The following is a 55866-nucleotide window of genomic DNA, read 5'->3' on the forward strand; positions in this document are numbered from 1 at the left end:
TGGCGAGCCTTGGGCTTCGACCCCATCGATGCCGCGGACCGCGGCCATTTCCTGCGGGAAGCCACCGCGCAATGGGCGCGGCGTTTCCCGCTGCCCGCCGCTACAGCGGCTTGAGGTCCTGGTCCAGCATCCGGACGAGCAGGGCCTCGCCGTTTTCCGCCACGCGCAGCTCGCCGTACTTGGCGACCTGATAGCGCTCGGCCTGGCCTTCCGGGAAGAAATAGGCGTTGGTCACGATGCGCACGCTGTTGTCGCGGATGCGGTAGCGCAGCGGCACTTCGGCATCGGTATGCGGGTGCGTGTCGGGCTGGATGCGTAGCGGCTGCCCGACGCCGCGCGCGTCGGTCTGCAACATTACATAGCCGTCCGGCTCGTAACCCATGACGGAGTCCTCGGCTTCGGGACGCTCGCCGCCCAGCCGCAGGCGCGTGACTTCCCGGCTGGCCGCGAAGTTCAGCGCCATGTAGTCGCCCTGCATGAGCGAACGGGGATCCACCGGCGCCAGTTCCAGAATGACCACCTTGCCCGACGCCAGCAGTTTTTCACGCTGCCAGATGCCGCCGTTGGTGACCGCCAGCACCAGCACCAGGCCGCCCAGGATGGCCAGCGTGCGCCAGCGCAAGGGCGCCGATACCGGCGGCAGAGCCCCGCGCTGCTTGGGCGCAATGGTGCGCATCAGGCGCGGCACCAGCCAGACCAGGGCGCGCAGCACGAACAGCAGCAGCGCGGCGCCGCCCAGCCACAAGGCTTTTTGCAGCAGCGGCACGTCCAATTGGTAGTAATAGACGCCCAGATACGCCAACAGGCTGATCACGCCGAACACCACCACGCGGGACTGGTTCAAGCCGAAGCCCAGCAGCAGCCAGGCCAGCGCGAAGCCCACGCCGGGGCTGGGCAGCCAGAACAGCGCCAGGATCAGCAGGCCGATGGGCACGCCCCAGGTGACGCCCGCCGTCAGCATGTGGCGGCGCGGCCAGAGCACCGCGAAGGCCGCCGCCACGGGCAGCAGCGCGCCGGCCGCGACCAGCACGGCCGTATGCGGATTCAGCTGCCACATGGCGGGCAACTGCTTGATGGAGATGCCGCTGGCCAGCCACACCATGCCTTGCACCGACAGCAGGAAGGCCCAGCCCAGCGGCTGCAGGGCATGGGCGCGCTTGCCGCCCAGGCGATGGCTGACGGTAAAGATGACGGCCGTGGCCCAGGCCCCGGTCACGGCAATGGGCAGCCACAGGAAAGTGGCGCGCAGGGCGTCGAACGCCATCCAGGCGTCCAGCAGGTCCTCTTGCCCCAGGTCGGGCGACAACACGCGCCAGATCAGGCCCGCGCCCGCCGCCGCGATCAGCAGGCCGCTGAGAAAACGCAGGATGACGTCGGGCCCCACCGCGTAGACCGTGGCCGCCATCAGCAGCACGAAGACGCAGGCGCTGGCGAACGAGGTCGAACTGGACAGCCCGAAGATGATCAGGATCTGCCCGGCGAAAGCCATGGCCGTGCCGCACTGGCGCCAGAACGGACCGGCGTCGCTGCGCAGCACCGCCACGCCGGCCGCGCACAGCACCAGCCCGGCCACCAGTGCGCCGCCTTCCGTGGTGATAAAGCCCGAGAAGGCAATGAACACCAGTAGCAGCAAGGTCGCCAACCAGGCGCTCAGGCCCAGCAGGCACTGCACGTACCAGGGCGGATCCGACTGAGGCGCCGGAGCGGCCGCCAGCTGCGCCACGGGCGCCCCGCTGTCCGCCGGGTCCACCGAGTTGCCGGCCGAGGCGGCGGCCGGCTCCGCGTCCGCGCTCGCCGCGACGGCCGCCTGCGGATCGCCCGCCAGGCGCCGCAGCCAGCGCGCGGCCCAGACGGCCTCGGCCATGAGCAGCGCCGCCAGCGGCAGCGCGGCCCAGACGCCGGGCTCCAGGCGCAGCAGCCATTCGCCCGCCACCCGCAACGACACGCAAATGACACCGGCAGCCAACATGGCCAGGATGATCAGGTCGCGCCGGGCCTTCTGATAATAGAAGCCCAGGCCCAGGGTCACCGCGACCCAGGCGATGCCGTTATAGAGGCCCAGGCCGCGGCCCAGGAAGTCGCCAAGCATCTGGGTCAGCACCAGCACGCTGATCGCCAGGGCAGCCAGGACCCGCGGACCGACCAGGGTGCTGGCGCGCCAGCGGCGGGCAGCCAGCTCCCAGCCCAGCAGCAGCAGCAGGTTCAGGCCGGCCATCATCAGGCCGGGCACGCCCGGGCCGCCCAATATCAGCATCCAGGAAAACACGCGCTCGCCCAGCCACAAGGCCACGGCCACGTTCAGCACCAGCGCCCACAGCAGCCAGACGGCCTGGCTGCCGGCGGCCAGCGCCCAGGGCAGCAGCAGCAGCGCCCACCAGGCGAACAGTTCCCAGGTATCGGCGCCAGTCTGGTAAGTTTGGCCTAGTAATGCGAGCAGCGCTCCCAGGAGGATGCCAGCCAGGGCGAGCAGGGCGCCCGGTATGGTGCGCCGCACCCCTGGACTGGCCCGCAGGCGCAATCCGGCCCAGGCAGCGGCCAGCGCGCAAACCGCCAGAAGGCCCTGAACGCCGGCGAAGCGCTGCACTTTTGTCATGTCCTGCCAATTGGCGGCGACCCAGCAAACCGCGGCGCTGCCCAGCAGCAAAACACCTAGCCAGAGGGTGCTGCGCGCCAGAAATTGACGCCAGGCGTGTAGTTCGGATCCCGCTTGTCTTTCAGTGCCGACTTGCATCTGGCGAATCTCCGATCTTATTATCCGCGCTACTACGGCGGGACTGCCGCCACTGGATACACATGAATAAAACGCTGATTATTGCCGAGAAGCCCTCGGTAGCCCTCGATATATCACGCGCCTTGGGAGGCTTTGCGCGCGAGGGCGACTATTTTGAAAGCGAACGTTACGTACTCGCGTCGAGCATCGGCCACTTGCTCAGCTTGGTCGCGCCCAACGATCCGGTCAAGGGAAAGTGGAGCTTTACGCACCTGCCCGTGATTCCGCCCGAATTCGAACTGGGCCCCACCGACAAGAAATCGGCCGAACGGCTCAAGCTGCTGGTCCGCCTGGCCAAGCGCAAGGACGTCGATGCCATCATCAACGCCTGTGACGCCGGGCGCGAAGGCGAACTGATCTTCCGCTACATCATTCAGTACGCAGGCGTGAAGAAGCCGATCCAGCGCCTCTGGCTGCAGTCGATGACCCAGGCCGCCATCCGCGAAGCCTTCGCCAACCTGCGCGACGACGTCCAGCTCAAGCCGCTGGAAGCGGCCGCGCGCTCGCGCGCCGAAGCCGACTGGCTGGTGGGCATCAACGGCACCCGCGCCATGACCGCCTTCAACAGCAAGGACGGCGGCTTCTTCAAGACCCCGGTCGGCCGGGTGCAGACGCCCACGCTGGCCATCGTGGCCGAACGCGAGGAGCGTATCCGCCGCTTCGTGCCGCGCGACTACTGGGAGGTGCGCGCCACCTTCGTGGCGGCCGCCGGCCTGTACGAAGGCCGCTGGATCGACCCGGAATTCAAGAAAGACGACCGCGACCCCGAAAAGCGCGAATCGCGCCTATGGTCGCAGGCCGCCGCCCAGAGCGTGGTGGCCGCCTGCCGCGAACAGCCCGGCAGCGTCACGGAAGAGTCCAAGCCGTCGACCCAGATGTCGCCGGCCCTGTATGACCTGACTTCGCTGCAGCGCGAGGCCAACGGCCGTTTCGGCTTTTCGGCCAAGACCACGCTGGCGCTGGCGCAGACCCTGTACGAACGCCACAAGGCGCTGACCTACCCGCGTACCGACTCGCGCTACCTGCCCGAGGACTACATCAACACCGTCAAGGAGACGATGCGCGCATTGGCGCAGGGCGGCTCCAACGCGGTGGGCGGCCTGGCCCGCCACGCCGGCACGGTGGTCAGCGAGAACTGGGTCAAGCCCAACCGCCGCATCTTCGACAACAAGAAGGTGTCGGATCACTTTGCCATCATCCCCACGCTGCAGATCCCGCACGACCTGAGCGAAGCCGAGGCCAAGCTGTACGACCTGGTGCTCAAGCGCTTCCTGGCGGTGTTCTTCCCCGCCGCGGAATACCGCGTCACCACCCGCATGACCGAAGTGCAGGGGCATCGCTTCCGCACCGACGGCAAGGTGCTGGTCAGCCCGGGATGGCTGGCCGTCTACGGCAAGGAAGCCCAAGGCGAAGACGCCAACCTGGTGCCCGTGGCGGACGGCGAGACCGTGCGCACCGAGGACGTGGAAGCCGTCGGCCTGACCACCAAACCGCCGGCGCGCTTTAACGAAGGCACGCTGCTGTCGGCCATGGAAGGCGCGGGCAAGCTGGTGGACGACGAGGAACTGCGCGAAGCAATGTCCGAGCGCGGCCTGGGCACGCCGGCCACGCGCGCCGCCATCATCGAAGGCCTGCTCAACGAAAGCTACCTGCGCCGCGAAGGCCGCGACCTGGTGCCCACCGCCAAGGCGCGCCAGCTGATGACGCTCTTGTCCGGCCTGGACGTGACCGAACTGACCTCGCCGGAACTCACCGGCGAATGGGAGCACAAGCTCAAGCAGATCGAGCAGGGCGGACTGGGCCGCGAGGCCTTCATGCGCGAGATCGCGCAGATGACGCAAGTCATCGTCAAGCGCGCCAAGGAATACGAACGTGACACGGTGCCGGGCGACTACGCCACGCTGCAGACGCCGTGCCCCAAGTGCGGCGCCGTGGTGAAGGAAAACTATCGCCGCTTTGCCTGCACCGCCTGCGACTTTTCCATCGGCAAGCATCCGGGCGGCCGCACCTTCGAGCTGCCCGAAGTGGAAGAGCTGCTGGCCAAGCGCGAAATCGGTCCGCTGCAAGGCTTCATCAGCAAGATGGGCCGACCGTTCGCCGCCATCCTGCGCATCAGCGACGAATTCAAGCTGGAATTCGACTTCGGCCAGAACGACGAGGACGACTCCGAAGCCGTGGACTTCTCCGGCCACACGCCGGTGGGTTCGTGCCCCAAGTGCCAGTCGCGCGTCTTCGAGCACGGCATGAGCTACGTCTGCGAGAAATCCGTCGGCCCCGAAAAGAGCTGCGATTTCCGTTCGGGCAAGGTCATCCTGCAGCAGGAGATCTCGCGCGAACAAATGGAAAAGTTGCTGACCAACGGCCGCACCGACCTGCTCGACGGCTTCGTCTCCAGCCGCACCAACCGCAAGTTCAAGGCCTTCCTCGTCCGCCAGCCGGACGGCAAGATCGGCTTCGAGTTCGAGCCGCGTCCTGAAAAGCCCGGCCGCGCACCGGCCAAGACGGCCGCCAAGACCGCGACCAAGACCGCCGCAAAGAAAGCGCCGGCCAAGAAGGCCGCGGTGAAGAAGACCGCCACCAAGACGGCCACGAAAACGGCCGCCAAGAAAGCGGTGAAGAAGGCGGCGCCGAAAAAGACCGCCGCGTAAAACGGGCGCGGCGCCTGGCGCCGCCGCCTCCCGACCATCGCGCACGACGCCCGGGCAACCGGGCGTTTTCCATTGTTGGACGCCAGTTGCTGGGGTATTGTCTACGCCAAACCGCTGCAACCAGACCTATTCCGAGGACGACATGAGCAACAGCCCCGACTTCACCACCCGCCGCCGCGTGCTGGCCGCCGCAGGCGCGTTGGCCAGCATCAGCCTGGTCAATGGCCGCGTCGCGTTCGCCCAGCCCAAGCTGGGCCGCGTCGTCTACGGCCAGGGCAGCATCGACCCGTTCTTTGCCGCGGGTTATGTGGCTCTGAAAAAGGGCTACTTCGGCGAAGGCGGGCTGGAAGTCGAATACCTGAATTCGCAAAGCGGCCCGCGCACCAACCAGCTGCTGGCCGCGGGCCAGATCGCGTTCGGCGCCACCGCCGCCACGGCCGCCCCCGCGCTCACCTTGGCCGGCAAGCCCGCCACGCTGGTGTTCGGCTTTGACCGCAAGCTCACCTACGCCAACGTCATCGTGCGCCGCGAGGACTTTGAAAGCGGCAAGATCAAATCGCTGAAGGACCTGGCCGGCAAGCGCGTGGGCGCGACCCAGCCGCAGTCCAGCACCTGGCTGATGGCGCTGTACCTGATGCAGAAGGCCGGCGTGGCCGACAAGGTTGACATCCGCCCGCTGGGCGACCTGGCCACCATGCTGGGCGCGCTCAAGACCGGCTCCGTGTCCGCCAGCATGGCCACCATGTCCATGATGGAACAGGCGCAACAGGAAGGCTGGGGCGTGCCCATCTTCGACGCCACGACCGAGAGTTCGTGGAACGAATTCATGGGCGGCGACGTGCCCGGCATCGCGGCCCTGACCCTGCAGGACACCATCCAGAAGCGCCCGGAAGTGGTGCAGGCCTTCGTGACCGCCCTGGTCCGTGCGCAGGACTTCATCAGCGCCAACAGCGCCGCCGCCGTCACTGACGCGATCTACGACGATTACCTGAACGCCTTTCCGCGCGCCGCCATCGAAAAGACGCTGGGCGTCTACAAGGAAACGGTGTTCCTGAAGGACAACATCATCACCCAGGACGCCTATGACCGCATGACGGCCATCATGGGCGACGGCCGCCAGTTCTCCAATGACGAGATCAAGACCGTGCCCTACGACCGTTGCGTGAACATGAGCTTCGTGCGCCGCGCCCGGGGCCTCTGATGATCACGCTGGACAAGGTGGGCAAGGCCTACCAGACGCGCCAGGCCACCACACACGCGGTGGGCGAGGTCAGCCTGACGATCCCGGAAGGCGAGTTCGTCTCCATCGTCGGGCCGTCCGGTTGCGGCAAGAGCACCTTGCTGAACATGATCGCGGGTTTCCTGCGCCCGACCACCGGCACGATCCACGTGGACGGGCGGATCGTGGACGGGCAGGTGCCGCCGGCCCTGGGCTACATCTTCCAGAAGGACACGCTGCTGCCCTGGTTCAGCGTGAGGAAGAACGTGGCGCTGGGCCTGAAGTTCCAGGGCGTGGCCGCCGACAAGATCGAGCGCCGCGTGGCGGAACTACTGGAAATGGGCCACCTGAGCCAGTTCGCCGACGCCTTTCCGCACCAGTTGTCGGGCGGCATGCGGCGGCGCGTGGCGCTCTTGATGAGCCTGGCGGTCGAACCGCGCATCCTGCTGCTGGACGAGCCCTTCGGCGCGCTGGACACGCACACCAAGACCCACCTGCATCGCGAATTGATCGAGATCTGGCGCAAGCTGGGCCAGACCATCGTCATGGTCACGCACGACCTCGACGAAGCTATCCTGCTGTCCGATCGCGTGGTGGTGCTGTCCGGCCCGCCCAGCCGCGTGCTGCTGGACGAGCGCATCGAGATCCCGCATCCGCGCGATGTCTTCACGCTGCGCGAAACACCGCAGTTCGTGACCCATGTGCAAAGCCTCTGGAGTGTGCTGGGACAGCAGTTCCGCGCCGCCGCCTGAATCCCTACGCGTCATGACCACCACTTACTCCGCCGATTCCCTGCAGGACCAGCTGCGGCTGGACCGCCGCGCCAGCATCGCGCGCCGGCTGCGCATCACCCTGTGGCAGGTGCTGATACTTGCCGTCATCCTGGGCTCCTGGGAGATACTCACGCGCATCCCCTGGTTCGCCCAGAACACACTGTTCGATCCCTTCTTCATCAGCCAGCCCTCGCGGGTGGCCGTGCGCCTGTGGGAATGGCTGCAGCCCGGCCCGCGTTCGGTCTGGCCGCACCTGTGGCTGACCTTGCAGGCCACCATGGTGGGACTGCTGGTGGGCGTGGGCAGCGGCTTCGTGGTGGGCATGACGCTCAGCCGCAGCCGCTTCCTGGCCGACGTGTTCAATCCCTTCATCGTGGCCTTCAACTCGATGCCGCGCATCGCCTTCGTGCCGCTCATCACCATGTTCTTCGGCCTGGGCCTTGCCTCCAAGGTGGTGACGTCCTGGTTCGTGGTGTTCTTCCTGGTGTTCTTCAACACCTACAAGGGCGGACGCGCAGTAGAACGCGAACTGGTGGATTTCTGCCGCACGCTGGGCGGCTCGCCGCGCCAGATCCTGTGGCGCGTGCGCATCCCGACCGCGGCCGCGTGGACCTTCGCGGCCTTGCCGAATGCCATCAGCTTTGCGCTGATCGGCGTGGTGCTGGCGGAGTTCGTCGGCTCCACCACGGGCATGGGCTATCTGATGATCACCGCGCTGGCGACGCTGAACGCCACCGACATGTTCGCGGCGGTGACGCTGCTGTCCATCGTCGGCATCGCGCTGGTTTATTGTGTGACCTGGCTGGAACGCCGGCTGCTGCATTGGGCGCCGGAATTCCGAGAATAGATAAATCCCCCCCGCAGCGCTGCGCGCTTCCCCCCAGGGGGCGCCGCTGCGGACCGGCGGAGCCGGATCCGCGCGGCCCTGATTGAGATAGAGCACTTTGGACGACTGACATGAACACGCTGCCGTATCTGCGCAACTTCGACCTGACGGGACAAGTCGCCCTGGTGACCGGCTCGGCCCGCGGGCTGGGCTTCTGTATCGCACGCGCATTGGCCGGCTGCGGCGCGCGCGTACTGATCAACGGCCGCAACGCAGAAGCCGTCGCAGCCGCGGCGGCTGAGTTGACCGCCGCCGGCCTGGATGCGCATGCGCTGCCTTTTGACATCAGCGACGACGCCGCCATGGAACGCGCTTTCCAGGACATAGACCGCGACCACCACCGCCTGGACATCCTGGTGAACAACGTCGGCGCGCGCAACCGCAAGACGCTGCGCGACACCAGTCCCGCCGAGATCCGCGAGCTTATCGACACCGACATGGTCGCCGGCATGCTGCTGGCCAAGTTTGCCGCCGAGCGCATGGTGCGCCAGGGCAGCGGCCGCCTGATCGCCATCACCTCGGTGGTGGGCGAGCTGGCGCGCTCGGGCGATGCGGTCTATCCCGCGGCCAAGCAGGGGTTGACGGGCATGGTGCGCGCGCTGGCGGCAGAGTTCGGCGGCCACGGCATCACCAGCAACGCCATCGCGCCCGGCACCTTCGCCACCGAGACCAATGCCGCGATGGTGGCGGACCCCGATGTGGGCCCGCGCATCGCCGCGCGCAATCCCATGGGACGCTGGGGCGAACCGGAGGAAATCGCGGGCGCCGCCGTATTCCTGGCGTCGCCCGCGGCATCATATGTGAACGGGCACGTGCTGGTGGTGGACGGCGGTTTGTCGATCCAGTTCTGAAGCAGGGCGCTGGGCTGCGCATGCAGCCCAACGGCGATCAGGTCGTCTCGTCCTGATACCAGACGCCTTCGGCCAGCATCATCTTCTGATGCCCGTGCCCAGCAGGCATCATCGGGAAGCAGTTCTCCTGCGCCGCGACCGCCACGTCCAGGAAGTAGGGGCCGTCATGCGCCAGGCATTCGGCGAGCGCGGCATCCAGCTTTGCCGGATCGTCCACGCGGGCTGCGCCCCAGCCGAAGGCGCGGGCCAACGCCACGAAGTCGGGCAGCGAGGCGTTGTAGCTGTGGCTGTAGCGCCCACCGTGGATCAGCTCCTGCCATTGCCGCACCATGCCCATGTAGCCGTTGTTGCACAACACGACCTTGACGGGCGTCTGGTGCTGCATGGCGGTGGACAGTTCCTGGATGTTCATCAGCACCGACGCGTCACCGCTGACGCAGACCACGGTCTTGTCCGGATGGGCGACCTGCGCGCCGATGGCGGCGGGCACGCCATAGCCCATGGTGCCGGCGCCGCCGGAGGTCAGCCAGCGGTTGGGCTTGTCGAAGCGCAGGTATTGCGCGGCCCACATCTGGTGCTGGCCCACGTCGGTGGAAACGATGGCATCGCGGTCGGACAGCGCGTCGTTCAGGCGCGCCATCAGATGCTGCGGCAGGATCGCGTCGGCCGCCGGGGTATAGCCGAGGCAGTCCTGGGCGCGCCAGGCGTCGATACGCTTGTACCAGGGCGCCAGCCGCGCCGCGTCCATGGGTTCCTCGCCGAGTTCGGCGCGCAGCGCGCGCACCAGCGGCAGGCAGTCGCCCACCAGCGCCACGTCCACGCGCACCACCTTGTTGATGGAAGCCGGGTCGATATCGATGTGGATCTTGCGCGCATGCGGGCAGAACTCCGACAGCTTGCCGGTGATGCGGTCGTCGAAGCGGGCGCCGATGCAGACCACCAGGTCGGCGTTATGCATGGCCAGGTTGGCCTCGACCGTGCCGTGCATGCCCAGCATGCCGACGAACTGCGCGTCGGACGCGGGGAATGCGCCCAGGCCCATGAGGGTCAGGGTGCAGGGCGCGCCGGTGTGGCGCACCAGGTCGGTAAAGGCCTCGCAGGCCTCGGGGCCGGCGTTCACCAGCCCGCCGCCGCCGTAGAAGATGGGGCGCTTGGCCTGCGCGATCAAGGCGGCGGCGCGGCGCACGGCCGACTGCGGCAGCTTGGGCGCCAGCTTGCCCGCCTGGCGGCGTGCGCGCAGCGCAGCCAGCTTCTGTTGCGAGGGCACGGCATCATCGTCCGCGTCGCGAGGCACGGCCAGTTGCACGTCCTTGGGGAAATCCAGCAGCACCGGGCCGGGGCGGCCCTGGCGGGTCAGCTCAAAAGCGCGGGCCGTCACCGCTGCCACGTCGTCCACCGAACGGACCTGCGTATTCCATTTGGTCACGGAGCGCGAGATGCCGATGGCGTCGCACTCCTGGAAGGCGTCCGTGCCGATGGCGGCCGTGGCAACCTGACCGCTGATACACAGCACCGGGATCGAATCGCACATGGCATCCAGCAGGCCGGACGTGGTGTTAGCCATGCCCGGACCGGAAGTGACGAAGACCACGCCGGTGCGGCCGGTGCTGCGCGCATAGCCTTCGGCAGCATGCACGGCGGCCTGTTCGTGGCGTACCAGCACGTGGCGCAGGCGCGGCTCGGCGTACAGGGCGTCGTACAGCGGCAGCACCGCGCCGCCGGGGTACCCGAAAATGGTATCCACGCCACACGCGATCAGCGTATCGAGCAGAATTTTCGCCCCGTTGTCAGCGGGGCGTTCAGTGGCGGCAAGCGCGGCGGCGGCGGTGGGGTGCAGGCGATCGTTCATGCTATCTATCTTATTCGTAGATCGGAAGAATATTTATCTTCTTTTCCACGGATAACCGATGAACGGAGTAAATTTATCTTTGATTTTAAGGAATCAAAGAAAATGAACCTGGACAAATTTGATCTCGCCATACTCAAGGTGCTGCAGGACAACGCGCGCGCCAGCCTGAACGACATCGGCGCGGCGGTGGGCCTGTCGTCCACGCCGTGCTGGAACCGCATCAAGCGCATGGAAAGCGCAGGCGTCATCCGCGGCTATACGGTGGACATCGATCCGGCCAGTCTGGGCTTCATGGACACAGTGATCGTCCACGTCACTTTGGAGAGCCACAGCGAGGAAACGCTGTACGAGTTCGGCCGGGCGCTGGCGCAGATACCCGAGGTCCTCGAAGCCTTCCTGGTCTCGGGCGACTACGACTATTACATCCGCATCGCCGTGCGCGACACCCGCGACTACGAACGGCTGCTGCGCGAACAGCTCTACCGCATCCCGGGCATCCGGCACAGCAAATCCTGCTTTGTGCTGCGCCGGTTGAAGGAAACCAAGCTGCCGTTGACGGGATTGGCGGAATAGGCTCCGCCCTAGCGCAGCACGAAATCCACCGGCACGGCGGGCTCGGGCAGAGGCCGCACGCCCAGGCCTTCCAGGAGGTCGATCTCGATCACCCGGGCCAGCGCCGACAGCGGCAGGTCGTTCTCGTCGGAGCCGAAGGGGTCTTCCAGTTCATCACCCACCGCGTCCAGGCCGAAGAAGGTGTAGGCCACGATGGTGACGGCCGCCGGCATCATGTATTCCAGCGTGCCCACCAGGCCGAAGGGCAGCAACAGGCAGAACAGCCAGGCCGTGCGATGCAGCAGCAGCGAATAGGCGAAGGGCGAGGGCGTGAACTTGATGCGCTCGCAAGCCGCCTGGATGGCGGCGCAGGCGGCCACGCGCTGGGTCAGGGCCTGGTACAGGATGTCGCTCAGCTCCCCGCGCCGCAGACAGGCCGCCAGGTCGCGGTTGATGGCCATGAGCAGGGCGTCAGGCACGTTGCGGCAGCCGTTGAGGGTCTCGGCCTCGTCCTGCTGCACCCAGGGGCGCGCGGCAGAAGCCATGTCTTCCTGACGCAGCCGCGCCGCCAGCGCGTAGCCGAAGCCGATGCAACGGCGCACGATGCGTTCCTGCACCGGGTTGGCGGTGCTGGCCGCCAGCAGCACCGCGCTTTCGCGCGCCAGGCTGCGCGCCTGCACGATCAGTTCGCCCCATTGCTTGCGCGCTTCCCACCAGCGGTCGTAGCAGACGTTGTTGCGAAAGCCCATGAACACGGACAGGGCCAGGCCGAACAGCGAGAACGGCACCGCCGACAGATGGGCGGGCGAGAACCATGCCTGGTGGTACATCCACACCACGAAGCAGGACAGCGCCGTGATGACGAGGATGCGGCTGAGGATCCGCGGGATGATGGACCCGCGCAAGACAAAGAACAAAGCCAGCGCGGAAGGACGCGGACGGACAATCATGGTGCTAACCGGAGGAACAAGGCGGCGCACACTATACGCCCATCAAGCTGTCAAAAACGCGCCGATATAATTCTGTTTCGTCTCACCGCCACTTCCATCGAGCAATGACCAACGAAGACACCCCGATCAAGCCCTGGTATGCCGTCCGCCGCTCCAAGCTGCACGGCAACGGCGTCTTCGCCGCGCGCAAGATTCCCGCGGGCACGCGCATCATTGAGTACGGCGGCGAGCGCATCAGCGCCAAGGAAGCCGACCGCCGTCATCCGACCAATCCGGACGATCCCTTCCACACTTTCTTCTTCGCACTGAGCTCCGGCCGCGTGATCGACGGCGGCGACCAGGGCAATGATGCGCGCTGGATCAACCATTCCTGCCAGCCCAACTGCGAAGCCCAGGAAGGCAAGCACGGCAAGCGCGTCTACATCGTCGCGCTGCAGGACATTCCGCGCGGCACCGAGCTGTCGTATGACTACGGCCTGGTGCTGGACGGCCGCATCACCAAGAAACTGAAGGAAGGCTACCGCTGCCTCTGCGGCACGCCGCCGTGCCGCGGTACCATGCTGGCGCTGCCGGCCAAGAAGAAAAAGAAAGCCGACGAGCCCGAGGCCGTCGAAGCCGGCGCCTGAGCATCGGCGGGGTCCGACCCCGCCCCGCCGAAGACCCCAGGCGCAGCGAGCGTATTCCGGCCCCAGCCCCGGACAGGCGTACAATCCGCAAGGTCGTTAACACGACATGCAGTACGTCTTCAGGGCGGGGTGTAATTCCCCACCGGCGGTATGCCATGCAATATGGCGAGCCCGCGAGCGCCCGGCGTCCTTCACGGACACCGGGGTCAGCAGATCTGGTGAGATGCCAGGGCCGACGGTCATAGTCCGGATGAGAGAAGATGTGCCGGCACAACGGTAGCACCGGGCGCACCCGCGCCCGGACTGCCGTATTGCGTTCGGCTGTCGAGTAGCCCTGAAACGTTTTTCGCCCCTTTCAACTTGCGAGAGCGTTTCAAATGTCCAACTTTACCCTTACCCCGCAGTCCCCCAACCCCAGCCTGGCTTCGCAGCCTTTTGCCGCCCGCTTGCAGCGCGCCCTGCATCATCTGCGCCTGGGCCGTCCCGTCATTCTCATGGACGATTTCGACCGCGAGAACGAAGCCGACCTGATCGTGGCCGCCGACAAGCTGACCGTACCCGTGATGGCGCAGCTGATTCGCGACGGCAGCGGCATCGTCTGCCTGTGCCTGCCCGGCGAAACCCTGGACCGGCTTGAATTGCCCCCCATGGTCCAGCGCAACCAGAGCCGCTTTGCCACCGCCTTCACCGTTTCCATCGAAGCGCGCGAAGGAGTCAGCACCGGCGTGTCGGCCGTGGACCGCGTCACCACCATCCGCGCCGCCATTTCGCCGTCGGCGCAAAGCGATGACATCGTCAGCCCGGGCCATGTGTTCCCGCTGCGCGCCCAGCCGGGCGGCGTGCTGACCCGCCGCGGCCACACCGAAGGCTCGGTGGACCTGGCCGTGCTGGCCGGCCTGCGCCCGGCCGGCGTACTGTGCGAACTGATGAATGCCGACGGCACGATGATGCGCGGCGCCGCGCTTGAGCGCTATGCCGCGCAGCACGGACTGGTGGCGCTGACCATCGCGGAACTGGCCGACCATCTGCAACAGCTGAAGGACGGCCAGGCCGAGGCGATCGACGACGAAGTGCTGGAGATGGCCGCGACGGTCTGATCTTGAGCAGGCGGCGCCGGAACCGGCGGCCGCCTTTTTTACCTACGCGTCCTGAGCGCCATGGCGACGACCATCGCCGCCAGCGCGCACGCGCCGCCCATCGCATACACCGCGCCATAGCCTTGCTCGCCGGCCAGCCAGCCCGCCGCCGGGCTGCTCAGTCCCAAAGCCACGTCCAGGAAGGCCACATACGCCCCCATGGCAGCGCCCCGGCTGGCCGCCGGCACGCGGCGCACGGCTTCCACGCCAAAAGCGGGGAATGCCAGCGAATAGCCCGCGCCCGTCAGCAGCGCGCCGGCATAGGCCCATGCCGGCGTGGTTCCGGCCCAGATCAGCCACTGCCCCGCCGCTTCAATCAGCACGCACACCAGCGCCACGCGTGCGCCGCCCAGCTTGTCCGGCAGGCCGGCAAAGAACACCCGCGCCAGGATGAAGCCCACGCCGAACGCAGTGAACATCCACGCTGCGCCATCCCAACCACGCTGCGAAAACAGCAGGCTGACGAACGCAGTGATCACGCCAAAGCCGACGCTGGCCAGCGCCAGGCCCGCGCCGGGCAGCAGCACCAGACCCAGCACTTTGTAGAAAGGCGTACGCACGCCGCCTGCCGCACGCACCCCGCGCAAAGGCAGCACCAGCGCCAGGGCCGCCAGGGGAATCAGCGCCGTGGCCCAGGCGATACCCGCAAAGCCCGTGACGCCGTAGAGCCGCATGCCGGCGGGCGCGCCCAGCGCATAGGCGGCGTAGATCGCCACGCCGACCCAGGCCATCACGCGGCCCGCGTTCTGCGGCCCCACGCGGCCCACGCCCCAACTCAGGGCGCCGGTGACGATCAGGCTTTCGGCGCAGCCCATCAGCGCGCGTCCGGCCAAGAGCGCGGCCAGCGCCGCCTGCGGCCGCGCCGACAGGTCATCGGCCAGCAGATAGAACAGGCCCGCGATGGAGCCCAGCACAAAACCGCCCACCACCGCACGCTTGGCGCCGCGGCGGTCGGCAAGCGAGCCCGCATAGGCGCGCGACAACAGGGCGGCGGCGAACTGCAGGCCGGCCACCACCCCGACCACCAGCGCGCCCAGCGCCAGCGTGCCGTCCACATACAGAGGCAGCACCGGCATGGGCAGGCCAATCATGAAGAACCCGACGAATACCGCCAGCGCGAGCGGCAGCACTTGCGCGAAGACAGAGCGCACGGGCCCCTGGGCCGCGGGCATGGCCCCGGCCGTCGATGAATGCGACATTGAATTTCCTTAAGTGAGAGATGCGCAAACCGGAACCAGTTTGAAAACCGCCGATGGCATAATCCCCGTGTGCGGGCGATGAACCGGATTGCCTGCTGGAAATTTTATGAGCCATTGCTCATATTCGATACTCGCCTTTCACAGTACCCATGACCGCCATCCCACAGCCCCGGAAATCGCCGCGCCAGCTCAGATCCCAGCACACCGTAGAGACGATTTTGCAAGCCACGGCTCGCGTTCTGGCCACCCACGGCTATGCGGGCACCAATACCAATCTGATCGCGGAAACAGCCGGCGTCAGCGTCGGCTCGCTGTATCAGTACTTCCCCAACAAGAACGCCCTGATCGCGGCGCTGCACAACCGCCACGACAACCAGATGCTGGACGTCATCGACTCGGTCCTGGACAGCAATCCCGCGGCCACGCTGCGCGAGCGCGTCGCGGCCATCGTCGAGGCGATGCTGCACGCCCACCTGCTGGAACCCGCGCTGCACCGCGTGCTGGAAAGGGAGTTTCCGCTGTTCGACCAGCCGCACGAACACAGCCGCGCGGACCAGGATATCCACAGGCGCATGCGCCATCTTCTGGAACTGCATCGCGCCGAAATCGCGCAGCAGGACCGGGATCTGGCGACCTATGTGGTGTTGCGCATCATGGAGTCACTGGTGCATGCCGCGGCGCTGGAACCGCCCGCGGGATTCTCGACGCAGCAGTTGGAACAGGCCGTGGTCAACGCGGTGATGGGATACCTGGGCGAACCCGCCGCGCGCCGCGCGCCGCCGAAGGCAGCGAAGGCAGCAAAGGCAGCGAAAACGGCGCGCAGCTAGCCGCGCCATGGTTCGGGACGGTCAGCGTCCCGGTTCGCGGGCCATCTGCGCCAGGCAGTCGGCGGCGCTGCCCGTGACGATGCGGGCGCTGCACGCCAGCATCAGATTCAGGTTCAGGCCGAAGTCTTCCACGGTGTAGCCCTCGGCATCGACCATGCGCGATGCGCCGTCGTCTGCCGCAGCCCCCACCGCCACCTGATCGATCAACGAGCCTGCCTGGCCGGTGTAAGCCCATACCGGCTTGCCGCAGGCGATGGCGTAGCCGACTTCAAATGCCGTGCCCGAATCGGGTTCGGCGCCGCGAAACGGATTGAGGTTCGCCATCACCATGTCCGCGCGCCGGATGAGCGCGACGTTCTCGCGATAGATCCATTGGGCCAGCGCCTGGCCGGACAAGCCCTGCGGCGCTTCATTGTCCAGCGGAAACAGGCCGTCGAAACCGTAGGTGGCGCACAGCGCCTTCAAGCGTTTGCCGTGCGCCGCCGCATCAGGCAGGAACACGTCGAAACCCGCCAGATATACGCTGCGCATCATGGTTACTCCGGATCGGAAACGTTGAAGGCTTCGCCGGTGGCGAAGAAGGAGCCGCCCGCCACGTAATGGACCGAACGGCGCTCGTCGTCGGGGAAATGCCAGCGATTGCCGGAAAACACTTCAGGCGCGGCCCACGCGGCCACGACTTCGCCGATGAAGAGGTCGTAGGCCTGCTGGTTGTGCGGTTCGGGCACGACGCGGCATTCCAGCCAGCCCAGGCAACCGCTGATGAGCGGCGCGCCGATCTTGCTGGCGGGGAAGGTCGTCAGGCCGCTGGCCTGGAATTTGTCTTCGTCGCGCCCGGAATCGGTACCCACCCGCAGCGTGGCGCGGGCCTGCGCGCGCGACGGGATGCACAGCGCGAATTCGCCCGACGCCTCGATCAGACCGCGCGTGTAGGTGTTCTTGTCCACCACCACCAGCATCTTGGGCGGACTGAAGTCCAGGGGCATGGCCCAGGCGGCCGCCATGACGTTGCGCGCATCGCCATGGGCGCTGGTCACCAGCACCGTGGGGCCGTGGTTCAGCAGCAGATAGGCGCGGGACAGGTCTACGGGTTCGATGCTGGACATGCGGCGCTTCCTAGAACATGCCGTTCTTGTTGGCGGGGTTCTCGGGGATTTCCTGGCTCACGTCCCAGTGTTCCACGATCTTGCCGTCTTCCACGCGGAAGATGTCCATTACGGCCTGACCCCGGTCTTCCGGCGAATCGCGCCACAGGTTGTGGATCAGCACCAGGTCGCCCTCGGCGATCACGCGCTTGATTTCAACGATGGACTGCGGATGCTGCTCGAAATAGGCGGGAAAGAAATCCACCAGCGGACCAACGCCATCCTGCATGTAGGGGTTGTGCTGGACGTAGTTCGGGCTGACGTACAGGCGCACCGCCTCGTCGACGTCGCGGTCCTGGAACATCATGCGAAAGAACGCCACCACGAGGTCCTTGTTGGACTGGGGTGCGGCCGCGCTAGCCGGCGCGGCTGCCAGACAGGTGGCGGCAACCAGCAGACATAGGGCCAACGATTTCAACTTCATACGCATACGGGGCAAACTCAGGTGTCGGAACGCCGGCTGGCGGTGCGCCAGTTTACAAACAAAAACATGGATTCCGGGCCTAGGCCCCCAATGGAAAAGGGCCTCTTGCCGAGGCCCTTCGTGATCCGCGGACGGCCAGGATCAGTAGCCGACGGTATAGCGGCGGCGCGAATGCTTGGGCGTTTCGAGTTCATCGACCAGCGCAATGGCATAGTCTTCCATCGAGATCCAGCTCTTGCCTTCGTCATCGGCCAGCAGGGTGTCATCGCCCAAACGGAACTGGCCGGTGCGCTCGCCCGGCTCGAACAGCGCCGAAGGCGACAGGAAGGTCCAGTTCAGCACTTTTTCATGGCGCAGCGTGTCCAGGAACACCACGCCGGCGCGCGCCTCGGGCTTGTAGGCATCGGGGAATTCGGGGGTGTCGATCAGCATCTTGCCTGGGGCGACCAGCAGGCTGCCCGCGCCGCCGACCACCAGCAGGCGCGGCACGCCCGCGTCCTTCACGGCGCTCAGGAGCGGCTTGGCGTCCGACGATACGAAGCGCGACGCGCTGATCACGGCGTCGTGGCCCTTCAGCAACGAGGTCAGCGCTTCGGGATCGGTGGCGTCGCCCTGCTTGATGGTCAGGCCGAGCTGCGGATTCACGTCGGACAGGTTGCGGGCGATGCCCGTGACCTGGTGGCCGCGCTTGAGCAATTCGTCCGCCACGCGCGAACCCACGCGGCCGGTGATTCCGATCAATGCAACTTTCATGGTCTTGCTCCTTGGGTAGGGGAGCCAGGGCCGCCGCAACTTGCGGCGCAACGCTCCGGCTCAGGCAAAGCCATACTATTCGTACAAATCCGATCAAAAAACCCGTAAAACCGGATGAGTTTTTTGCAATTTATGCACCAATACCTGGCAAACCCGCCCGGAACGAACCGAAGAGGCAGCCCTGCCGGCGTCTTCGCCGCCGTCAGGCCAGTGTGCTCCCGGCGGCCCCGCTTGAACAGGGGGCCGCCAGACAGGGCGGCGTTCAGGCCGCGGCGCGCTGCGCCTGGTAGACCTGCAGATGCGCGTAAGCCGTGCGCAGGTAGGTCGCGTCCACGCCCAGGGTGCGGGCGCGCCGCACCATGTCGCCGACGATGTGGTCGGCCTCCACCGGCAGTCCCTGGCTCAGGTCGCGGAACATCGACGCGGTGACGGGCTGGGTACGGTCGGTAATCAGCTTGCGCGCCGAGGCGTCAGCCTCCGGCCGCACGGCGTGGCCCGACGCCGCGGCAACGGCCTGCGATTCCTGCAGCAGCCCGCTCATGATGTCGATGCCGTCGTCGGTAGAGGCAATCTGCCCGACCGAGCCGCGCATCAGGCAGGTGGCTGCGGCCAGCGTGGTCAGGAACACGTATTTTTCCCAGATGTCCTGGTAGATGTCGGTGCTCAGGCGGCTGACGTATTCGCCGCCGGCCAGGGCCTGTTCCAGCGCGACGCAGCGTTCGCTGCGGGCGGGGCCGGCGCGCTCGCCGAAGACGATGTTGGCGTACTTGCCCAGATGCACCACTTCGCCCTCAGGGCCCAGGGTGGCGTTGATCTGGCACAGTCCGCCCAGCACACGATGCGGTTCGAATTCGCGGTCCAGCACGTCGTACTGCAGCACGCCGTTCATGATGGGCAGCACGGCGGTATCGGGCCCGACCGCGGGACGGATGGCCTCGATGGCGCTGGCCAGGTCATAGGCCTTGCAGCTCAGCACCACCACGTCGTAGCTGCCTTGCAAGGTCTGTTGCGTGACCAGCTGCGGCTGCAGCGTGGCATCGCCCAGCGGGCTCTTGATGCGCAGGCCCTGTTCGCGGATCCGCGCGGCGCGCGGCTCGCGCACCAGGAAGGTCACGTCCGCGCCCGCCTGGGCCGCCCGTCCGCCAAAGTAGCCGCCGGTGCCGCCGGCGCCCAAGAACAAAATCCGCATGCCTGTCTCTCCTTGTAGGCCGCCCGCCGTCTGCGCGGGCTCATGGCGGAATTATGCGCCTTGCGGGGGGAGCGGGTGTTCGTGCTCCTGCCAGGCTTGGTAACCGCCGCGCAAGGCCCAGGTCTTGGGGTAGCCCGCGGCGCGCAGCCGCGACGCCAACAGCGCGGCCGACACCTCGTTGGGGCAGGCGCAGTACACGACGATGTCGGATTCCAGCGCCTGGGCATCCAGCCGGGGCAAGGGCGCTTTCAGGTCCACGGCGATGGCGCCGGGGATGCGCTGCTCTTCGCGCACCGCCTCGGGGCGCACGTCGAACACCAGCGCATTGCGGCCGTCCTGGCGCCACTGCATCAGCTCGTCCACTGACAGGCGCGGAATCACGCGCAGGCTGCGCAGCAGGATCCGGCGCCGCAGGAAGCGCGCCAGGATGTACAGCGCCAGCACCGCCGCCAGCACGCCCAGCCCCATCGCACCGTAGGTGCCGAGGATTTCCAGCACATCGTTGACCACGTTGTGGAACAGGCCGCCCAGCAGCAGGGCCGAACCCGACCAGATCAGGGAGCCCACGATGTCGTAGCCCAGGAAACGACGGTAGGGCGTACCCGTCAGGCCTGCCATCACGGTGGACAGCGCCCCCGCGCCAGGCAGGAACTTGCACACCAGCAGCGCGCGCACGCCGATGCGCAGGTACAGGCGCTGCGTCTGCCGGATGCAGGAGTCCTGCGACAGCGACATCTTGCAGATCACGCCCAACAGGCGCGAGCCGTAGCGCTGGCCGGCCACGTACCACAGGCTGTCGGCCAGCAGGCAGGCGACCGTAGCCGCCATCCAGGGCACGAGCCACCCACCCGCGCCGGCCAGAGCGCCGGCGGCAATCAGCATGGGATAGGCGGGCACCGGCAGGCCGGCCTGCTCGACCAGCACGTTGGCGAACACCAGCCACCCGCCGTACTGTTCCAGCAGCAGTTGTATATCTTGCATGGGTCTTCCAGCTTGCCGCGCCACGCGCGCGGCTCATGCCTGGGATTTTAGGCGCGCGGGCCCTGGATCGGGGTGTGGGCAGCCGCAACGGCCCGTTCCATGCATCGAATTTCGTTCAGTCTGGGCTGGACGGTTCAAATCGCCGCGCATTCAGCCCATCTCGCTGGCAAGGAGTCGTGATGGACGAGCCAGCGGTTGATGCCCGGATCGATCCAATCCAGGACCTCCTGGATATCGCCATGGATATCCTTCACCGAAGGCTCTACCCACAGCAGCGGTTCATGGTGCATGACCCGGTTGCGCAAATCCCGAATGCGGTTCAGGGACGAACTGATCGGGCCACGTCGGCGCTTGGCTTTCGGACAGGTGGGAAAGGCCAGGAGGAGGCGCCCCCATAACGTGCGCCCATGCTGGGCATTGAACAGCCGCGTCCACGATCCAAAAGTCAATTCGGCAACGATCTTGTCAGTAGTGACGCGTTCCCGGCGTCGCTGGATCTTGATCCCCGCGTCTCCCACCGCCACGTGCAGCCACTCGAACTCAGGGGAGGGCAGACCATTCCACCAGTCGGCGCTTCCCATCGACCTGCTCAGGCTTCGATGGACGGCGTTGCGAAGAACGATCTCCATTGTCTGCAAGGCGGGCATCAGCGCCTGCGCCAACCGGACATTGTGATCGTAGGCAACGGCCGCCCGCAACGCGTCTCCGCCATAGCTGTTCAGATAGCGCCCCATTCGCGGGGCGGAGAACACCGTTTCCCGCAGTTTCCATTCCATTAGTCCTATTCTCCCCTTCCAAGCAGGGCGCTCCTGCACCATCGCCGAAAGCTTGGTTGAAAGTCATGCTCAAAAACGGTACAGTCAACGCGCTGCCCTAGAAAAGCCACTCCCAGATGTGAATGCTGGTGATGCAACTAGGTCCGAACGATGGCCCCACTTCGGTGGGGCCTCCCTATTTGTGCGACCGATACGTCAAGTCGGCCCGCACCGCCGCCACTCTCTCAGACTGGCGTGTACCTGCCCGCTCTGTTTCCTTCGCCAGTGTGCAAACAGAGTTCAAGGCCCAATAATGAAGCGTCGCCAGGATTCTTGCCCCCTGCCCAGATGAAATTTCAGACTCCCTGAACTTTGACCTGGTTACGCACTCTGTCCACCCCTTGGCAGACACGCACCGCTCTGGTGCCACCAATCCCCGCCAGGGTGCCTATAATCCTGCCCGGCCATCAGGTTTCCCCGACTTGTCGCGGGAATGCCCCATGGCATACAAATTGCTTCGCCAGGGCTGGCTGCGAACCCGACCATTCGGATGGGTGCGCCTCCTGGCGCTCCCATCCGATGACCGATCCCACGCCCTCGTTCCCGTACGCTAGCCCCGGCACGCCTGCCAGCGGCTCCCATAGGGAACCGGGCGCTGCCGCGCGCGCAGCAGCGGCGCGCAGGACGGCGTCGAACGCGCATCGCCTCCAATTCCCATCCCTTTCCCTCCCTTCGCAGGAGTCACCCGCATGAAAGCCTCTTCCACCCCGTCCGTCGCCGGCATCGCCCGCCGCGGCCTGCTCAAGCTGGCCGCGGCCGCCGCCGGCGCGCTGATGTTCTCGGGCGCCGCCCTGGCCCAGGCGCCCGCCAAGACCAAGGTCGCCGCCATCTACACGGTGCCGGTCGAACAGCAATGGGTGTCGCGCATCCACAAGGCGCTGGTCGCGGCCCGCGATCGCGGCGAGATCGAATACACGTTCTCGGAAAACGTCACCAACGCCGACTACGAGCGCGTGATGCGCCAGTACGCGGAACAAGGCAACAAGCTGGTGGTGGGCGAGGCCTTCGCCGTGGAAGCCGCCGCCCGCAAGGTGGCCAAGGACTATCCGCAGACCGCTTTCCTGATGGGCTCCTCGGGCAAGCCGCAGCAGCCCAACTTCTCGGTGTTCGACAACTACATCCAGGAACCCGCCTACCTGACCGGCATGATCGCCGGCGGCATGAGCAAGACGGGCAAGATCGGCCTGGTGGGCGGCTACCCCATTCCCGAAGTGAACCGCCTGATGCACGCCTTCATCGAAGGCGCCAAGGAAGTGAATCCGCAGGCCGAGTTCACCGTGACCTTCATCGGTTCCTGGTTCGATCCCCCGAAGGCCAAGGAAGCCGCCTTCGCCATGATCGACAAGGGCGCGGACGTGCTCTACGCCGAGCGCTTCGGCGTGTCGGACGCCGCCAAGGAACGCGGCAAGCTGGCCATCGGCAACGTCATCGACACGCAACAGCAGTATCCGGAGACCGTCGTCGCCTCGGCGCTGTGGAGCATGGAACCCACCATCGAGGAAGCGCTCAAGCAGGTGCGCGCCGGCACGTTCAAGGCCGACGACTACGGCCAGTATTCTCTGATGAAGCACAAGGGTTCGTCGCTGGCGCCGCTGGGCACCTTCGAAAGCAAGATTCCCGCCGACCTGATGGCCAAGGTCCAGGCCAAGCAGAAGGCCATCCTGGACGGCAGCTTCAGCGTCAAGGTCAACGACAAAGAACCCAAGTCCTCGGCACGATGAACCACGCGCCTCTCGCCCTGCAACTGACGGGGATCACCAAACGCTTTGGCAGCCTCACGGCCAACGACGACATATCGCTCACGCTGCGCCAGGGCGAAGTGTTGGCCTTGCTGGGCGAGAACGGCGCCGGCAAATCGACCCTGGTGTCGATCCTGTTCGGCCATTACGTGGCCGACGCCGGCAACATCGAAGTCTTTGGCCAGGCCTTGCCGGCCGGCCGGCCCGACGCCGCGCTGGCGGCCGGGGTCGGCATGGTGCATCAGCACTTCACGCTGGCCGACAACCTGACCGTGCTGGACAACATCATGGTCGGCACGGAATCGCTGTGGAAGCTGGCGTCCGGCCGCGGCAAGGCGCGCCAGCGCCTGGTTGAACTCGGCCAACGCTTCGGCCTGGGCGTGGACCCGGACGCGCGCGTCGGCACGCTGTCGGTCGGCGAGAAGCAGCGAGTCGAGATCCTGAAGGCGCTGTACCGCGGCGCGCGCGTCCTGATCCTGGACGAGCCGACCGCGGTGCTCACGCCGCAGGAAGTGCAGGACCTTTTTGCCACCCTGCGCGGCTTCGTCGATGAAGGCCTGGCCGTGATCTTCATCTCGCACAAGCTCGACGAAGTCATGGCGGTGTCGGGCCGCGTGGCGGTGCTGCGCCAGGGCAAGCTGGTGGCCGAGCGCGAAACCGCCAGCACCAGCCCGGCCGAATTGGCCGAGCTGATGGTGGGCCGCAAGGTCGTCATGCCGCACGCCGAAGCCGTGGCCGCGGCCGAGCAGGCCGCGCCCGTAGTGACCTTGTCTCAAGTGACCGTGCGCGACGGTCGCGACGGGGCGACGCGCCTGGACAGCCTGGACCTGGTTGTCCACAAGCACGAAATCGTGGCGATCGCAGGCGTGGCCGGCAACGGCCAGCAGGCGCTGGTGTCGGTGCTGACCGGCCTGCGCCAGCCCACCGACGGCACCATCCGCCTGGGCCCCGAGCATGCGGCGGCGCCCACGACGCCGGCCGGCTGGACCGCGGCCCACGTCGGCCGCATCCCTGAAGACCGCCACGGCGAAGGCGTGATCGGCGACAGCCCCTTGTGGGAAAACGCCATTGTCGAAGACCTGAAGGACCCGCGCTTCGCGCGTTGGGGCCTGATCCGGGCGCGTGCCGGCAAAGCCTATACCCAGGTCCTGGCCAAGCAGTTCGACGTGCGGGCCGCGTCGCTGGACGTGCGCACCCGCAGCCTGTCCGGGGGCAACATGCAGAAGCTGATCCTGGGCCGCACGCTGGCGCGCGAACCGCGCTTCATCGTGGCCGACCAGCCCACCTGGGGCCTGGACATCGGCGCGGTCGCCTATGTGCGCGAGCAGTTGCTGGCAGCGCGCACCCGTGGCGCAGGCGTCCTGCTGGTATCCGAAGACCTGGAAGAGATCTTCGCGCTGGCCGACCGCATCGCCGTGCTGTGCGGCGGCAAGCTGATCGCCGTGAAGCCGGTGTCCGAATGGACGCCCGCCACGGTGGGCCTGGCCATGACGGGCACGCAGGGATGAAAACCCGCTGCGTCCCGCGCGTCTCCACTACCTATCGAGCATTACTCGCATGAAACTGATCCTGGAACGCCGCCCGGAGCCCAGCCGCCTGGCGCTGGCCCTGGCGCCCTTCGCGGCCATCGCCTTCACGCTGGCGGTCTGCACCCTGCTGGTGGCCTGGGCTGGCGCCCCCGTGGGCCGCACCTATGCCTTGCTGTTCGAAGGCGCGTTCGGCTCGCGCTTTGCGCTGTCCGAAACACTGACCCGCGCCACTCCGCTGATGCTGACCGGCCTGGCCTGTGCAGTGGCATTCCGCGCGCGCTTCTACAACATCGGCGCCGAGGGCCAGCTATATCTGGGCGCACTGGCCGCGGTGGCGGTGGGCGGCCTGCATGACGGCACCGGCTTCGACCTGCCCGTGCCCGCGCTGTTTGCCGGCATGATGCTGGCGGCAGCCCTGGCCGGCGCCTTGCTGCTGCTGATCCCCGCCATTCTCAAGACCCGGCTGGGCGTGGATGAAGTGGTGACCACGCTGCTGGGCAACTTCATCGTGCTGCTGTTCGTGTCGATGATGCTGGACGGCCCCATGAAGGATCCCATGGCCATGGGCTGGCCGCAGTCCGTGGCGCTCAACGGCGACCTGGAGCTCGGCAAGCTGATCGAGCGCACCCGCGCCCATACCGGCCTCTTGTGGGCGGCCGGCCTGGCGCTGGGGCTGTGGCTGCTGAATCGCTATACCGTGTTCGGCTTCCAGATGCGCGCGGTCGGCGCCAACGCGCACGCCTCGCGCTTCCTGGGCTTGCCGGTGAATCGCGTAATGCTGGGCACCGCCATGCTGTCGGGCGCGCTAGCCGGCCTGGCGGGCGCGATCGAAGTGGCCGGCCGCACCGGCTACGTCACGCTCGACATGTCGCCGGGCTATGGCTACACCGGCGTGGTGGTCGCCATGCTGGCCGGCCTGCATCCGCTGGGCGTGATCCTGGCCAGCCTGTTCGTGGCCGGCATGCTGGTGGGCGCGGACAGCATGAGCCGCGCCATCGCGGTGCCGAACTACATCGCCGACGTCATCGTCGCCACTTCGTTGCTCGCCATGCTGGTCGCGACGCTATTTGCGCAGTACCGCCTGCGCCGCAACCGGGCCTGAGGAGCGCGCCATGGAATGGATGGATCTGATGAGCTCGTCGGCGTTCTGGGTGGCGGTACTGCGCCTGGCGACGCCGCTGATACTGGGCACGCTGGGCGTGCTGCTGTGCGAGCGCGCGGGCGTGCTGAACCTGGGCATCGAAGGCATCATGGCCGCCGGCGCCTTCACCGGCTGGCTGGTGGTGTACCTGGGCGCGCCGCTCTACGTGGGCGTGCTTGCAGCCGCGTTTGCGGGCGCCGTGTTCGGCCTGCTGCACGCCGCGCTGACCGTGCCGCTGGGCCTGTCGCAGCACGTGTCCGGCCTGGGCGTGACGCTGCTGGCCACCAGCCTGAGCTACTTCGCGTACCGCGTCACGTTTCCCAGCGTGAACACGCCGCCCACGATCACGCCGTTTGCGGAAATGAAGTTCCTGGACGGCATTCCGCTCATCGGGCCGGTGCTGGCGGGGCAGACGCCCATGACCTTGCTGGCCCTGGCCGCGGTGCCGATACTGGCCTGGGTGCTGAACCGCACGCCCGTCGGCCTGGCGATCCGCATGGTGGGCGAAAACCCGGCCGCGGCCGAAGGGCAGGGCCTGTCGGTGACGCGCCTGCGCATGGGCGCCATCGTGGCAGGCTCCGCACTGATGGGCGTGGCCGGCAGCTTCCTGACGCTGGCGGCGTTCAACGCCTTCTTCTTCAACATGGTCAACGGCCGCGGCTGGGTTTGCGTGGCGCTGGTGGTGTTCGCGTCGTGGCGGCCCGGCAAGGCGCTGCTGGGCGCGCTGATCTTCGCCTTCTTCGACGCGCTGCAATTGCGCATGCAGCAAGGCGGCGCAGCGCTGCCCGGCCTGCCGGAGTTGCCGTACCAGGTCTATTTGATGCTGCCCTACGTCCTGTCCATCCTCGCCCTGGTGGTGATGGCGCGCCGCGCCGCCTACCCGCAAGCCCTGATGAAGCCCTACCGCAAGGGAGAGCGCTGAAGGTTGCGCGCAGTACCATGAACAACAGAAACCTTCCGCAAGGACTTCCATGCTCGATCTGATTCTTAGACACTGCACGCTGCCCGATGGCCGCCAGAACATCGACATCGGCATCGCCGGCGGCCGCATCGTGGCGCTGGAGCCGGCGCTGAAGGCCGAGGCCGCGCAGACCGTGGACGCGGCGGGCCAGTTGGTGGCGCCGCCTTTCGTCGACGCGCACTTCCATATGGACTCCACGCTGTCCTTCGGACTGCCGCGCGTGAATCAGTCCGGCACGCTGCTGGAAGGCATCGCGCTGTGGGGCGAGCTCAAGCCGCTATTGACGCAGGAAGCGCTGGTCGAGCGCGCGCTGGCCTATTGCGACTGGGCCGTGGCGCGCGGCCTGCTGGCCATCCGCTCGCATGTGGACGTGTGCGATCCGCGCCTCCTGGCCACGGAAGCGTTGCTGCACGTGCGCGAGAAGGTCAAACCCTACCTGGACCTGCAACTGGTCGCCTTCCCGCAGGACGGCGTGTTGCGCGCCCCCGCCGCCCTGGACAACCTCAAGCGCGCGCTGGACATGGGCGTGGACGTGGTGGGCGGCATTCCGCACTTCGAACGCACCATGCAGGACGGCGCGGAATCGGTGCGCATCCTGTGCGAACTGGCGGCCGAACGCGGCCTGCGCGTGGACATGCACTGCGATGAAAGCGACGACCCGCTCTCGCGCCACATCGAGACGCTGGCGTACCACACGCAGCGCCTGGGCCTGCAAGGCCGCGTGACGGGTTCGCACCTGACGTCCATGCACTCCATGGACAACTACTACGTCTCCAAGCTGATTCCGCTGATGCGCGAAGCCGGCGTGTCCGCCATCGCCAACCCGCTGATCAACATCACGCTGCAAGGCCGCCACGACACCTATCCGAAGCGCCGCGGCATGACGCGCGTGCCCGAGCTGCTGGCCGCTGGCGTGCCCGTGGCTTTCGGCCATGACTGCGTGATGGACCCCTGGTACAGCCTGGGTTCGGGCGACATGCTGGAAGTGGCGCACATGGGCCTGCACGTGGCCCAGATGACGGGCCAGGACGCCATGCGCGCCTGTTTCGAAGCCGTCACCACCACGCCGGCCAGGATCCTGGGCCTGGACGAGACCGGCCTGGCCGTCGGCAAGCGCGCCGATCTGGTGCTGCTGCAGGCGCGCGACGCCGTCGAGGCGCTGCGCCTGCGCGCCACCCGCCTGATGGTGCTGCGCGCGGGGCAGGTAGTGGCGACCACGCCGCCCGCCACCGCCACCCTGAACCTGCCAGGCCGTCCGAGCCAGGTCAGCTTCCAGACGCCGGCCCGCTGAGCGCGTCGGGCGCGGCGCTCACACCGCCGCGCCTTACTTCAGCGGCATGCAGATACGCGTCTGCAATTGCGCCGGCGGCGTGGTGCGCGGGTCGTTCAGGTACTGCTCGAACATGGGAAAGTCCGCCGGCACCTCGCCGCTGGCCGGCAGCCATTGCGAGAACATCCAGTTGTAGGCCTTGTCCATCTCGTTATAGGGCCCGGTGTACGTCAGGATGGCGCAACGGCCTTCCGGAATCTCGAAGCGCTCCAGCTCGCCGCCCAGGTCGGCGTCCGGCGCCACCGACATGCCGGCCATGGACCGCAGCTGACTCGCAGGTACCTGCTCGGGGTCGTCGAAATACACGCCGTAGCCGATGGACTCCGGCTGCGCGATGCCGCGGCTGACGGCCAGCATGAAGGCGCGCGTGAACAGCGGGCCGATTTCCTGATAGCTGCCGCGATGCGACAGGACCGCCAGCGTCGCGCCCGGAAAGGTTTCGATCTTGATGGGATACATGCCTAGCTCCTGTGGGTCGAAGGGACGGGAGCGGACAGCCCGGTAGCGCCCCGGCGATATGCCGAAGGTCGCGCCGAATGCCCGGTTGAACGCTGCGTCCGACTCATAGCCGGCGCGCTGCGCCACCTCGCGCAAGGAAGCCTCGGAATTCCCCAACGCCACCGCCGCGCGGTGCATGCGGATGCGCTGCACGGTGGCGTTCACCGTCTCTCCCATCATGGCGCGGTAGACGCGATGGAAGTGGTACGGCGACAGGCAGGCCAGCTCGGCCAGCCGGTACAGGTCCGGATCGGCGTCGGGGTGGCTCGCCAGCCAGCGCAGGACGGGTTCCAGGCGCTGGCCATAGTGGTTCAGGGTTGCAGGCTTCATGCGGTCTCCTTGGAGAGCAATGTAGCGGGCCGGCCTTTGCAGATTTTGCGCTTTTTGCCCGCCCCCGGGCAGGAGGCCGTCAGCGCCCGATCTCCCGGTTCCAGCGCGCGTTGAACGCGGGCCGGGTCTCGTTGATCTGATCCCAGTTCGGTATCTTGGCGTTCGACATATAACCCTGGAATCGCTGCAGCGCGTCCGCGTGGCCCGCTGGCGCCAGCACATTGCGGTTGGACGGGAAATGCCCGCCCATCTCCAGCGCCTTCGCTTGCGCCTGCTCGGACAGCAGGTAGAGCGCCAGCTTCTGCGACAGCTCCGGTTCGCTATTGCCGGCGACCACGCACTCGCCCACCATCAGGATCATCGAGCCCTCCCTGGGCTGCGCATATTCCACATGCACGCCGCGCTTCTTCAGGCGGGTGATGGCCGTGGGTGTCCAGGGAAACAGCACCGCCTCGTCGGCCTGCACCATGTCGGCCAGGCGCGCCGAATCCGGCAGGTATGCACGCACGTTCGGGCCGACCACAGCCGGCCAGTGCGCGAAGCCCGGTCCATAGTTCTGATCGTCGCCGCCCAGGATGCGGTTGATCATCAGGAACGCGTGCAGACCGAAGGTGCTGCTCGAAGCCGACTGGACCACGACCTGGCCCCGGTACTTCGGATCGGCGAGGTCCATCCACGACGTCGGCGGCGCCCAGCCCCGCTCGGCGAACACCTTGGTGTTGTAGCCCAGGCCAGTCATGCCGATGTCGATGCCCGCGGCCATGCGGTCCTTCTTCAGGGCGGTGGGGTACAGCTCCTTCAGCACCGGATCTTCGTTGAGCTGCGTGCACAATCCCATGGAAATCGCGCGCGCCATGACGCCGTCGTCCAGGAACATGAGATGCAGCCGCGGCTTGCCCTTGTCGGCCTGGGCGCGCGCCAGCACCTCGGTCGACATGCCCGGCACCACCACGATCCTGACGTTGTGGGCGCGCTCGAAATCCGGAAATACGTACTGCGAGAACGCGCGCGCCATGTCGCCGCCGTTCATGCCCACGTACAGCGTGGTCTGCTGCGCCGCCGCCCCGGCCGACAACAGCACCGCCAGAGCCGCGCCCAGCAGCCGCCTGCCTGCGCCCAGGCGGCGCTGCCCATCTTGTTTGTTACGCGTCATAGAGTCTCCTGCATGGGCTCATGCGACCTCGCCAACCGGCGCGTCAACGAAAAAAGCCTGGCACGCTACCGTATCCAGGCTTTTTCTCATGGGCCGCCGAACCGTTCAGTTCGGGTAGGTTCCGGGCAGCAGGATGCTGCGGTCGCCGGGCTCGATCGAGCGACGGCCGCACAGCGCCATCGTCGTATCCATTTCCTTGTACAGGATCTCCAGCACGCGGGTCACGCCGGCCTGGCCATAGGCCCCCAGGCCGTAAAGGAAGGCGCGGCCGATCATGGCGCCGCGCGCGCCCAGCGCCACGGCCTTCAGGATGTCCTGGCCGGAACGCACGCCGCCGTCCATCCACACTTCGATCTTCGAACCCACGGCGTCGGCGATCGAAGGCAGGGCGGCGATGGACGACATGGCGCCGTCAAGCTGGCGCCCGCCATGGTTGCTGACGATGAGCGCGTCGGCGCCGCTATTGGCGGCCAGCTGCGCGTCCTCGACATCCAGGATGCCCTTGATGATGAGCTTGCCGCCCCAACGCTGCTTGATCCATTCGACGTCGTCCCAGCTCAGGCGCGGGTCGAATTGTTCGGCCGTCCATGCCGACAGCGAGGACAGGTCGCTCACGCCCTTGGCGTGGCCGACGATGTTGCCGAAGGTGCGGCGCTTGGTGCCCAGCATGCCCATGCACCAGCGCGGCTTGGTGGCCAGGTTGATGAGATTGCGCAGGGTGGGCTTGGGCGGAGTGGACAGGCCGTTCTTGATGTCCTTGTGGCGCTGGCCCAGGATCTGCAGGTCCAGCGTCAGCACCAGCGCCGAGCAGCCGGCGGCCTTGGCGCGGTCGATCAGGTTGGCGACGAACTCGCGGTCGCGCATCACATAGAGCTGGAACCAGAAGGGTTTCTTGGTGGCCGCGGCCACGTCTTCCAGCGAACAGATGCTCATGGTGGACAGCGTGAAGGGCACGCCGAAGTCCGCCGCCGCCTTGGCCGCCAGGATTTCGCCGTCCGCATGCTGCATGCCGGTCAGGCCCGTGGGCGAGATCGCCAGCGGCATGGTCACGTCGTGGCCCACCATGGTGGTGCGCAGCGACCGGCCTTCCATGTTCACCGCCACGCGCTGGCGCAGCTTGATCTTCTGGAAATCGCTTTCGTTGGCACGGTAGGTGCCTTCGGTCCAGGCGCCGGAATCCGCGTAGTCGTAGAACATGCGCGGCACGCGCTTCTGCGCAATGGCGCGCAGATCTTCGATGCAGGTGATCGTAGAAAGGTTAGCGGTCATGGAGTGGTCTATGGAGTGTTGGGGCGCCAGCTGCGGCTAGTTATTCTTGGACGCCGGGCCGCCAGCTGCGGGCAGCTCCAGCGATTGCGCGGGCCTCCCAGGCCTCGCAACGCCGCCCAGTATACGCGCCGAGGCCGGCAAGCGTTGCTTGCCGGCCTCGTTCGCCCCCCTTATCGCAGGGACTCTTGCGGCCCCTGCGCCCCCGTTATCGCGGCCAGACTTTGGACACGGCCCGGATCGTGGCCCAGGCCACCCAGCGTGGGCTGGTCAGCCGCGCGCCGGGCAGACGGCGCATCACGTCCACGGCCAGCCCGCCGCGCTTGTGCCACTGCTTCTTGCGGGTCTGGCTGTCGGTCCAGCGGCCCTCCAGCCACGGGAATTCGCGGCGGCCCGGCTTGTAGACCGGCGGCGTGTTGTAGATCAGGATGTAAGCCAGCCGCGGCGCCTGCGAGGTATTCGGCCCGGTGAAGTGCAGCGTGCGGGCGTCGTGCACCGTGATGCCGCCCGGGTCCAGGGGCTCCGGCACCGCCTGGTCGCGCGGAAAATCGCCGCAGCATTCCAGCGGATGCAGGGTCTTGTCGCCGCCCGGCGAACGGTGCTCCAGCACATCCCATTTGTTGGAACCCGGAATGAACTGCATGCAGCCGTTTTCCGTGGTGGCCGGCTGCAGCGCCAGCCAGATGCTGAGTTCGTTGTAGATGAAGTCCGGCGAGCGGAAAGCCTCGTCCTGGTGCCACGGCGTTTCCGGTCCGTGCGGCCCAGGCTTGAGCAGGGCGTGCTCGCCATACAGGGCGGCCTCGGGGCCCAGCAGCTGGCGCGCCAGCTCCAGGGTGCGCTCGTGGTACTCGGTCTTCAAGAGGCCCGGGGCATAATGGCGTGGATCGTGCAGGCTGGGAAACTTGGCGGGTTTGGACGGGTCGTCACGGCTCACAAAGTCATACTGCGCACCCTCGTTGTAGCCGGTCTTGTTCGCGAACAGGTCGAGCAGCGTCCTGCGGATGTAACCCACCTCGTCCTGCGGGCACATGTCCTTCAGGGCCAGGTAACCCTGTTCCCTGTAGCGCGCTGTCTCAGCTTCCGACAACAAACTGGTCTCTTCCATAATGGCTTCTCCAAGCTCTGGTAACGGGTGTTCCCGCTGGCACGTTTTGACATGAGCTCTAACGTATCGCCAGGCGTCCCCCCGGCCTATAGATCATCCGCCGTAGTCACTAACGTCTACGTACATCGCCGAGCGCGGCGCCTCATCCAAGAGAGAATCGATGCAAGACCTTAAAGCCGATACCCATATCGAGACCGTGCACGTCACGATCACCGGCACCGTGCAGGGCGTGGGCTACCGCCACGCCACGGTCCGGCGCGCCCACATGCTGGGCGCCAAGGGCTGGGTGCAGAACCTGCCGAACGGCACGGTCGAAGCCATGGTGCAAGGCACCGCCGACCAGGTCGACCACATGCTGGAATGGCTGCGGCGCGGCCCCCCGGGCGCCAGCGTGCAGGAAATCACCACCCGCCGGGAGTACACCGATAAGCGTTACATCCGTTTCGAGCAGCTGTGAGGCCGTCGCCTCTGCTCGCCGTTATGGGCTAGTCTGGTCGGCCGATACGGACGCGAAAGGGAAAAAAGCGCCTGCCGGAAGGCTCAGCGCGTGCGCAGCCAGCGCCCGCCCAGCTGGTTGAAGAGCAGGCCGGCCAGCACGCAGGCCACGCCCACCCATTGCAGCGTCTCCAGGCGTTCGCCGAAGGCCACGGAAGCGGCCCATAGCCCCACCACGGGCACCAGCAGCGAGAACGGTGCGATCTTGGCGGCGGCGTGGCGCGTGAGCAACTGCGTCCACAACGTGTAGGCCACCAAAGTGGCCAGCACCGCCAGGTACAACACCGACAGGATCTCTCCCCAGCCTATGTTCACGATCATGCCGACCACCGGCTGCCAGCCGTCGATCAGCACCGCCAGCAGCAGGAAAGGCAGCACCGGCGCGGCGCTGCTCCAGGCGATGAAGGCAAACGGGTCGTAGCCGGGCGACTTGCGGCTGGCCAGGCGCACGATTATGTTCGACACGGCCCACATGAACGCGCCGCCCAGCGTCAGCACGAAGCCCGCCATGGTCATCTGGCCCGGCCCTTCGCCGCGGCCGCCGGCGATGACCGCCAGCCCCAGCGCCGCCACGCCCAGCCCGATCCAGTGGTGGCGCTGCGCGCGCTCATGCAGGATGGGCGCGGCCAGCAGCAGCGTGAAGAAGGCCTGCGTCTGGATCACCAGCGAAGCCATGCCGGCCGGCATGCCGAACTTCAAGGCGGTGAACAGCAGTCCGAACTGGCCCAGGCCCTGGACCAATCCATACGCCGCGACCCAGCGCCACGGCAGCCTGGGCGCACGCACGAAGAGAATCAGGGGAAAGGCCGCCAGCGCGAATCTCAGGGCGCCCAGCAGCATGGGGGAGAGGCCCCGCATGCCAACTTTCATGGCGACGAAGTTGGTGCCCCAGATGACCACGACCGCCAGTGCGCAGAAATAGTCTTTTCGGGAAAGATGGGTCGTGGTCATGCGGCATTATCGCATCGCGACACCGCTGCTGAACGGAGCAGATCAGCCTGCGTTCAGCACCGTTTCGAAGGCCCGCACAGCCGCGTCGATGTCGGCGTCGCCGATGTGGCGATGAGTCACGCAGCGCAGCCGCGTGCGGCCCCAAGGACGCACCAGCAAGCCCGCCGCCTGCAGGGCAGCCACCCACTCCGTGTTGCTCCTGCCCGTGTCGGCGGTTTCCACCTGCACGATGTTGGTCTGCGGTTCGGTGGCCGAAAGAGCTGGTCCCAGGCGGTTCACGCCCGCGCTCAGGCGGCGGGCGCGGACGTGGTCCTCCGCCAGCCGCCCGGTCATGGTCTGAACGCCTTCCAGGCCGGCCGCGGCCATGATGCCCGACTGGCGCTGCGTGCCGCCCAGCATGCGGCGCAGCACGCGCGCGCGGGCCATGACCGACTGGCTGCCGGCCAACACAGCGCCCACCGGCGCGCTCAGGCCCTTGGACAGGCACAGCGACACGGTATCGGCATGGCAGGCGATCTCGCCCGCCGCCACGCCCAGGGCCACGGCCGCGTTGTAAAGCCGCGCGCCATCCAGGTGCACCGGCACGCCCGCGGCATGCGCCAGGCCATGGACCGCCTGCATGTGATCAAGCGGCAGCACCGCGCCGGCCGCATTGTTGTGCGAGGTCTCCATCGTCACCAGCGCCGTCTTCAACCGGTGGCCGCCAGCCAGCAAAGCGTCCTCCAGGCGGTTCAGGTCCATGGCGCCATCAGAACCGGGCAGACCCAGGTAGAACGAGCCGGTGAACGTGGCCGCGCCGCGTTCGGACGTGTACATGTGGGCGGCCGACTCCAGCACCACCTGCTCATTACGCTGCGTCTGCGCCAGCACCGCCAGCAGGTTGGCCATGGTGCAGCTGGGCACGAACAGCCCGCCTTCTTTGCCCAACTGCGCGGCCACATACGCCTCGAGCTCGCGCACGGTAGGGTCGCCATCCAGGCCGTCATCGCCGATGGGTGCGGTGCGCATGCGTTCATACATGGCCGCGGTGGGATGGGTGACCGTGTCGCTGCGCAGGTCGACGGGTGCGCGGGCGGCGGCGGAGGAGGTCTGAGTCATGGCTGTCAGTGCTGCAGGATTTTGGAAAGAAACTGGCGCGTGCGCGGCGCACGCTCCTCTACATCGCCGAAGAACTGCTCCTTGTCGCAGTCTTCCACGATCTTGCCGCCGTCCATGAAGATCACACGGTCGGCGACGCGGCGGGCGAATCCCATTTCGTGGGTCACCACCATCATCGTCATGCCTTCGGCGGCCAGGTCGGTCATCACGTCCAGCACTTCGTTGACCATCTCCGGATCCAGCGCCGAAGTCGGCTCGTCGAACAGCATCACCACCGGGTCCATCGACAGCGCGCGCGCGATCGCCACGCGCTGCTGCTGGCCGCCCGACAGCTCGCCGGGGTGCTTGTCCTTGTGCGCCGACAGGCCCACGCGCTCCAGCAGGGCCAGCGCGCGCTGGCGGGCTTCGTCCTTGCCGCGCTTGAGCACCTTGAGCTGGCCCAGGCACAGGTTCTCCGTCACCGACAGGTGCGGGAACAGCTCGAAATGCTGGAACACCATGCCGGCCACCGCGCGCAGCTTGGGCAGGTTGGTACGCGGATCGCCCACCGAAATGCCGTTGACCTGGATCTCGCCCTTCTGGAAGGGCTCCAGCGCGTTCACGGTCTTGATCAGCGTGGACTTGCCCGAACCCGACGGCCCGCACACCACCACGACTTCGCCGCGGCCCACGGTGGTCGAGCAATCGTCCAGCACCTGGAAGTCGCCATACCACTTGCTGACCTGCTTGATCGCTATCATCGGGGGCTTGGAAGAGAGTTGCATTGTTGAAACCTGTGGATAACTGGAAGCGCTGCGCTAGCGCAGCACCCGCGTGCGCTTTTCCAGCAACTTGACCAGGCGGGACGCCGTGAAGCAGATCACGAAATACACCACCGCCACGAATAGATAGAGCTCCACCAGACGGCCGTCGCGCTGACCGATCTTGGCCGCCGCGCCGAGGAAGTCGGTGAGAGACAGGACATACACCAGCGAGGTGTCCTGGAACAGGATGATGATGCGGGTCAAAAGCGCGGGCAGCATGTTGCGGAACGCCTGCGGCAAAACCACGTAGCGCATGCCCTGCCAGTGGTTCAGCCCCAGCGCCATGCTGGCCGACACCTGGCCGCGCGCGATGGATTGGATGCCCGCGCGCATGATTTCGCAGAAGTACGCGGCCTCGAACAAGGTGAAGGTGATCACCGCCGAATTGAACGCCCCCACGCGCAACGGCGTGGGCGACCCCACCACCCAGGCGGCGATGTAGGGCATCAGGAAGTAGAACCAGAAGATCACCAGCAAGAGCGGGATCGAGCGCATCACGTTCACGTAGATGCCCGCCGGCACCGACAGGATCTTGAAGCGCGACAGCCGCATCATGGCCAGCAGCGTGCCCAGCGCCAGGCCCATCACGCCCGCCAGCGCGGTCAGCGTCAGCGTGAAGGTCATGCCCGTCTTGAACAGATAGGGCAGCGCCGCCCAGATCACGTCGAAATCGAATTTGCCCATGGTGTCGTCCTAGGGCCTTTTCGCCGAACCGATCAGTCCGGGCACCGCAACATGGCGTTCGAGCAGGCGCATGCCCAGCACCACCACGCCGTTGATGATCAGGTAGATCACCGTGGCGGCGGAAAACGCCTCGAAGATGTGGAAGCTGAATTCCGCCATCGAGCGCGCCTGGCCGGTCAGCTCCAAGAGCCCTATCGTCAGCGCCACCGACGAATACTTGATGGTGCCCATGAACTCGGAGGTCAGGGGTGGCAGCACGATGCGGAAGGCTTCCGGCAGGATGATGTAGCGGTACACCTGCGCCTCGGTCAGGCCCAGCGCCGTGCCCGCCTGGAACTGGCCGCGCGGCAGCGACTGTATGCCCGCGCGCAGTTGCTCGGCCACGCGCGCCGATCCATAGAACCCCAGGCACAGCACCGCGGGAACGAACTGGCCCCAGGGTTGCGGCATCTGCTTCATGGCCAGGCCCCAGGCATGCGGCAGCAATTCGGGCAACACGAAGTACCACAGGAACATCTGCACCAGCAGCGGGATGTTGCGGAACACCTCCACATAGGTCGCGCCCAGCGCATTCATCAGGCGGGAGCTGGCGGTGCGCATCACGCCCAGTACTGATCCCAGCAATAGCGAGAACACCCACGCCGTCAGGGCCAGCGCCAGGGTCCAGCCCACGCCGATGAAGATCGTCTCCAGAAAGGTATGCACGCCGTCCGGCGACATATCCAGGAAGACGCTCCAGCTCCAGTTGTAATTCATGCCCCGTCCCTTGATGGCGATGCCCGCCGCGCCTGGCGGCCGGCGTCCTTGCTAGCAAGCCGCGGGACGCCAGGCGTCCCGCGCACAGCCTGCTTACTCGTACGCCTTGGGATCGCCGGAATCGGTCGGATTGGCCAGCGCGCGCTTGAGCGCATCGCTCATCGGGTACTTCAGGTTGATCTGCTTGGGCGGGATCGGCGCATTGAAATACTTGTCGTAGATCGCGGCCACCTTGCCCGTCTTGATCAGGTCGCGCACGGCATCGTCCACCACCTTCTTGAAGGCCGGGTCATCCTTGGGTTCCATGATGCCGTAGGGCGCCATTTCCAGGCCCTTGGTGCCGATCACGAAGGCGTCGGGATTCTTCGACGAAGCCACCGCGCCATAAGCGATGCCGTCGTCGTTGGCCGAACCCGCGGCGCGGCCGGATTCCACCATCAGGATGGTTTCGGCGGTGTCCTTGGTCGGCGCCATGGTGATACCCAGGTTGCCCTTGGCGTTCAGCTGCGAGATCAGCCGGAAGGTCTGGCCGCCGGCCTGCGCAGCAATGGATTTGCCGCGGAAGGATTCCAGGTTGTTGGGATCCACGCCGCCGTCCTTGCGCGCCACCAGCACCACCTGCGCCACGAAGGTCGTAGGCGCGAACGACACCAGCTTATGGCGTTCGAGGTTATTGGTGGTGTTGCCGCATTCCAGGTCGATGGTGCCGTTGGCCAGCAACGGAATGCGCGTGGCGGAAGTCGTCGGGTTGTAGCGCACTTCCAGCTTGGGCAGCTTCAGGGCGGCCTTCACGTACTGGGCGACTTCCTGGCAGATCTCCACTGTGTAACCGATCGGCTTTTGGTTGCCGTCCAGATAGGCGAATGGGACCGAGGTCTCCGGATGGCCCAGCGTGATCACGCCGGTTTCCTTGATCTTGTCCAGGCGGCTGGGGCCTTCGGCGTGGGCGGTTACGGCGCTGCCCAGGAAGGCCGCGGCGACGGAGATCGCAGCAAGTGCTTTCATCTGATTCCCTTGGCGCCGTTCGAGCGGCGCATGTTTATGTTCACGATCGACGGCGCCAGCCAGGCTGACAGCCGCCTCGTCCCGCGATGAGCCCCGCGGCTGGCGAAAAGTATCAACTAGCGGTATGGTTTTATCCAGTTCCAATCGAGTATTCCTCTATACGGATTTGACATGGCCATTCCACGGATGGGCTTGAGACACATCGAGGCGTTCCGCGCCGTGATGATGACCGGCTCCATGACCGCCGCCGCACGGCGCGTGCACACCTCGCAGCCGCACGTTAGCCGCTTAATTGCGCAATTGGAAGCCATTACCCAGTTCGCCTTGTTCGACCGCAATGGCAGCCGCCTGACCCCGACGCAGGACGGGTCGCGCTTCTTCCAGGAAGTGGAAAAGACCTTCATCGGCCTGGCCGGCCTGGAATCGGCGGCGGCCAGCATCCGCTCGTTCAGCGCCAGCCGCCTGAGCGTGGCCGCCATGCCGCGGCTGGCAGGCGGGCTGCTGGCGCGCATCGTCGCGGCCTTCAAGACGGAATACCCGGACGTGATGGTGTCCATCCATTCCGGCAACGCCAGCACGGTGCACAACTGGATCAGTTCGGGGTTCTGCGACACGGGCCTGGCCATGCTGTCGGGAGATTCCCCCGGCATCCAGGTCGAACCGGTATTGACCATGAGCTGCGTCGCGGTGGTACCCAAGGGCCATCGCCTGACCAAGCTGAAAAAGCTCAAGCCCGCGGACTTCGCCGGCGAGCCTTTCGTGGCCTTCACCAGCGGCACGCCGCTGCGCGAGAAAATCGACGCCGTGTTCAGGACAGCCAAGGTCGAACGCCAGACCGTCGCCGAGGCCGGCCTGGGTTCGTCGATCTGCGCCCTGGTCGGCGCAGGATTGGGCGTGGCGCTCATCAACCCGCTGGCCGCGCGCGAGGAATACGCCGCCCACAACGTCGAAATCCGCCCCTTCAGCCCCGCCGTGCCGGTGACGGTGGCGCTGCTGTACCCGCCGTACCATACGCGCACACGGCTGGTCAGCGTGTTTTCACGTTATGCGCACCAGCTCATGCAGGAAGAGATGGGGGATCTGAAGGCGCGGCCGGGGCGGTGACGCCGCGCGCTGGTGCCATCAGCGCTCTGCGGCCCCTTGCTCCAGATAGCGTTGGGCCTCGCCCGACTGCTTCAGCGCCTCCCACTGCGCCAGCGTCAACTGCGGCATCTGGAAAGCCGCCTGCGGCCGGCAATACCAGCCGGGGTTGTGCAGCCGCGCCAGCAGGTCCATCGCGGGGCCATCCAGATAGAGATGCTCGCGGTCCGCCACCACGTCATCGCGCACGTGCATGGCCGCGACTTGCGCCACGATCAGGCTGCGGCGGTCGATGCGCATCAGTTCATGCACGCGGCACTCGAACGCCACGGGCGACTGCGCCACCCAGGGCACTTCGATGCGCCGCGACGGCGACAGCTCCAGGCCAGCCTCCCGGGACTCGTCCACGTCCGCCGGAAAATCCACCGCCGTCACGTTCATCCGGCCAGCCTGCGGGGCGGATACCAGACTCACGGTGAACTCGCCGCGTTCGGCGATGTTGCGCGCGGTGTCCTTGGGCGCGTCGCCGCGCACGCCGATGCCGACGCAGATCAGCGGCGGATCGCCCGACATCAGGTTGAAAAACGAGAACGGCGCCACGTTCGTCGTCCCTGCGGCGTCGCGCGACACGATCCAGGCGATGGGCCGCGGCACGATCGCCGCGGTCAGCAGCTTGTAGCGCGCCGGGCCCGCCAGGTCATTCAGATCGATGAACATGGCCTATCCCCAGCCCCTCAGTCCCGGCCCTGCGACGGCGCAGCGCCTTGCGCGGCCTTCGCGTCGGCAAAGGCGCGGTCGCTGCGCTTGCAACGGCAGCGGCCGATCTGATGCAGCTCGATCAGGTTGCCCACCGGGTCGCGCAGGAACAGCTGCATGAGCTCGGGCGCGGCCACGTTGTCCAGCTTCCAATAGTCCACCGCAAGGCGCTGCAATTCCGTCTCGGCCGCCGCGATATCGCGCACGGCCAGCGCCACGTGGTTTTCCACAGGATCACAGCCCGGACCTTGGGAATAGGGCGACGGGCCGTCGCTGCCCAGCAGGTGGATCTGGCAGTCGTTGCCCATGTCCAGGAAGTACCCGGCGATGCCCGGAATCTCCCAGCGGCCACGGTCCGTGTCCAGTCCCAGCACGTCTCCGTAGAACGCGCCCATGGCCGCGACCTTGTCCAGCGACATGCGCACGGCGTGATGATGCAGTTCCAGAACTTCCAGCGCCATTTGTCTCTCCTCGTTTCTCATACGGCCTGCGCCCACGCGCGGCCACGGCTCGAATGTTGGTCCCGGACGGGATGCCGGGGAATGCCGTCTGGCGCAATCCAGAAGTGCAGCAGACGCAATCCTGAAACGCCCGCCCGGTTTGCCCGCCGCGCTATGCTTGGTCACATGAAACCGCTAGACCTGAATCTGCTATTGACCCTGGACGTTCTGATCCAGGAAGGCAGCGTCGTCGGCGCGGCGCGCCGGCTGAACCTGAGCACTCCCGCCATGAGCCGCAGCCTGGCGCGCATCCGCGAAGCCGTCGGCGACCCCGTGCTGGTACGCTCCGGCCGCGGCCTGGCTCCCACGCCCCGGGCGCTGGCCCTGCATGCGCAGGTGCGCCATGTGATCGAACAGGCGCAGGCCGTCTTCACGGCCTTCGGCGAGGACGTCAATCTGGCGACCCTGACGCGCGTCTTTACCTTGCGCGCCAACGACGTGTTCGTGGGCGGCTACGGCGGCCGGCTGCGCGAACACCTGCGCCGCTACGCGCCCCGCGCCGTGCTGCGCTTCGTCTCCGAAGGCAATCACGACGCCGACGCGCTCAGCGGCGATGCCGACCTCTATATCGGTTCTTCCCAGAAGTTCGGCGCCGACATCAAGGTGCAGACCCTGTTCACCACCGCCTTCTGCGGACTGGCACGCAAGGAACACCCGATCTTCAAGGCGCCCATCACCCCGCAGCGCTTCTGCGCCTACGACCACGTCAGCGTCTCGCGCCGAGGACGTGCGCACGGACCAATAGACGACACCCTGGAAGAACTGGGACTGGCGCGCCACGTCACGCTGATCACGCCGACCTTCCATGCCGCGATCTTCGCGCTGGCCGATTCCGACCTGGTGCTGCCGTCCATGCCCCAGAACCTGATGCCCGGCGTCGAACGCCTGGGCCTGAAGCTGAGCGCCTTCGAGGTGCCGGTGCCCATGCGCCCTGTCACCGTGGTGCAGGCCTGGCCGCCACGGCTGGACAGCGACCCCGCCCACCGCTGGCTAAGGCAGACGATCAAGCAGGTTTGCGGCACGCCGCCGGATGCGGCGGCCGCCGCTTAGCAGCCGCTCAGGCTCCGGGCGCTGGCGGGCTTCGATTCCCGCAAATCCAGCCACGCCACCAGCAACAACCCGCCGGCCAACCCCAGGTGTTCAAAGAACGAGTTGGCCGCCATGAAGCGCTCCTGCCCCACCGGCATCTCCCAGAATCTCAGCGCGATCCCGGTCGCCACCAGCGTGAAGGCGGCCAGTGCCAGCGCACCCAGCCATCGCAGCCGGCCCGTCAGGATCATGAGCGAAGCGACCAGTTCCAGCGCAATCACCAGCACCGCGAACAAGGGCTCGGGCGACAGCCCGAAATGCGCCATTTCGCGCAGCGCCCCCGGAAAATCGAAGAGCTTCACCAGCCCGCCCTGCAGGTAGGCGGCGCATAGCCCCAGATAGGCCAGGAACCGCAGCGCCGAGGCGCCGAACAGCGGGCGGGCCAAGCCGGCCAGCCGACGTTCCCATTGGAAAGCCGCGTTCATGGCCAACCTCCTCAGACAGCCCAGCAGGAGCAGCCCAGCGCGCCGAAGAAGCCCTGCAGATCGGAGCTGGGCGCATTGGATGCCCATGCGCGGGCATGGTCGTGTCCATGCAGGCCGCAAGAGCTGGCGCACGCGCAGGCCGCCATGTTGCGGTAGCCCAGCGAATTACGGCCGGCGCCGTCAGGATCGCCCCAGGCGCCATAGCCGCCGAACAGCCGGGTAGGCGACCAGTCGGGCATGGCGGGCGGCAGCGGGTTGTCGTCCAGCGGCGCGAACTCTCCCGCGCCGTAGACCACGCGCCCGCCCACCACGGTCAGGTCCGAGGTCAGGAAGGAGATCTCGTCCTCGGTGCAGCTGAAGTAGTCCTTGTCCGGCACGATGAAGTCGGCCAACTGGCCGGGTTCGATGCGGCCGCGCTTGCCTTCCTCGTTGGAGAACCAGGCCACGTTCTCGGTCCACATGCGCAGCGCGGTCTCGCGGTCCAGGCAGTTGCGCGCAGGGTAGAGGCGGGTGCCGCCCACGGTCTTGCCGGTGACCATCCAGGACAAGGACACCCAGGGGTTGTAGGACGCGACGCGGGTCGCATCGGTGCCGGCCGAGACCTTCACGCCACGCTGCAGGATCTTGGCGACAGGCGGCGTGGCTTCGGCGGCCTTTGCGCCGTAGCGTTCGATGAAATACTCGCCCTGGTAGGCCATGCGGTGCTGCACGGCAATGCCGCCGCCCAGCGCGGCAATGCGGTCGATCGATTTGTCGGAGATGGTCTCGGCGTGGTCGAAGAACCAGTTCAGCCCGGTCAGCGGCGTATCGCGATGCACTTTCTCGAACACGTCCAGCGCGCGCGAGATGGTCTCGTCGTAGGTGGCATGCAAGCGCCATGGCCACTTGTTCTGCACCAGCACGCGCACGACCTCTTCCAGTTCGCCTTCCATCTCGGGCGGCATGTCCGGACGCTCGACGCGGAAGTCCTCGAAGTCGGCTGCCGAGAACACCAGCATTTCACCCGCGCCGTTGTGGCGGAAGTAGTCGCTGCCCTGCTTGTACTTCACGCTCGACGTCCAGTTAAGAAAGTCCTCCTTTTCCTGCTTGGGCTTTTGCGTGAAGAGGTTATAGGCCAAGCGCACCGTCATCTGGTTCTCGTCGGCCAGCTTCTGGATCACGGCGTAGTCGTCCGGATAGTTCTGGAAGCCGCCGCCCGCATCGATCACGCCGGTCACGCCCAGCCGGTTCAGCTCGCGCATGAAGTGGCGCGTGGAGTTGACCTGGTAGTCGAAGGGCAGCTTGGGACCCTTGGCCAGCGTGGCGTACAGGATGGTCGCGTTGGGTTTGGCCAGCAGCAGCCCCGTGGGATTGCCCAGGCCATCGCGCATGATCTCGCCGCCCGGCGGATTGGGCGTGGTCTTGGTATAGCCCACCGCGCGCAGCGCAGCGCCGTTGAGCAGCGCGCGATCATACAGGTGCAGGATGAACACCGGAGTGTCGGGCGCGATGGCGTTGATCTCGTCAATCGTGGGCAGGCGCTTCTCGGCGAACTGATGCTCGGTGAAGCCGCCCACCACGCGCACCCATTGCGGCGCGGGCGTGATCGCGACCTGGCGCTTCAACATGGCCATGGCGTCGGCCAGCGAGCGCACGCCGTCCCAGCGCAGCTCCATGTTGTAGTTCAGGCCGCCACGCACCACGTGGGTGTGATTGTCGAACAGGCCAGGCAAGGCCGCGCGGCGCTTCAGGTCGACGACCCGCGTGCCGGCGCCGGCCAGCGCCATGACTTCGGCATCGGAACCAACAGCCACGAAACGGCCGTTCTTGATCGCGACGGCGCTGGCCTGTGGCTTGCTGCGGTCCAGCGTGGTGATGCGGCCATTGTGGAAAATGACGTCCGGCGTGGCGTTGGACATGTTGGGGTCTCCTTTGGAACTGGCGATGGCGGGGCGTCCCAACATACCGTTGAGCGCCAGGGCGGAAGCTACACCGATAAGGTCGCGGCGGGTAGGCATGCAATATCTCCTGGATGCGGGAACCGGCTCAGCCGTGTTCCTTGTCTTGGGCCTGATGGCGGCCGGGCAATTGCCCGAGCACGTGGCTGACGGCTTTTTCCTTGTCGCAGGCGGCGACAAAGGCGGTACCGTTCAGCAGTTGCCTGCCCACCGGAATGACCTGTTCACCGACCAATATGCCCAGCAGGCCGATCAGCGCCACCAGCGGCGGGGCGGGCGAGCGGACCTGCAAAAGGCTGTAAACCACGCCGACCAGCAGTCCGGCGCCCAAGGAAAGCAGATAGATCTTCATGTGCGTCCTCGCGTTGTGTAGGGGTTATGAGCACGCCGCTCATGCGTGCGTATCGGCCAGGAGCACTTCGGCGTCGTCCAGGGCCATAAGGCGCACATCGGTTTCGTCCCGGATGGCGGCGCCGTCGCCTGAGCCGATCTCCACCCCGTTGACTTGCAATCTGCCCTTGGAGGCGACCAGATAGCCGCGGCGGCGGCCGCGCGCGAAGCGGTAGGTGGCGGCTTCGCCTGCTTTGAGCGCCACCGCAAGCACGCGCGCGTCGCTGCGGATGGGCAGCGCGTCTTCATCGCCGTCGATACCGCTGGCAAGCGTGATGAACTGGCCCTTGCAGGCTTCGCGGGTAAAGGACTTCCGGCCCCAGCTGGGCGGCGCGCCGCGGCGGTCGGGTTCGATCCAGATCTGGAACACATGCGCGGGACCACCTTCCATATTGAATTCGGCATGCGTCACGCCACTGCCTGCGCTCACGACCTGCACCTCGCCAGCGCTGGTGCGGCCGCGATTGCCCAGATCGTCTTCATGGGTGAGCGCGCCTTCCCGCACGCAGGTGATGATTTCCACGTCAGCATGCAGCGAAGGCGGAAAGCCCGCGCCCGGTGCGATGGTTTCGTCGCTCCAAGCGCGCAGCGCGCCCCAGTTCATGCGTGCGGGGTCCTGGTAGGCCGCGAAGGAAAAGTGGTGCTTGGCATCGAGCCAGCCGCGGCGTTCGTGGCCCAGGCTCGCAAGCGGACGGCGCTCAATCATGGTGCGCCTCCGTCGCCGGGTTATCGCCGATCATGGCGGCATGCTTCATGTGGTTCATGGACGTGTTCCCGATGCTGCCCGTCAGCGCTTCAAGGACAGGAAGTGATGCACTTCGGGCTTGTCCGGCCCCATGTGAAAGCGCAGCGCTTCCGCTTGCAGATCGGCATCGGCATGCGACACCCGGTGATGCTGGCGCAGATGTTCGGCCCAGGATTCGACGAAGAACCATTCGACCACCCGCTGCGGGTCATTGGTGTGCTCGACCACGCCCCAGGCATAGGCGCCGTCGCGCAGTCGCTCTTGCGACAGGCGTTGCATCGCATCCAGAAAGGCAGGGCGGTCTTCCTGGCTGATGCGGTACTCCACCTGCACCAGCACCGGACCGCGATCGTGGGCCACAGGTTCAGCAAGCAGCGGCTCCGGCCAGTGATTCGACGCCTGCAGATCCGCCTCGCCGACCGGCAGGCTGGCGCGGTGAAACAACAGCGCAACCGCGACCAGCCCGGCAGCGCTGACTGCCAGTGCATAGGGCACGCCGATCTCGCGCGCCACCAGGCCCCAGCCCAGGCTGCCAGCGGCCATCGCGCCGTTGAAGACCATCAGGTACACCGCCAGCCCGCGGCCGCGCACCCAATTGGGCAGCACGGCCTGGGCCACGCCATTGAACGTGGTGAGCGCGGTGATCCAGCCCATGCCCAGCACTACCAGCATCAGCACGGCCAGCCATTGCGGCGGCGCGAACACCAGCACGGCCATGACCGCCGCGCTGGCCACCGACGCCAGCAGCACCAGCCCGTCGGCATTCAGGCGGGCGCCCAGCCTGGGCAGCAACAGAGCGCCGATGATGGCTCCTGCGCCCACCGCGCCCAGCAACACGCCGTAAAAGCCCGAGGAGCCGCCCAGCATCTGCCGCGCCACCAGCGGCAGCAAGGCCCACACCGCGCTGGCGAACAGGAAGAAGACGGCGGCGCGCAGCAGCACGCGGTGCAGCTCCTTGCTGGCCCGCGTGTAGCGCAGGCCGGCGCGGAACGCGCCGAAGAAGTTCTCCGACAGCGCGCTATCGACGGCCGCGGGACGCTTCCACCACAGCAGTGCGGCAATGACGAACACGTAGCTCAGCACATCTAGCCCGTAGGTGACCGCCGCGCCGAAGCTGGCGAGGATCAGGCCGCCCGCCGCCGGACCGATGGCGCGCGCGATATTGATGCCCAGCGAGTTCAGCGCCACCGCGCCCTTGAGTTCTTCGCGCGGCACGAGTTCCGGGACGATGGATTGCCAGGTCGGCCCCATCAAGGCCGCGCCGATGCCGCCGACGAAGGTCAGGGCAATCAGGTAATCGACCGTCAGCGCGCCGAAATGCGACAGGAGCAGCAGCGTGCCGCTGACGGAGGCCAGCAGCAGCTGCACGAAGATCAGGAAGCGGCGCCGGTCCAGGATGTCGGACAGCACGCCGGCGGGAATCGCCAGCAGGAAGATGGGCAGGGTCGCAGCGGTCTGGATCAGCGCCACCGCGGCCGGGCTGGCCGACAGATCGGTCACCAGCCAGGAACTGGCCACGTCCCGCATGAAGCTGCCCACGTTGCCCAGCACGGTCGCGGCCCACAGCACGGCGAATACGGACTGGCGCAAGGGCGCGAAAGTGCCGCGCGCGGCGGGATTCTTCTGGTCTGGCATGGGACTCTCCTGGATCGCGCCAGGCGGCATTCGGACCCGCAAGTCCCGCCGCCCGCCGTGTTCAAAACGCCGTGTTCAAAGACAAGGCGCCGGACCGGCCAGACGCTGTCTGGACGATCCGGCTTGCGGTTTACTTGGCGGGGTTGGGGCCGATGCGTTCGCCGTGCTGCACGCGCTCTGCCAGCTTGTGCACGTGGGTGACGGCGTAGTCGATGCCCATGCCGTAGGCGCCGGAGTGTTCCTTGACGATGCCAGTGACGGCGTCATAGGTTTCCTTGCGGGCCCAGTCGCGCTGCCATTCCAGCATCACCTGCAACCAGGTCATCGGCACGGCGCCGGCCTGCACCATGCGGTCCATGGCGTACTTGTGCGCGTCCACCGAGGTGCCGCCTGAAGCATCAGCCACCATGTAGATTTCGTACTCGCCTTCCAGCATGGCGCATAGCGCGAAGGTGGTGTTGCAGACCTCGGTCCACAGGCCGGCGACGATGACCTTCTTGCGGCCATTGGCGGCCAGCGCGTCGCGCACGTTCTGGTCGTCCCAGGAATTCATGGAGGTGCGCTCCAGGATCTTGTTCTCGGGGAACACAGCCAGCAGTTCGGGGTAGGTATTGCCGGAGAAGCTGTCGGTTTCGACGGTGGTGATGGTGGTGGGGATATTGAAGGCGCGTGCGGCCTTGGCCAGGCCCACCACGTTGTTCTTCAGGGTCTGGCGGTCGATGGATTGCACGCCGAAGGCCATCTGCGGCTGCTGGTCGATGAAAATGATCTGGCTGTTCTGCGGGGTCAGGACTTCGAGGTATTTGTTGGCGGACATGGCGGATCTCTCTTTAAGGAAAACTATCAAATAGGGCGGCAGCAAAGAATTCGGTGTAGCTGGCAAACCATCCCGGTCTGCCCCGTTGCGACGATGGCGGGGTGCCGCTGGAAGGTCCCGTGCATCTCGTCTGTCGGTGTATGCATAGTAGGGAGAGGCCGCTTTCCTGAGAACCCGCAGCATGGAATTCCATCCTTTCCATTTTTTGCATGATGACCATGGCGTGACAGTCTCTGCTGCACTGCGTTCAACACCATTCTTGTCCATGCCATAGGCAGGGGCTATCATCGGCGCGGGCATTTCCCGAGAACACAAGATGAGCAAGCTGCCGGATTTAGAGGGTTGGGCGATCTTCGCCAAGGTCGCCGATACAGGGTCGTTCGCCAAGGCGGCGGCCGAGTTCGGCTTGGCGCAGGCCACGGTTTCCAAGACCATCAGCCGTCTGGAAGCGCGCATGAAGACCACGCTGTTTCATCGCACCTCCCGCAGCATGACCTTGACCGAATCCGGCTACGCGGCGCTGGAACGCGCAGCGCGCATATTGGAGGAAGGCGAGGCCGTCGAATCCGAGGTGACGGAAAAGTCGAGCAGCCTGCGCGGCAAGATCAGGCTGTCCGCGCCCATGTCCTTTGGGGTCACGCATCTGGCGCCGATGCTGCCGCCATTCATGCAGGCCAATCCCGACGTGGCCCTGGAAATCGAATTCAGCGACAAGCAGGCCGACCTGGTCTCGGAACGCTTCGACCTGGCGCTGCGCATCTCCAATCTGGTGGATTCGACGCTGCTGGCGCGGCGGCTCTGCTCGGTGCGCATCCTGCTGGTGGGCGCGCCCAGCTACTTCAAGCGCGCGGGACGCCCCAAGCATCCAAAGGACCTGGCACAGCACACCGCGTTGCAATACATGTATGCGCGCAACGGCGCGAGCTGGCGCTTCCGCCATGAAAAGCACGGCGAGTTTTCGCAGTCGCTGCCGGTGCACCTGAACGTGAACAACGCCGAAGCCCTGACGCCGGCGCTGCAGGCGGGCATGGGTCTGGCCCTGCAGCCCGAGTTTCTGGCGTGGAAGGATTTGCAATCGGGCGCGCTGGAGACCGTGATGGACGACTGGCAGGTGGATCCCATCGCCCTGCACATCGTCACCCCGCCTGGCCGCCGCCGGCCGGCCCGGGTGCAGGCGTTCATTGAATATCTGGCCGAGCGCTTGACGGCCGAGCCTTGGGCCAATGATGTGCAGGTGTAGAAGGATTGCGTTTTCCGGGCCGCGCCGGACTGGCGCATGAAAAAGGGGCTGCGCAAGGCAGCCCCTTTTCTATGGCGTCCAGGATCTCTGCCGAGATCCGACGCGATCAGGCGTCGATATTCCCCGCCGACAACGCATGCGTCTCGATGAAGTTGCGGCGCGGTTCGACGTCGTCGCCCATCAGCGTGGTGAAGACCTCGTCGGCCGCGATGGCGTCCTCGATCTGCACGCGCAACAAACGGCGCACCTTCGGGTCCATGGTGGTTTCCCACAGCTGTTCCGGGTTCATTTCGCCCAGACCCTTGTAGCGTTGCTTGGAGATGCTGCGGTCGGCTTCGCTGCGCAGCCACTGCATGGCCTCGCGGAAATCGGACACGGTCTGTTCCTTGCGCTTGTCGCCTTCGCCGCGGGCGGCCAGCGAACGCGCGCCGACCTTGCCGGAGAAGCTCTTGGCGGCCTTGGACAGGACCGCGTAGTCCGAACCGTTGACGAAGTCCGCATCGATGATGCTCACGCGCACGTTGCCGTGGTGCATGCGCTGCACCGACAGACGATGGCGCTCGGTGGATTCGTCGAACTCCGGCACGACTTCCACGCCGTTGCCGCTGACCGGGTCGCGCATGGCGTCGGCCAGGCGGCGCGCGGAATCGGCGGTGGACTCGGCCGATTCCAGGTTGATCTCCACGCCTTCGGCCATGGCCGACAGCGCGCCCACGTCGAATACGCGCGACAGGCGCGCGATCACGGCGTCGGCCGCGACGTACTGGCGGGCCAGGTCGTTGAGTTCGTCGCCGCGGATGATGTTGCCGCCCGAGATGATCTCGGCATCCTTCAGCGCCAGTTGCAGCATGAACTGCGCTTCTTCCTGGTCGTCTTTCAGATAGCGTTCTTCGCGGCCGACCTTGACCTTGTACAGCGGCGGCTGGGCGATATACACGTAGCCGCGCTGCACCAGTTCAGGCATCTGGCGGTACAGCAGCGTCAGCAGCAGGGTGCGGATGTGCGCGCCGTCCACGTCCGCGTCGGTCATGATGATGAGGCGGTGGTAGCGCAGCTTGTCGACGTTGAAGTCAGGACCGATGCTGGTGCCCAGCGCGGTGATCAGCGTGGCGATCTGCTCGCTGGCGATCAGGCGGTCGAAACGCGCCTTCTCGACGTTCAGCACCTTGCCGCGCAACGGCAGGATGGCCTGGAACTTGCGATCGCGGCCTTGCTTGGCCGAGCCGCCTGCGGAGTCACCCTCGACGATGTACAGCTCGCACAGTGCGGGGTCCTTTTCCTGGCAGTCGGCCAGCTTGCCGGGCAGGCCTGCGCCTTCCAGCACGCTCTTGCGGCGCGTCATTTCGCGCGCCTTGCGCGCGGCTTCGCGGGCGCGGGCGGCTTCGACGATCTTGGCGCACAGCGCCTTGGCGTCGTTCGGGTGTTCCAGCAGCCAGGTTTCCAGCGTGCGCGCCACGGCTTCCTCAACCGCCGGACGCACTTCGCTGGAGACCAGCTTGTCCTTGGTCTGGCTGCTGAACTTGGGCTCGGGCACCTTCACCGACAGCACGCAGGCCAGGCCTTCGCGCATGTCGTCGCCGGACGTCTCGACCTTGGCCTTCTTGGCCAGTTCGTTGTCGGTGATGTACTTGTTGATGATGCGGGTCATTGCCGCGCGCAGGCCGGTCAGGTGCGAGCCGCCGTCGCGCTGCGGAATGTTGTTGGTGAAGCACAGCACGCTTTCGCTGTAGCTGTCGTTCCACTGCATCGCCACTTCGACGCCGACCGGCACGCCGCCCGCCGAGGACTCGGTGGTGACCGAGAACACGTTCGGGTGCAGCACGGTCTTGCTGCGATTGATGTATTCGACGAAGCCCTTCACGCCGCCGGAGAAGGCGAAGTTCTCTTCCTTGCCCTGGCGCTGGTCGATCAGGCGGATCTTCACGCCATTGTTCAAGAACGACAGTTCGCGCAGGCGCTTCGAGAGGATCTCGTAGTGGTACTCGATGTTGTTGAAGATGATCGGGTCGGCCAAAAAGCGCACTTCGGTGCCGCGCTTGTCGGTCGTACCGGTCACGGCCAGGGGCGCGACGCGCTCGCCCTGGCGGAACTCCATCTGGTGCACTTCGCCGTTGCGGCGGATGGTCAGCCGCAGCCATTCGGACAGCGCGTTCACGCAAGACACGCCCACGCCGTGCAGGCCGCCGGACACCTTGTAGGAGTTCTGGTCGAACTTGCCGCCAGCGTGCAGTTCGGTCATGACGATTTCGGCCGCGCTGCGGTGGAATTCGTCATCCTTGTGGATGTCGGTGGGGATGCCGCGGCCGTTGTCGGTGACCGAGATCGAGTTGTCGGTGTGGATCGTGACGACGATGTCGTCGCAGTAGCCGGCCAGGGCTTCGTCGATGGCGTTGTCGACGACTTCGAACACCATGTGGTGCAAGCCGGTGCCGTCGGATGTGTCGCCGATGTACATGCCGGGGCGCTTGCGCACGGCCTCCAGCCCCTTGAGCATCTTGATCGAGTCAGCGCCGTAGCCGCTGTTCTCGGGAGTGGTGTTCTGCTGATCTGACATGTCTGTATCGATAACGCTTTAAAGAACGGCCTGGCGGCCGGACCGCCCACGGGCCCTCGGGCCCGCAAGCGGCACAAACCCACGATGGGTGCGGATCAAATCCGCATGGGCATGACGACGTACTTGAACTGGTCGTCTTCGGGCAGGGTGATGAGCGCCGACGCGTTGGCATCGGGCATGACCGACCACTGGATGTTGTCCACCTTGACGTTGGACAGCACGTCGAGCAGGTAGCCGACGTTGAAGCCCACATCGAGGGCTTCATGGCCGTAGTCGATGTCGATTTCTTCCTGCGCCTCTTCCTGCTCGGCGTTGGAGGACGAGATCTTCATCTGGTTCTGCGCCAGTTGCAGGCGCACGCCCTTGAACTTGTCGGTGGTCAGGATGGCGGCGCGCTGCAGGCTGCCCTGGAGCGCTTCGCGGCCGACCAGGAAATGGCGCGTGTAGTTCGTCGGGATCACGCGCGTGAAGTCCGGGAACTTGCCTTCCACCAGCTTGGAGACGAGCTCCACGTCGCCGAAGCGGAAGCGGATCTGGCCCGGCGCCACGTCGATCGAAACCGGCTCGTCGGAGTCTTCCAGCAGGCGCTGCATTTCCAGCACGGTCTTGCGCGGCACGATCACTTCGTGGCGTTCGCTGATGCCGTCGGCTTCCGTCGAGCAGTGCGCCAGGCGGTGGCCATCGGTGGCGACCGCACGCACGCGGCCCGGTTCAAACACCAGCAGCATGCCGTTCAGGTAGTAGCGGATGTCCTGTTGCGCCATGGCGAAGTGCACCATGTTGAACAGGTGGCGCAGCGTGCGCTGCGGCATGGTCAGCGACACGTCCCACTGTTCGGGCTGAGCCACGGTGGGGAATTCGCTGGCGGCCAGCGTCTGCAGGGCGAAGCGGCTCTTGGCCGATTGCACCGACAGCTTGTTGCTGGCCAGCGCCAGGCGCACGTCGCCGGTGTCCGGCAGGGCCTTCAGGATATCCAGCAGCTTGCGCGCCGCGACCGTGGTGGATTCGTTGTCTTGACCCACGCCGAAGTCGGCATGGGTGGTGATCTGTACTTCCAGGTCGGTCGCAATGAAGGCAACCTTGTTGCCTTCCTTGCGCATCAGGATGTTCGCCAGGATGGGCAGGGTATGGCGTCTTTCGACGATGCCCGCCACAGTCGACAGCGGTTTCAGCAATGCATCGCGTGTGGTTTGTACGAGTTGCATGTTCATCCTTTTAGAGTTTGTTCCAACACGTGCAGGGTATGGTTGAGCTCCGCTTGCTTGGCGCGGGCGTCGGAAATCTTGCGTACGGCATGCAGCACGGTGGTGTGATCACGGCCACCGAACAGATCGCCGATTTCCGGCAGGCTTTTCTGGGTCAGCTCCTTCGCCAGGTACATCGCGACCTGGCGCGGCAAAGCGATATTGGCGGGCCGGCGTTTCGAGTACATGTCGGCCACTTTGATCTTGTAGAAATCCGCCACCGTCTTCTGGATGTTCTCCACGGTGATCTGGCCGTTGGACACGGACAGCAGGTCCTTCAGGGCTTCCTTGCAGACATCCACCGTCAGCACGTCGCGGCCGTGGAAGCGCGCATAGGCCAGCACCTTGCGCAGCGCGCCTTCCAGTTCGCGCACGTTGCTGCGCAGATGCTTGGCGATGAAGAACGCCACTTCCTCGGGCATGGGCACGCCTTCGGACTCCGCCTTGCGCAACAGGATCGCCACGCGCATTTCCAGTTCCGGCGGCTCGATGGCCACCGTCAGGCCGGAGTCGAAGCGCGAGATCAGGCGGCTGTCGATGCCCGACAGTTCCTTAGGATAGGTATCGCTGGTGATGATGATCTGCTTGCGCTGAGCCACCATCGCTTCGAACGCGTAGAAGAATTCTTCCTGCGTGCGGTTCTTGCCGGAGAAGAACTGGATATCGTCGATCAGCAGCAGGTCGAGCGAATGGTAATAACGCTTGAAGTCGTCGAACGCCTTGCGCTGGTAGGCCTTCACCACGTCCGACACGTATTGGTCGGCATGCACATAGCGCACGCGCACACCGGTCCCCGCCGCCACCATCGCATTGCCGATGGCGTGGATCAGGTGGGTTTTGCCCAGGCCCACGCCGCCGTACAGGAACAGCGGGTTGTAGGACGTGCCAGGGTTCTCGGCGACCTGCAACGCAGCGGCGCGCGCCAACTGGTTCGCCTTACCCGTCACGAAGTTCTCGAACGTCAGATCGGTGTTCAGGCGCGAACGCTCGTACACGATGCTTGCCGCGTCCGCGTTCACCGCTTGCGCGGCCTGCGCGGCCGCCGTGGTCGCCGGGGCTGCGGGTGCAGGCGTTACCGGGGCCATCGGTGGCGGCGCGCCGCCTGAAGGGGAAGCAGCGGACGGATACGCGGGCGCCGCGGGTGCGGCGCGTACGGGCGCGACCGGCATGCGCGGCGTGGCGCCTTGCGTCGGCAACTCGAACAGCACCTGCACCGGACGCTCGAACCACTCCGCGGCCAACGCTTCGATCTGGTGGGAAAAGTTCTTCCGTACCCAATCCAGTTTGAACCGGTTGGGAGCGGCAACGCGCAGCACCGCCTGCGTTTCGTCGTACGCAAGCGGGACCAGCGGTCGTATCCACGCGCTGATTTGTTGGGGGGGGAGTTCCTGCTCAAGACGACTGACGCAGGTCTGCCAGAATTCTTTCATGTCGCTCTTATTCAAACCTCGATTCTACCTTGCCTGGGCTGGGGTTATCCACAGGGTAGGGCATAAGCGTCCGTGCGGCGCAGTCTTAACTGTTTGACAAGACAGGGAAAACTTGCTGAAATGGTGGGCTTTTCCGAATTCTGTCTGTCAGAAGGTTCCACAGAGAGCTTAGCCGCGCTTTGTTGGCAGTGGTGTCTAACGATGCCTACCGCCCACGCAACTGCCTGGTTTTGCTTCTAATAGGTCGCCCGGGGTTTCCCGGTCAGAGCCCCGTCTACGAGCTGTTTTTTTGCACCTGTTGCAAAAATGCTCATTAGATACCCGCTTCCTGAATGCGCGACCAGGAACCCTTCCGGGCAGGTCCCTTCTGACTTTTGTTCTTTTTGTGGATCGTCCATGAAACGTACCTACCAACCTTCCGTTACCCGTCGCAAGCGCACCCATGGTTTCCGCGTGCGCATGAAAACCCGCGCTGGCCGCGCCATCCTGAATGCCCGCCGCGCCAAGGGCCGCAAGCGTCTGGCCGTCTAAGTCCTGTTTTTCCGGCTTGTCCGGAAAAACCTGACGCCTGATTTTGCAGTCCATGCCGCGCTCCACGCTTCCGCCGGAGGCGCGGCTGCATCGCCCCTCCGAGTTCGCCGCCGCCCTCAAAGGCCGGCGTCTTGCCCGAGGGGCGTTCTTCATTGTGAGCGCGGCTCCCAATGATCTGCCTCCCGGCCAGGACGCCTGTGCGCGTCTGGGCCTGGTGATCGCCAAGCGGTTCGCCGCCCACGCCAGTACGCGCAACGCCATCAAGCGGGTCATCCGCGAGGCGTTCCGCCACCGGCGCCTGGGACTGCCGGCCAAAGATTACGTCGTGCGCCTGCATAGCAAGGTTGCGCCCGCCACGCTTACCGCGCTGAAACGCGCGGCAAGAGCCGAAGTGGACGCTCACTTTGAGCGGATAGCGCGATGATCAAGGCTTTACTCATTGCCCCGATCCGGTTCTACAGGTTTTTCCTGAGCCCCTGGATCGGCAGGCAGTGCCGCTTTACCCCGACCTGCTCGGCGTATGCGATCGAAGCGATCGAGCGCCACGGCGCCTGGCGCGGCTTCTGGCTGGCAGTCCGGCGCATCGGCCGCTGCCACCCTTGGTCGCCGGGCGGATTGGACCCGGTTCCGCCCTCCAAGGGAACCAATGGCCCCTCGTGCTGTTCCCACAGCCACCGCACCGAGCATGATTGACGCTAAACTGGCGGGCTTTGCTGGCCCGTATTCACCTCAGTAGGCACCATGGATATCCGACGAACCGTCCTCTGGATGATTTTTTCCTTCTCGCTGTTGCTCCTATGGAACAACTGGCAGATCCATAACGGCAAGCCGTCGCTGTTCGGCCCCACGCCTGCCGCCACCACGAGCGAGCCGCAAGCCGCCACGAACAACGCAACGCCTTCGGTGCCCAGCACGCCCGCCCCCGCGGCTGCCGCTGCGTCCGCCGTGCCCGGCGCCGCCGCGCCTGCTGCCGCGCGCTCGGAAGAAGTCGTCATCACGACCGACGTGCTGCGCCTGACGTTCGACACCATGGGCGCCCAACTGGTGCGCGCCGAA

The 55866-nt window shown here is 66.2% G+C and carries 55 protein-coding genes and 1 riboswitch (2 of these 56 cut by a window edge); of the genes, 23 read left to right on the forward strand and 32 right to left on the reverse strand.

Features of this window, described 5'->3' with window-relative positions; all coding sequences use genetic code 11:
* A protein-coding gene (gluQRS, locus tag HV793_RS07125) for a tRNA glutamyl-Q(34) synthetase GluQRS (RefSeq protein WP_175212918.1) crosses the window boundary here: on the forward strand, positions 1-114 show its end. The gene continues 783 nt to the left of window position 1, outside the view; the window shows 114 of its 897 coding nt (coding positions 784-897); the start codon falls outside the window, past its left edge; it ends in the stop codon at positions 112-114.
* Here gluQRS and HV793_RS07130 read toward each other — a convergent pair.
* A complete protein-coding gene (locus HV793_RS07130; RefSeq protein WP_175212919.1) occupies positions 101-2731 on the reverse strand; it encodes a GDYXXLXY domain-containing protein in 2631 nt (876 codons plus the stop codon). The two genes, gluQRS and HV793_RS07130, sit on opposite strands and share 14 nt — an antisense overlap.
* Positions 2732-2793: 62 nt before the next feature.
* Here HV793_RS07130 and HV793_RS07135 point away from each other — a divergent pair, with 62 nt between their 5' ends.
* The 5 genes from HV793_RS07135 to HV793_RS07155 all read left to right on the forward strand — a co-directional run bounded on the left by HV793_RS07135 (position 2794) and on the right by HV793_RS07155 (position 9147).
* Positions 2794-5418 (forward strand): DNA topoisomerase III, encoded by a 2625-nt coding sequence (locus HV793_RS07135; protein WP_175212920.1) that lies wholly within the window; start codon positions 2794-2796, stop codon positions 5416-5418.
* 142 nt (positions 5419-5560) lie between these two features.
* Complete coding sequence (locus HV793_RS07140; RefSeq protein WP_119449796.1) at positions 5561-6619, forward strand: ABC transporter substrate-binding protein; 1059 nt, start codon at positions 5561-5563, stop codon at positions 6617-6619.
* A complete protein-coding gene (locus HV793_RS07145) occupies positions 6619-7389 on the forward strand; it encodes an ABC transporter ATP-binding protein (RefSeq protein ID WP_054455711.1) in 771 nt (256 codons plus the stop codon). The genes HV793_RS07140 and HV793_RS07145 overlap by 1 nt, the downstream gene beginning before the upstream one ends.
* Positions 7390-7402: 13 nt before the next feature.
* Entirely contained in the window at positions 7403-8257 is an 855-nt protein-coding gene (locus tag HV793_RS07150) for an ABC transporter permease (RefSeq protein WP_054455713.1), read from the forward strand.
* 110 nt (positions 8258-8367) lie between these two features.
* Positions 8368-9147 (forward strand): SDR family oxidoreductase, encoded by a 780-nt coding sequence (locus HV793_RS07155; protein WP_175212921.1) that lies wholly within the window; start codon positions 8368-8370, stop codon positions 9145-9147.
* Positions 9148-9184: 37 nt separating this feature from the next.
* Here HV793_RS07155 and ilvB read toward each other — a convergent pair whose 3' ends face one another.
* Positions 9185-11005: a biosynthetic-type acetolactate synthase large subunit gene (ilvB, locus tag HV793_RS07160; protein WP_119449794.1), complete on the reverse strand. Its 1821-nt coding sequence runs from the start codon at positions 11003-11005 to the stop codon at positions 9185-9187.
* 93 nt (positions 11006-11098) lie between these two features.
* On the opposite strand from ilvB, the gene HV793_RS07165 reads away from it, so the two are divergent.
* Positions 11099-11569 (forward strand): Lrp/AsnC family transcriptional regulator, encoded by a 471-nt coding sequence (locus HV793_RS07165; RefSeq protein WP_013390823.1) that lies wholly within the window; start codon positions 11099-11101, stop codon positions 11567-11569.
* 8 nt (positions 11570-11577) lie between these two features.
* Here HV793_RS07165 and HV793_RS07170 read toward each other — a convergent pair whose 3' ends face one another.
* Positions 11578-12498 carry a bestrophin family protein gene (locus HV793_RS07170; RefSeq protein WP_054455719.1) on the reverse strand — a complete coding sequence of 307 codons (921 nt, stop codon included), beginning with the start codon at positions 12496-12498 and terminating at the stop codon, positions 11578-11580.
* A 104-nt stretch (positions 12499-12602) separates the two neighbouring features.
* Between HV793_RS07170 and HV793_RS07175 the strand changes: the two genes are divergently transcribed.
* Together HV793_RS07175 and ribB are read left to right on the forward strand one after the other, a co-directional pair.
* Positions 12603-13124, forward strand: coding sequence for an SET domain-containing protein (locus tag HV793_RS07175; protein WP_054455721.1), 522 nt, complete (start codon positions 12603-12605; stop codon positions 13122-13124).
* Positions 13125-13235: 111 nt separating this feature from the next.
* Positions 13236-13390: riboswitch (FMN riboswitch) on the forward strand.
* Positions 13391-13501: 111 nt separating this feature from the next.
* Positions 13502-14221, forward strand: a complete 720-nt coding sequence (ribB, locus tag HV793_RS07180) for a 3,4-dihydroxy-2-butanone-4-phosphate synthase (protein WP_175212922.1) — start codon at positions 13502-13504, stop codon at positions 14219-14221.
* Positions 14222-14259: 38 nt separating this feature from the next.
* Here the strand turns inward: ribB and HV793_RS07185 are convergent, their stop codons facing one another.
* On the reverse strand, positions 14260-15459 hold the full coding sequence (locus HV793_RS07185) for an arabinose transporter (protein WP_175212923.1): 1200 nt from the start codon (positions 15457-15459) through the stop codon (positions 14260-14262).
* Positions 15460-15608: 149 nt separating this feature from the next.
* Between HV793_RS07185 and HV793_RS07190 the strand changes: the two genes are divergently transcribed.
* Positions 15609-16286 carry a TetR/AcrR family transcriptional regulator gene (locus HV793_RS07190; protein WP_125473684.1) on the forward strand — a complete coding sequence of 226 codons (678 nt, stop codon included), beginning with the start codon at positions 15609-15611 and terminating at the stop codon, positions 16284-16286.
* 21 nt (positions 16287-16307) lie between these two features.
* On the opposite strand, the gene HV793_RS07195 is transcribed toward HV793_RS07190, so the two are convergent.
* The 7 genes from HV793_RS07195 to HV793_RS07225 all read right to left on the reverse strand — a co-directional run bounded on the left by HV793_RS07195 (position 16308) and on the right by HV793_RS07225 (position 21554).
* Positions 16308-16817 carry a nucleoside 2-deoxyribosyltransferase gene (locus HV793_RS07195; RefSeq protein ID WP_054455939.1) on the reverse strand — a complete coding sequence of 170 codons (510 nt, stop codon included), beginning with the start codon at positions 16815-16817 and terminating at the stop codon, positions 16308-16310.
* 5 nt (positions 16818-16822) lie between these two features.
* Positions 16823-17392, reverse strand: a complete 570-nt coding sequence (locus HV793_RS07200) for a flavin reductase family protein (RefSeq protein WP_054455727.1) — start codon at positions 17390-17392, stop codon at positions 16823-16825.
* Between the two features lie 10 nt (positions 17393-17402).
* Positions 17403-17861 carry a nuclear transport factor 2 family protein gene (locus tag HV793_RS07205; protein ID WP_082401097.1) on the reverse strand — a complete coding sequence of 153 codons (459 nt, stop codon included), beginning with the start codon at positions 17859-17861 and terminating at the stop codon, positions 17403-17405.
* Between the two features lie 135 nt (positions 17862-17996).
* Positions 17997-18608, reverse strand: coding sequence for an NAD(P)-dependent oxidoreductase (locus HV793_RS07210; protein WP_054455731.1), 612 nt, complete (start codon positions 18606-18608; stop codon positions 17997-17999).
* 262 nt (positions 18609-18870) lie between these two features.
* Positions 18871-19797 carry a 2-dehydropantoate 2-reductase gene (gene panE, locus HV793_RS07215; protein ID WP_054455733.1) on the reverse strand — a complete coding sequence of 309 codons (927 nt, stop codon included), beginning with the start codon at positions 19795-19797 and terminating at the stop codon, positions 18871-18873.
* 51 nt (positions 19798-19848) lie between these two features.
* A complete protein-coding gene (locus HV793_RS07220) occupies positions 19849-20778 on the reverse strand; it encodes a DedA family protein/thiosulfate sulfurtransferase GlpE (RefSeq protein ID WP_054455735.1) in 930 nt (309 codons plus the stop codon).
* Positions 20779-20912: 134 nt separating this feature from the next.
* The gene (locus tag HV793_RS07225) at positions 20913-21554 is read right to left on the reverse strand and encodes a hypothetical protein (protein WP_119449791.1); all 642 of its coding nucleotides are present in this window, start codon (positions 21552-21554) and stop codon (positions 20913-20915) included.
* 728 nt (positions 21555-22282) lie between these two features.
* Here HV793_RS07225 and HV793_RS07230 point away from each other — a divergent pair.
* The 5 genes from HV793_RS07230 to HV793_RS07250 are packed head-to-tail and all read left to right on the forward strand — an operon-like array spanning position 22283 to position 28254.
* Positions 22283-23314 (forward strand): BMP family protein, encoded by a 1032-nt coding sequence (locus tag HV793_RS07230; RefSeq protein WP_082401099.1) that lies wholly within the window; start codon positions 22283-22285, stop codon positions 23312-23314.
* A complete protein-coding gene (locus tag HV793_RS07235; protein WP_175212924.1) occupies positions 23311-24840 on the forward strand; it encodes an ABC transporter ATP-binding protein in 1530 nt (509 codons plus the stop codon). Before HV793_RS07230 ends, HV793_RS07235 begins: the two co-directional genes overlap by 4 nt.
* Positions 24841-24889: 49 nt before the next feature.
* Positions 24890-25963, forward strand: a complete 1074-nt coding sequence (locus HV793_RS07240) for an ABC transporter permease (RefSeq protein WP_054455738.1) — start codon at positions 24890-24892, stop codon at positions 25961-25963.
* A 10-nt stretch (positions 25964-25973) separates the two neighbouring features.
* Positions 25974-26924, forward strand: coding sequence for an ABC transporter permease (locus tag HV793_RS07245; RefSeq protein ID WP_175212925.1), 951 nt, complete (start codon positions 25974-25976; stop codon positions 26922-26924).
* A 49-nt stretch (positions 26925-26973) separates the two neighbouring features.
* Positions 26974-28254, forward strand: a complete 1281-nt coding sequence (locus HV793_RS07250) for an amidohydrolase family protein (RefSeq protein ID WP_175212926.1) — start codon at positions 26974-26976, stop codon at positions 28252-28254.
* 33 nt (positions 28255-28287) lie between these two features.
* Here HV793_RS07250 and HV793_RS07255 read toward each other — a convergent pair whose 3' ends face one another.
* From HV793_RS07255 to HV793_RS07270, 4 genes are all read right to left on the reverse strand, one after another.
* Positions 28288-29121: an AraC family transcriptional regulator gene (locus HV793_RS07255; protein WP_119449788.1), complete on the reverse strand. Its 834-nt coding sequence runs from the start codon at positions 29119-29121 to the stop codon at positions 28288-28290.
* 79 nt (positions 29122-29200) lie between these two features.
* Positions 29201-30274 carry an extracellular solute-binding protein gene (locus tag HV793_RS07260; RefSeq protein WP_119449787.1) on the reverse strand — a complete coding sequence of 358 codons (1074 nt, stop codon included), beginning with the start codon at positions 30272-30274 and terminating at the stop codon, positions 29201-29203.
* A gap of 105 nt (positions 30275-30379) precedes the next feature.
* Positions 30380-31543 carry an alpha-hydroxy acid oxidase gene (locus HV793_RS07265; protein WP_054455749.1) on the reverse strand — a complete coding sequence of 388 codons (1164 nt, stop codon included), beginning with the start codon at positions 31541-31543 and terminating at the stop codon, positions 30380-30382.
* A gap of 205 nt (positions 31544-31748) precedes the next feature.
* Positions 31749-32645, reverse strand: a complete 897-nt coding sequence (locus HV793_RS07270) for a phytanoyl-CoA dioxygenase family protein (protein WP_054455751.1) — start codon at positions 32643-32645, stop codon at positions 31749-31751.
* 160 nt (positions 32646-32805) lie between these two features.
* On the opposite strand from HV793_RS07270, the gene HV793_RS07275 reads away from it, so the two are divergent.
* Entirely contained in the window at positions 32806-33102 is a 297-nt protein-coding gene (locus tag HV793_RS07275) for an acylphosphatase (protein ID WP_175212927.1), read from the forward strand.
* Positions 33103-33185: 83 nt separating this feature from the next.
* Here the strand turns inward: HV793_RS07275 and HV793_RS07280 are convergent, their stop codons facing one another.
* The 6 genes from HV793_RS07280 to HV793_RS07305 form a co-directional block, all read right to left on the reverse strand.
* Positions 33186-34091 carry an EamA family transporter gene (locus HV793_RS07280; RefSeq protein ID WP_054455755.1) on the reverse strand — a complete coding sequence of 302 codons (906 nt, stop codon included), beginning with the start codon at positions 34089-34091 and terminating at the stop codon, positions 33186-33188.
* 42 nt (positions 34092-34133) lie between these two features.
* Positions 34134-35189, reverse strand: coding sequence for a threonine aldolase family protein (locus HV793_RS07285; protein WP_175212928.1), 1056 nt, complete (start codon positions 35187-35189; stop codon positions 34134-34136).
* Positions 35190-35194: 5 nt separating this feature from the next.
* Positions 35195-35929 (reverse strand): amino acid ABC transporter ATP-binding protein, encoded by a 735-nt coding sequence (locus HV793_RS07290; RefSeq protein ID WP_041652034.1) that lies wholly within the window; start codon positions 35927-35929, stop codon positions 35195-35197.
* 57 nt (positions 35930-35986) lie between these two features.
* A complete protein-coding gene (locus HV793_RS07295) occupies positions 35987-36676 on the reverse strand; it encodes an amino acid ABC transporter permease (protein WP_054455759.1) in 690 nt (229 codons plus the stop codon).
* A 9-nt stretch (positions 36677-36685) separates the two neighbouring features.
* The gene (locus HV793_RS07300; protein WP_054455762.1) at positions 36686-37432 is read right to left on the reverse strand and encodes an amino acid ABC transporter permease; all 747 of its coding nucleotides are present in this window, start codon (positions 37430-37432) and stop codon (positions 36686-36688) included.
* A gap of 93 nt (positions 37433-37525) precedes the next feature.
* Complete coding sequence (locus HV793_RS07305) at positions 37526-38437, reverse strand: amino acid ABC transporter substrate-binding protein (RefSeq protein WP_175212929.1); 912 nt, start codon at positions 38435-38437, stop codon at positions 37526-37528.
* Between the two features lie 171 nt (positions 38438-38608).
* Between HV793_RS07305 and HV793_RS07310 the strand changes: the two genes are divergently transcribed.
* The gene (locus tag HV793_RS07310; RefSeq protein ID WP_082401101.1) at positions 38609-39541 is read left to right on the forward strand and encodes a LysR substrate-binding domain-containing protein; all 933 of its coding nucleotides are present in this window, start codon (positions 38609-38611) and stop codon (positions 39539-39541) included.
* An 18-nt stretch (positions 39542-39559) separates the two neighbouring features.
* Here the strand turns inward: HV793_RS07310 and HV793_RS07315 are convergent, their stop codons facing one another.
* Positions 39560-40234 carry a flavin reductase family protein gene (locus HV793_RS07315; RefSeq protein WP_054455767.1) on the reverse strand — a complete coding sequence of 225 codons (675 nt, stop codon included), beginning with the start codon at positions 40232-40234 and terminating at the stop codon, positions 39560-39562.
* Between the two features lie 17 nt (positions 40235-40251).
* Positions 40252-40734, reverse strand: coding sequence for a VOC family protein (locus HV793_RS07320; RefSeq protein WP_054455770.1), 483 nt, complete (start codon positions 40732-40734; stop codon positions 40252-40254).
* A 165-nt stretch (positions 40735-40899) separates the two neighbouring features.
* On the opposite strand from HV793_RS07320, the gene HV793_RS07325 reads away from it, so the two are divergent.
* Positions 40900-41823 carry a LysR family transcriptional regulator gene (locus tag HV793_RS07325; RefSeq protein ID WP_054455772.1) on the forward strand — a complete coding sequence of 308 codons (924 nt, stop codon included), beginning with the start codon at positions 40900-40902 and terminating at the stop codon, positions 41821-41823.
* Here the strand turns inward: HV793_RS07325 and HV793_RS07330 are convergent.
* The 6 genes from HV793_RS07330 to HV793_RS07355 all read right to left on the reverse strand — a co-directional run bounded on the left by HV793_RS07330 (position 41820) and on the right by HV793_RS07355 (position 47811).
* Complete coding sequence (locus tag HV793_RS07330) at positions 41820-42287, reverse strand: DoxX family protein (RefSeq protein WP_054455774.1); 468 nt, start codon at positions 42285-42287, stop codon at positions 41820-41822. The genes HV793_RS07325 and HV793_RS07330 overlap by 4 nt on opposite strands.
* Before the next feature lie 11 nt (positions 42288-42298).
* Positions 42299-44185: an amidohydrolase gene (locus tag HV793_RS07335; RefSeq protein ID WP_217481776.1), complete on the reverse strand. Its 1887-nt coding sequence runs from the start codon at positions 44183-44185 to the stop codon at positions 42299-42301.
* A gap of 127 nt (positions 44186-44312) precedes the next feature.
* The gene (locus HV793_RS07340) at positions 44313-44576 is read right to left on the reverse strand and encodes a XapX domain-containing protein (RefSeq protein WP_054455778.1); all 264 of its coding nucleotides are present in this window, start codon (positions 44574-44576) and stop codon (positions 44313-44315) included.
* A 39-nt stretch (positions 44577-44615) separates the two neighbouring features.
* Positions 44616-45320 carry a pirin family protein gene (locus tag HV793_RS07345; RefSeq protein ID WP_175212931.1) on the reverse strand — a complete coding sequence of 235 codons (705 nt, stop codon included), beginning with the start codon at positions 45318-45320 and terminating at the stop codon, positions 44616-44618.
* A gap of 81 nt (positions 45321-45401) precedes the next feature.
* Positions 45402-46994 carry an MFS transporter gene (locus HV793_RS07350; protein ID WP_175212932.1) on the reverse strand — a complete coding sequence of 531 codons (1593 nt, stop codon included), beginning with the start codon at positions 46992-46994 and terminating at the stop codon, positions 45402-45404.
* A gap of 130 nt (positions 46995-47124) precedes the next feature.
* A complete protein-coding gene (locus HV793_RS07355; protein ID WP_054455784.1) occupies positions 47125-47811 on the reverse strand; it encodes a hydrolase in 687 nt (228 codons plus the stop codon).
* A gap of 316 nt (positions 47812-48127) precedes the next feature.
* Between HV793_RS07355 and HV793_RS07360 the strand changes: the two genes are divergently transcribed.
* The gene (locus tag HV793_RS07360) at positions 48128-49051 is read left to right on the forward strand and encodes a LysR family transcriptional regulator (RefSeq protein ID WP_119449782.1); all 924 of its coding nucleotides are present in this window, start codon (positions 48128-48130) and stop codon (positions 49049-49051) included.
* A 106-nt stretch (positions 49052-49157) separates the two neighbouring features.
* Here HV793_RS07360 and gyrB read toward each other — a convergent pair whose 3' ends face one another.
* From gyrB to dnaA, 3 genes are all read right to left on the reverse strand, one after another.
* Entirely contained in the window at positions 49158-51605 is a 2448-nt protein-coding gene (gene gyrB / locus HV793_RS07365) for a DNA topoisomerase (ATP-hydrolyzing) subunit B (RefSeq protein ID WP_054455788.1), read from the reverse strand.
* 95 nt (positions 51606-51700) lie between these two features.
* The gene (gene dnaN / locus HV793_RS07370; RefSeq protein ID WP_054455945.1) at positions 51701-52810 is read right to left on the reverse strand and encodes a DNA polymerase III subunit beta; all 1110 of its coding nucleotides are present in this window, start codon (positions 52808-52810) and stop codon (positions 51701-51703) included.
* 2 nt (positions 52811-52812) lie between these two features.
* Positions 52813-54279: a chromosomal replication initiator protein DnaA gene (dnaA, locus tag HV793_RS07375; protein ID WP_054455790.1), complete on the reverse strand. Its 1467-nt coding sequence runs from the start codon at positions 54277-54279 to the stop codon at positions 52813-52815.
* Between the two features lie 396 nt (positions 54280-54675).
* On the opposite strand from dnaA, the gene rpmH reads away from it, so the two are divergent.
* The 4 genes in view from rpmH to yidC are tightly spaced (at most 52 nt apart) and all read left to right on the forward strand, a layout consistent with a single transcriptional unit that may run on beyond the window.
* Positions 54676-54810: a 50S ribosomal protein L34 gene (gene rpmH, locus HV793_RS07380; RefSeq protein WP_003816025.1), complete on the forward strand. Its 135-nt coding sequence runs from the start codon at positions 54676-54678 to the stop codon at positions 54808-54810.
* Positions 54811-54862: 52 nt separating this feature from the next.
* On the forward strand, positions 54863-55234 hold the full coding sequence (locus HV793_RS07385) for a ribonuclease P protein component (protein ID WP_013397083.1): 372 nt from the start codon (positions 54863-54865) through the stop codon (positions 55232-55234).
* Positions 55231-55503, forward strand: coding sequence for a membrane protein insertion efficiency factor YidD (gene yidD, locus HV793_RS07390; RefSeq protein ID WP_059376344.1), 273 nt, complete (start codon positions 55231-55233; stop codon positions 55501-55503). Before HV793_RS07385 ends, yidD begins: the two co-directional genes overlap by 4 nt.
* A gap of 48 nt (positions 55504-55551) precedes the next feature.
* Positions 55552-55866: the 5' end (the start) of a membrane protein insertase YidC gene (gene yidC, locus HV793_RS07395; RefSeq protein ID WP_175181610.1), read on the forward strand. The gene runs 1362 nt beyond the window's last position; only the first 315 of its 1677 coding nucleotides appear in the window; the start codon lies at positions 55552-55554; its stop codon lies off the right edge, out of view.

Source organism: Achromobacter aegrifaciens (genome assembly GCF_902859965.1).
GTDB classification, from domain to species: domain Bacteria; phylum Pseudomonadota; class Gammaproteobacteria; order Burkholderiales; family Burkholderiaceae_B; genus Achromobacter; species Achromobacter aegrifaciens.

Coding starts and splice junctions, on each gene's coding strand:
- HV793_RS07130 (WP_175212919.1), bottom strand. CDS start 2,731: ATGCAAGTCGGCACTGAAAGACAAGCGGGATCCGAACTACACGCCTGG.
- HV793_RS07135 (WP_175212920.1), top strand. CDS start 2,794: ATGAATAAAACGCTGATTATTGCCGAGAAGCCCTCGGTAGCCCTCGAT.
- HV793_RS07140 (WP_119449796.1), top strand. CDS start 5,561: ATGAGCAACAGCCCCGACTTCACCACCCGCCGCCGCGTGCTGGCCGCC.
- HV793_RS07145 (WP_054455711.1), top strand. CDS start 6,619: ATGATCACGCTGGACAAGGTGGGCAAGGCCTACCAGACGCGCCAGGCC.
- HV793_RS07150 (WP_054455713.1), top strand. CDS start 7,403: ATGACCACCACTTACTCCGCCGATTCCCTGCAGGACCAGCTGCGGCTG.
- HV793_RS07155 (WP_175212921.1), top strand. CDS start 8,368: ATGAACACGCTGCCGTATCTGCGCAACTTCGACCTGACGGGACAAGTC.
- HV793_RS07165 (WP_013390823.1), top strand. CDS start 11,099: ATGAACCTGGACAAATTTGATCTCGCCATACTCAAGGTGCTGCAGGAC.
- HV793_RS07170 (WP_054455719.1), bottom strand. CDS start 12,498: ATGATTGTCCGTCCGCGTCCTTCCGCGCTGGCTTTGTTCTTTGTCTTG.
- HV793_RS07175 (WP_054455721.1), top strand. CDS start 12,603: ATGACCAACGAAGACACCCCGATCAAGCCCTGGTATGCCGTCCGCCGC.
- ribB (WP_175212922.1), top strand. CDS start 13,502: ATGTCCAACTTTACCCTTACCCCGCAGTCCCCCAACCCCAGCCTGGCT.
- HV793_RS07185 (WP_175212923.1), bottom strand. CDS start 15,459: ATGTCGCATTCATCGACGGCCGGGGCCATGCCCGCGGCCCAGGGGCCC.
- HV793_RS07190 (WP_125473684.1), top strand. CDS start 15,609: ATGACCGCCATCCCACAGCCCCGGAAATCGCCGCGCCAGCTCAGATCC.
- HV793_RS07195 (WP_054455939.1), bottom strand. CDS start 16,817: ATGCGCAGCGTATATCTGGCGGGTTTCGACGTGTTCCTGCCTGATGCG.
- HV793_RS07200 (WP_054455727.1), bottom strand. CDS start 17,392: ATGTCCAGCATCGAACCCGTAGACCTGTCCCGCGCCTATCTGCTGCTG.
- HV793_RS07205 (WP_082401097.1), bottom strand. CDS start 17,861: ATGCGTATGAAGTTGAAATCGTTGGCCCTATGTCTGCTGGTTGCCGCC.
- HV793_RS07210 (WP_054455731.1), bottom strand. CDS start 18,608: ATGAAAGTTGCATTGATCGGAATCACCGGCCGCGTGGGTTCGCGCGTG.
- panE (WP_054455733.1), bottom strand. CDS start 19,797: ATGCGGATTTTGTTCTTGGGCGCCGGCGGCACCGGCGGCTACTTTGGC.
- HV793_RS07220 (WP_054455735.1), bottom strand. CDS start 20,778: ATGCAAGATATACAACTGCTGCTGGAACAGTACGGCGGGTGGCTGGTG.
- HV793_RS07225 (WP_119449791.1), bottom strand. CDS start 21,554: ATGGAATGGAAACTGCGGGAAACGGTGTTCTCCGCCCCGCGAATGGGG.
- HV793_RS07230 (WP_082401099.1), top strand. CDS start 22,283: ATGAAAGCCTCTTCCACCCCGTCCGTCGCCGGCATCGCCCGCCGCGGC.
- HV793_RS07235 (WP_175212924.1), top strand. CDS start 23,311: ATGAACCACGCGCCTCTCGCCCTGCAACTGACGGGGATCACCAAACGC.
- HV793_RS07240 (WP_054455738.1), top strand. CDS start 24,890: ATGAAACTGATCCTGGAACGCCGCCCGGAGCCCAGCCGCCTGGCGCTG.
- HV793_RS07245 (WP_175212925.1), top strand. CDS start 25,974: ATGGAATGGATGGATCTGATGAGCTCGTCGGCGTTCTGGGTGGCGGTA.
- HV793_RS07250 (WP_175212926.1), top strand. CDS start 26,974: ATGCTCGATCTGATTCTTAGACACTGCACGCTGCCCGATGGCCGCCAG.
- HV793_RS07255 (WP_119449788.1), bottom strand. CDS start 29,121: ATGAAGCCTGCAACCCTGAACCACTATGGCCAGCGCCTGGAACCCGTC.
- HV793_RS07260 (WP_119449787.1), bottom strand. CDS start 30,274: ATGACGCGTAACAAACAAGATGGGCAGCGCCGCCTGGGCGCAGGCAGG.
- HV793_RS07265 (WP_054455749.1), bottom strand. CDS start 31,543: ATGACCGCTAACCTTTCTACGATCACCTGCATCGAAGATCTGCGCGCC.
- HV793_RS07270 (WP_054455751.1), bottom strand. CDS start 32,645: ATGGAAGAGACCAGTTTGTTGTCGGAAGCTGAGACAGCGCGCTACAGG.
- HV793_RS07275 (WP_175212927.1), top strand. CDS start 32,806: ATGCAAGACCTTAAAGCCGATACCCATATCGAGACCGTGCACGTCACG.
- HV793_RS07280 (WP_054455755.1), bottom strand. CDS start 34,091: ATGACCACGACCCATCTTTCCCGAAAAGACTATTTCTGCGCACTGGCG.
- HV793_RS07285 (WP_175212928.1), bottom strand. CDS start 35,189: ATGACTCAGACCTCCTCCGCCGCCGCCCGCGCACCCGTCGACCTGCGC.
- HV793_RS07290 (WP_041652034.1), bottom strand. CDS start 35,929: ATGATAGCGATCAAGCAGGTCAGCAAGTGGTATGGCGACTTCCAGGTG.
- HV793_RS07295 (WP_054455759.1), bottom strand. CDS start 36,676: ATGGGCAAATTCGATTTCGACGTGATCTGGGCGGCGCTGCCCTATCTG.
- HV793_RS07300 (WP_054455762.1), bottom strand. CDS start 37,432: ATGAATTACAACTGGAGCTGGAGCGTCTTCCTGGATATGTCGCCGGAC.
- HV793_RS07305 (WP_175212929.1), bottom strand. CDS start 38,437: ATGAAAGCACTTGCTGCGATCTCCGTCGCCGCGGCCTTCCTGGGCAGC.
- HV793_RS07310 (WP_082401101.1), top strand. CDS start 38,609: ATGGCCATTCCACGGATGGGCTTGAGACACATCGAGGCGTTCCGCGCC.
- HV793_RS07315 (WP_054455767.1), bottom strand. CDS start 40,234: ATGTTCATCGATCTGAATGACCTGGCGGGCCCGGCGCGCTACAAGCTG.
- HV793_RS07320 (WP_054455770.1), bottom strand. CDS start 40,734: ATGGCGCTGGAAGTTCTGGAACTGCATCATCACGCCGTGCGCATGTCG.
- HV793_RS07325 (WP_054455772.1), top strand. CDS start 40,900: ATGAAACCGCTAGACCTGAATCTGCTATTGACCCTGGACGTTCTGATC.
- HV793_RS07330 (WP_054455774.1), bottom strand. CDS start 42,287: ATGAACGCGGCTTTCCAATGGGAACGTCGGCTGGCCGGCTTGGCCCGC.
- HV793_RS07335 (WP_217481776.1), bottom strand. CDS start 44,185: ATGTCCAACGCCACGCCGGACGTCATTTTCCACAATGGCCGCATCACC.
- HV793_RS07340 (WP_054455778.1), bottom strand. CDS start 44,576: ATGAAGATCTATCTGCTTTCCTTGGGCGCCGGACTGCTGGTCGGCGTG.
- HV793_RS07345 (WP_175212931.1), bottom strand. CDS start 45,320: ATGATTGAGCGCCGTCCGCTTGCGAGCCTGGGCCACGAACGCCGCGGC.
- HV793_RS07350 (WP_175212932.1), bottom strand. CDS start 46,994: ATGCCAGACCAGAAGAATCCCGCCGCGCGCGGCACTTTCGCGCCCTTG.
- HV793_RS07355 (WP_054455784.1), bottom strand. CDS start 47,811: ATGTCCGCCAACAAATACCTCGAAGTCCTGACCCCGCAGAACAGCCAG.
- HV793_RS07360 (WP_119449782.1), top strand. CDS start 48,128: ATGAGCAAGCTGCCGGATTTAGAGGGTTGGGCGATCTTCGCCAAGGTC.
- gyrB (WP_054455788.1), bottom strand. CDS start 51,605: ATGTCAGATCAGCAGAACACCACTCCCGAGAACAGCGGCTACGGCGCT.
- dnaN (WP_054455945.1), bottom strand. CDS start 52,810: ATGCAACTCGTACAAACCACACGCGATGCATTGCTGAAACCGCTGTCG.
- dnaA (WP_054455790.1), bottom strand. CDS start 54,279: ATGAAAGAATTCTGGCAGACCTGCGTCAGTCGTCTTGAGCAGGAACTC.
- rpmH (WP_003816025.1), top strand. CDS start 54,676: ATGAAACGTACCTACCAACCTTCCGTTACCCGTCGCAAGCGCACCCAT.
- HV793_RS07385 (WP_013397083.1), top strand. CDS start 54,863: ATGCCGCGCTCCACGCTTCCGCCGGAGGCGCGGCTGCATCGCCCCTCC.
- yidD (WP_059376344.1), top strand. CDS start 55,231: ATGATCAAGGCTTTACTCATTGCCCCGATCCGGTTCTACAGGTTTTTC.